The 50,968-nt window shown below is 69.0% G+C and carries 42 protein-coding genes and 2 pseudogenes; 24 read left to right on the top strand and 20 right to left on the bottom strand.

Annotation, left to right across the window (positions count from 1 at the left end):
• A partial coding sequence (locus tag AO501_RS19995) for an FAD-binding protein (RefSeq protein ID WP_055579358.1) occupies positions 1–1,396 on the bottom strand: 1,396 nt, incomplete at its 3' end.
• 64 nt (positions 1,397–1,460) lie between these two features.
• Here AO501_RS19995 and AO501_RS19990 point away from each other — a divergent pair.
• The 8 genes and pseudogenes from AO501_RS19990 (at position 1,461) to AO501_RS19955 (ending at position 8,440) form a co-directional block, all read left to right on the top strand.
• Positions 1,461–3,101 (top strand): acyl-CoA carboxylase subunit beta, encoded by a 1,641-nt coding sequence (locus tag AO501_RS19990; RefSeq protein ID WP_055579355.1) that lies wholly within the window; start codon positions 1,461–1,463, stop codon positions 3,099–3,101.
• Positions 3,101–3,361: pseudogene (locus AO501_RS19985) on the top strand (acyl-CoA carboxylase subunit epsilon); the annotation flags it as partial. The gene AO501_RS19990 and the pseudogene AO501_RS19985, both read left to right, overlap by 1 nt.
• Positions 3,358–4,008, top strand: a complete 651-nt coding sequence (locus AO501_RS19980; protein WP_055579353.1) for a Maf family protein — start codon at positions 3,358–3,360, stop codon at positions 4,006–4,008. The pseudogene AO501_RS19985 and the gene AO501_RS19980, both read left to right, overlap by 4 nt.
• Before the next feature lie 11 nt (positions 4,009–4,019).
• Entirely contained in the window at positions 4,020–4,508 is a 489-nt protein-coding gene (locus AO501_RS19975) for a pyridoxamine 5'-phosphate oxidase family protein (RefSeq protein WP_055579352.1), read from the top strand.
• 14 nt (positions 4,509–4,522) lie between these two features.
• Positions 4,523–5,413, top strand: a complete 891-nt coding sequence (locus AO501_RS19970; protein WP_055579351.1) for a sulfurtransferase — start codon at positions 4,523–4,525, stop codon at positions 5,411–5,413.
• The gene (locus AO501_RS19965; protein WP_055579350.1) at positions 5,413–5,832 is read left to right on the top strand and encodes a SufE family protein; all 420 of its coding nucleotides are present in this window, start codon (positions 5,413–5,415) and stop codon (positions 5,830–5,832) included. The genes AO501_RS19970 and AO501_RS19965 overlap by 1 nt, the downstream gene beginning before the upstream one ends.
• A gap of 127 nt (positions 5,833–5,959) precedes the next feature.
• Positions 5,960–7,753: an acetyl/propionyl/methylcrotonyl-CoA carboxylase subunit alpha gene (locus AO501_RS19960; RefSeq protein WP_055579349.1), complete on the top strand. Its 1,794-nt coding sequence runs from the start codon at positions 5,960–5,962 to the stop codon at positions 7,751–7,753.
• A gap of 300 nt (positions 7,754–8,053) precedes the next feature.
• Positions 8,054–8,440, top strand: coding sequence for an STAS domain-containing protein (locus AO501_RS19955; protein WP_055579348.1), 387 nt, complete (start codon positions 8,054–8,056; stop codon positions 8,438–8,440).
• On the opposite strand, the gene AO501_RS19950 is transcribed toward AO501_RS19955, so the two are convergent.
• The 4 genes from AO501_RS19950 to AO501_RS19935 form a co-directional block, all read right to left on the bottom strand.
• On the bottom strand, positions 8,411–9,199 hold the full coding sequence (locus AO501_RS19950; RefSeq protein WP_055579347.1) for an RNA polymerase sigma factor SigF: 789 nt from the start codon (positions 9,197–9,199) through the stop codon (positions 8,411–8,413). The genes AO501_RS19955 and AO501_RS19950 overlap by 30 nt on opposite strands.
• A gap of 7 nt (positions 9,200–9,206) precedes the next feature.
• The gene (locus tag AO501_RS19945; protein ID WP_055579346.1) at positions 9,207–9,644 is read right to left on the bottom strand and encodes an ATP-binding protein; all 438 of its coding nucleotides are present in this window, start codon (positions 9,642–9,644) and stop codon (positions 9,207–9,209) included.
• A 361-nt stretch (positions 9,645–10,005) separates the two neighbouring features.
• Positions 10,006–10,317, bottom strand: a complete 312-nt coding sequence (usfY, locus tag AO501_RS19940) for a protein UsfY (protein ID WP_055579345.1) — start codon at positions 10,315–10,317, stop codon at positions 10,006–10,008.
• Positions 10,318–10,433: 116 nt separating this feature from the next.
• The gene (locus tag AO501_RS19935; protein ID WP_055579344.1) at positions 10,434–10,823 is read right to left on the bottom strand and encodes a hypothetical protein; all 390 of its coding nucleotides are present in this window, start codon (positions 10,821–10,823) and stop codon (positions 10,434–10,436) included.
• A 220-nt stretch (positions 10,824–11,043) separates the two neighbouring features.
• Here AO501_RS19935 and AO501_RS19930 point away from each other — a divergent pair, with 220 nt between their 5' ends.
• Genes AO501_RS19930 through nei2 form a run of 3 tightly spaced genes read left to right on the top strand, consistent with a single transcriptional unit; the run spans position 11,044 to position 17,066 of the window.
• Entirely contained in the window at positions 11,044–11,721 is a 678-nt protein-coding gene (locus AO501_RS19930; RefSeq protein WP_055579343.1) for a TetR/AcrR family transcriptional regulator, read from the top strand.
• A 33-nt stretch (positions 11,722–11,754) separates the two neighbouring features.
• Entirely contained in the window at positions 11,755–16,314 is a 4,560-nt protein-coding gene (locus AO501_RS19925; protein ID WP_055579342.1) for an ATP-dependent helicase, read from the top strand.
• A gap of 2 nt (positions 16,315–16,316) precedes the next feature.
• Positions 16,317–17,066 carry an endonuclease VIII Nei2 gene (gene nei2, locus AO501_RS19920; protein WP_055579341.1) on the top strand — a complete coding sequence of 250 codons (750 nt, stop codon included), beginning with the start codon at positions 16,317–16,319 and terminating at the stop codon, positions 17,064–17,066.
• 8 nt (positions 17,067–17,074) lie between these two features.
• Here nei2 and AO501_RS19915 read toward each other — a convergent pair whose 3' ends face one another.
• The 3 genes from AO501_RS19915 to pstS all read right to left on the bottom strand — a co-directional run bounded on the left by AO501_RS19915 (position 17,075) and on the right by pstS (position 20,390).
• Positions 17,075–17,992: an alpha/beta hydrolase family esterase gene (locus tag AO501_RS19915; protein WP_055579357.1), complete on the bottom strand. Its 918-nt coding sequence runs from the start codon at positions 17,990–17,992 to the stop codon at positions 17,075–17,077.
• A gap of 23 nt (positions 17,993–18,015) precedes the next feature.
• A complete protein-coding gene (locus tag AO501_RS19910; protein ID WP_055579340.1) occupies positions 18,016–19,218 on the bottom strand; it encodes a PPE family protein in 1,203 nt (400 codons plus the stop codon).
• A gap of 98 nt (positions 19,219–19,316) precedes the next feature.
• On the bottom strand, positions 19,317–20,390 hold the full coding sequence (gene pstS, locus AO501_RS19905; protein WP_055579339.1) for a phosphate ABC transporter substrate-binding protein PstS: 1,074 nt from the start codon (positions 20,388–20,390) through the stop codon (positions 19,317–19,319).
• Positions 20,391–20,649: 259 nt separating this feature from the next.
• On the opposite strand from pstS, the gene AO501_RS19900 reads away from it, so the two are divergent.
• Together AO501_RS19900 and AO501_RS19895 are read left to right on the top strand one after the other, a co-directional pair.
• Positions 20,650–20,976 (top strand): DUF732 domain-containing protein, encoded by a 327-nt coding sequence (locus tag AO501_RS19900; RefSeq protein WP_055579338.1) that lies wholly within the window; start codon positions 20,650–20,652, stop codon positions 20,974–20,976.
• 80 nt (positions 20,977–21,056) lie between these two features.
• Complete coding sequence (locus AO501_RS19895; protein ID WP_055579337.1) at positions 21,057–21,263, top strand: hypothetical protein; 207 nt, start codon at positions 21,057–21,059, stop codon at positions 21,261–21,263.
• Here the strand turns inward: AO501_RS19895 and AO501_RS19890 are convergent.
• The 3 genes from AO501_RS19890 to mgtA are packed head-to-tail and all read right to left on the bottom strand — an operon-like array spanning position 21,260 to position 27,684.
• Entirely contained in the window at positions 21,260–24,163 is a 2,904-nt protein-coding gene (locus tag AO501_RS19890; RefSeq protein WP_055579336.1) for an arylsulfatase, read from the bottom strand. The genes AO501_RS19895 and AO501_RS19890 overlap by 4 nt on opposite strands.
• Positions 24,160–25,026 carry a pseudouridine synthase gene (locus tag AO501_RS19885; RefSeq protein WP_055579335.1) on the bottom strand — a complete coding sequence of 289 codons (867 nt, stop codon included), beginning with the start codon at positions 25,024–25,026 and terminating at the stop codon, positions 24,160–24,162. Before AO501_RS19885 ends, AO501_RS19890 begins: the two co-directional genes overlap by 4 nt.
• Before the next feature lie 45 nt (positions 25,027–25,071).
• Entirely contained in the window at positions 25,072–27,684 is a 2,613-nt protein-coding gene (gene mgtA / locus AO501_RS19880) for a magnesium-translocating P-type ATPase (RefSeq protein WP_055579334.1), read from the bottom strand.
• A gap of 89 nt (positions 27,685–27,773) precedes the next feature.
• Between mgtA and AO501_RS19875 the strand changes: the two genes are divergently transcribed.
• From AO501_RS19875 to AO501_RS39530, 3 genes are all read left to right on the top strand, one after another.
• Positions 27,774–32,108, top strand: a complete 4,335-nt coding sequence (locus AO501_RS19875) for a cation-translocating P-type ATPase (protein ID WP_055579333.1) — start codon at positions 27,774–27,776, stop codon at positions 32,106–32,108.
• A gap of 67 nt (positions 32,109–32,175) precedes the next feature.
• Positions 32,176–32,460, top strand: coding sequence for a DUF5994 family protein (locus AO501_RS39535; RefSeq protein ID WP_231752552.1), 285 nt, complete (start codon positions 32,176–32,178; stop codon positions 32,458–32,460).
• A 128-nt stretch (positions 32,461–32,588) separates the two neighbouring features.
• The gene (locus tag AO501_RS39530) at positions 32,589–32,789 is read left to right on the top strand and encodes a three-helix bundle dimerization domain-containing protein (protein WP_231752551.1); all 201 of its coding nucleotides are present in this window, start codon (positions 32,589–32,591) and stop codon (positions 32,787–32,789) included.
• Here the strand turns inward: AO501_RS39530 and AO501_RS19865 are convergent.
• The 3 genes and pseudogenes from AO501_RS19865 to AO501_RS19855 form a co-directional block, all read right to left on the bottom strand.
• Entirely contained in the window at positions 32,778–34,316 is a 1,539-nt protein-coding gene (locus AO501_RS19865) for an FMN-binding glutamate synthase family protein (RefSeq protein WP_055579332.1), read from the bottom strand. The genes AO501_RS39530 and AO501_RS19865 overlap by 12 nt on opposite strands.
• A 49-nt stretch (positions 34,317–34,365) precedes the next feature.
• Entirely contained in the window at positions 34,366–36,123 is a 1,758-nt protein-coding gene (locus AO501_RS19860) for a glycerol-3-phosphate dehydrogenase/oxidase (protein WP_055579331.1), read from the bottom strand.
• 18 nt (positions 36,124–36,141) lie between these two features.
• Positions 36,142–37,619: pseudogene (locus tag AO501_RS19855) on the bottom strand (NAD(P)H-quinone dehydrogenase); the annotation flags it as partial.
• Positions 37,620–37,677: 58 nt separating this feature from the next.
• Between AO501_RS19855 and AO501_RS19850 the strand changes: the two are divergent.
• Positions 37,678–38,163: a gamma-glutamylcyclotransferase gene (locus tag AO501_RS19850; protein WP_055579329.1), complete on the top strand. Its 486-nt coding sequence runs from the start codon at positions 37,678–37,680 to the stop codon at positions 38,161–38,163.
• A gap of 91 nt (positions 38,164–38,254) precedes the next feature.
• On the opposite strand, the gene AO501_RS19845 is transcribed toward AO501_RS19850, so the two are convergent.
• From AO501_RS19845 to AO501_RS19830, 4 genes are all read right to left on the bottom strand, one after another.
• The gene (locus AO501_RS19845) at positions 38,255–39,142 is read right to left on the bottom strand and encodes a type IV toxin-antitoxin system AbiEi family antitoxin domain-containing protein (protein WP_055579328.1); all 888 of its coding nucleotides are present in this window, start codon (positions 39,140–39,142) and stop codon (positions 38,255–38,257) included.
• A gap of 130 nt (positions 39,143–39,272) precedes the next feature.
• A complete protein-coding gene (locus tag AO501_RS19840) occupies positions 39,273–40,442 on the bottom strand; it encodes a M20 family metallopeptidase (protein WP_055579327.1) in 1,170 nt (389 codons plus the stop codon).
• Positions 40,439–41,623, bottom strand: coding sequence for a M20 family metallopeptidase (locus tag AO501_RS19835; protein ID WP_055579326.1), 1,185 nt, complete (start codon positions 41,621–41,623; stop codon positions 40,439–40,441). The genes AO501_RS19840 and AO501_RS19835 overlap by 4 nt, the downstream gene beginning before the upstream one ends.
• A gap of 22 nt (positions 41,624–41,645) precedes the next feature.
• A complete protein-coding gene (locus AO501_RS19830; RefSeq protein ID WP_055579325.1) occupies positions 41,646–42,320 on the bottom strand; it encodes a cutinase family protein in 675 nt (224 codons plus the stop codon).
• Here AO501_RS19830 and AO501_RS19825 point away from each other — a divergent pair.
• Entirely contained in the window at positions 42,300–43,154 is an 855-nt protein-coding gene (locus tag AO501_RS19825; RefSeq protein WP_082658736.1) for a purine-nucleoside phosphorylase, read from the top strand. The genes AO501_RS19830 and AO501_RS19825 overlap by 21 nt on opposite strands.
• A 3-nt stretch (positions 43,155–43,157) precedes the next feature.
• Positions 43,158–44,717, top strand: a complete 1,560-nt coding sequence (locus AO501_RS19820; RefSeq protein WP_055579323.1) for a phospho-sugar mutase — start codon at positions 43,158–43,160, stop codon at positions 44,715–44,717.
• Between the two features lie 56 nt (positions 44,718–44,773).
• Here the strand turns inward: AO501_RS19820 and upp are convergent, their stop codons facing one another.
• The gene (gene upp / locus AO501_RS19815) at positions 44,774–45,397 is read right to left on the bottom strand and encodes a uracil phosphoribosyltransferase (RefSeq protein WP_055579322.1); all 624 of its coding nucleotides are present in this window, start codon (positions 45,395–45,397) and stop codon (positions 44,774–44,776) included.
• 93 nt (positions 45,398–45,490) lie between these two features.
• On the opposite strand from upp, the gene AO501_RS19810 reads away from it, so the two are divergent.
• The 4 genes from AO501_RS19810 to AO501_RS19795 all read left to right on the top strand — a co-directional run bounded on the left by AO501_RS19810 (position 45,491) and on the right by AO501_RS19795 (position 48,868).
• The gene (locus AO501_RS19810; RefSeq protein WP_055579321.1) at positions 45,491–46,354 is read left to right on the top strand and encodes an alkaline phosphatase family protein; all 864 of its coding nucleotides are present in this window, start codon (positions 45,491–45,493) and stop codon (positions 46,352–46,354) included.
• A gap of 33 nt (positions 46,355–46,387) precedes the next feature.
• Positions 46,388–47,695 (top strand): hypothetical protein, encoded by a 1,308-nt coding sequence (locus tag AO501_RS19805; RefSeq protein ID WP_055579320.1) that lies wholly within the window; start codon positions 46,388–46,390, stop codon positions 47,693–47,695.
• A gap of 63 nt (positions 47,696–47,758) precedes the next feature.
• A complete protein-coding gene (locus tag AO501_RS34570; protein WP_063892898.1) occupies positions 47,759–48,286 on the top strand; it encodes a PE family protein in 528 nt (175 codons plus the stop codon).
• A 90-nt stretch (positions 48,287–48,376) separates the two neighbouring features.
• Positions 48,377–48,868, top strand: a complete 492-nt coding sequence (locus AO501_RS19795) for a PE family protein (protein WP_082658737.1) — start codon at positions 48,377–48,379, stop codon at positions 48,866–48,868.
• Here AO501_RS19795 and AO501_RS19790 read toward each other — a convergent pair.
• A complete protein-coding gene (locus tag AO501_RS19790) occupies positions 48,865–49,752 on the bottom strand; it encodes an alpha/beta fold hydrolase (protein WP_055579356.1) in 888 nt (295 codons plus the stop codon). The two genes, AO501_RS19795 and AO501_RS19790, sit on opposite strands and share 4 nt — an antisense overlap.
• A gap of 208 nt (positions 49,753–49,960) precedes the next feature.
• Here AO501_RS19790 and AO501_RS19785 point away from each other — a divergent pair.
• Positions 49,961–50,968, top strand: a 1,008-nt coding sequence (locus AO501_RS19785) for a PE family protein (RefSeq protein WP_156452693.1), incomplete at its 3' end; no start/stop codon positions are given.

Below are 50,968 nucleotides of genomic sequence, written 5' to 3'. Positions count from 1 at the left end.
CGGCGGTGTCGGTGCGCAGCCCGCCCTTGGTGCCCAGGTCCGAGATGCCGAAGGCCGCGGCGTGATACGGCGGCGTGTCCAGGGGCACCAGTGGTGAGGCACCTTGGGAGAAGGCCCGATCGAAGGCCTCGTCGCCGCGGCCGAAATCTTCGTCGGCGCCGGCGGCGGCAAACGCGTTGAATCGAGCGACGGTCGCGGCCAACCGGTCGCCGGGCACACCGATCCTGACCGCCAGATCTTCGAGCGTGTCGGCGGTGTGCCACAGCCCGGCGTCTACGTACTTCTGCGTCTCGACAATGGAGACGTTGGCGGCCTTGACCGGCGGCCGTTCGCCCTCTTTGTCGTCGTAGATCATCCAGTAGGGCAGGGTCAGCGAGCCGTCCTGCAACTGGGCGATGATCTCGCGGCCGGCCCGGTCGTAGGCCCGGGACTCGTTGACGAACCGGTTGCCGTCCTGGTTGACGAAGATGCCGCCGGTGAACCACAACGCGAAGGCGGAGCGCCCGTCGGGATGGTTCATGCCCGGCGACCACCACGCCTGGTCCAGCAGGTCGGTGTCCGCACCCGCCGCGATCCCCGCCTGCAGCGCCCGGCCCAGGCTGCCCGGCCCGCCCATGGTGTCGCGCGCGACTCCGGGCACGCCGTACCGGCTGCGCAGCTCATCGTTGCCCTCGAAACCGCCCGCGGCCAGCAGCACGCCGCGACGGGCGCGGATAGCCCTGCGCGTGCCCTCGCTCTCGACGATGGCGCCCTGCACGGCGCCGTCGGTGACGACGAGTTCGACGAGCTCGGTATCGCGCCGCAGCGACGCGTTGGGGTACTGGCCGATGGCCTTGAGGAACCGGGCGATCAGCGCCCGGCCGCCGATGTAGTAGTCGGGCGGGGTGGGCGCCCCGAGCCGGTCGGTATCCAACGGACCCCGGATCGCGTCGCGCAGCTCGGGGGCGGCGGCCACCTTCAGGGGCTTCGCCGCGATGTGACGCTGGCCGTCCAGGCGGGCCTTCGGCGCCTTGCCGTAGTAGTCCGGCCACGGCAGCGGCACGAACTTCAGGTCAGGGTCCTGCTCCAAGTATTCGATCAGCGGGGCGCCGCCGCGGACGAAGGTTTCCTGCAGTTCGCGGGGCGTCCGGTCCCCCACGACCGCGTGGTAGTAGGTGAGCGCGTCCTCGATGGTGTCGTCGGTGCCGGCGCGTTGCAGCACCGGATTGCAGGGAAACCACACTCCGCCGCCACCGGAGTACGCCGTGGTGCCTCCGAACCGGTCGGTCGCCTCAATGAGCAGCACGTCGAGACCTTCGCGGGCGGCGGTGTAGGCGCCGGTGACACCACCTCCGCCGGACCCGGCGACCAGGACATCGTGCTCCTCTGACCAGTCCATCGCACCAGGGCCACCCATGACCGGAGACTACTTAAGGGCTGCTTAAGGACCGGGCAGGGGGCTGCCGATAACATCGACTCCCATGACAAGCGTTGCGGACCACACGGCGGAACCCGCTGCCGAGCACACCATCGACATCCACACGACGGCGGGCAAGCTCGCCGAACTGCACAAGCGCCGGGAAGAGTCGCTGCATCCGGTCGGTGAGGCCGCCGTCGACAAGGTGCATGCCAAGGGCAAGCTGACGGCCCGCGAGCGCATCACCGCGCTGCTCGACGAGGACTCGTTCGTCGAGCTGGACGCGTTGGCCAAGCACCGCAGCACCAACTTCGGCCTGGAGAAGAACCGTCCGGTCGGCGACGGTGTGGTCACCGGTTACGGCACCATCGACGGGCGCGATGTGTGCATCTTCAGCCAGGACGCCACCGTGTTCGGCGGCAGCCTGGGTGAGGTCTACGGCGAGAAGATCGTCAAGGTGCAGGACCTGGCCATCAAGACGGGCCGGCCCCTGATCGGCATCAACGACGGCGCCGGCGCCCGCATCCAGGAAGGCGTCGTCTCCCTGGGCCTGTACAGCCGGATCTTCCGCAACAACATCCTGGCCTCGGGCGTCATCCCGCAGATCTCGCTGATCATGGGCGCCGCCGCCGGTGGGCACGTCTACTCCCCCGCCCTGACCGACTTCGTGATCATGGTCGACCAGACCAGCCAGATGTTCATCACCGGGCCCGACGTCATCAAGACCGTCACCGGCGAAGACGTCACCATGGAAGAACTCGGCGGCGCCCACACCCACATGGCGAAGTCGGGCACGCTGCACTATGTCGCGTCCGGCGAACAGGATGCCTTCGACTGGGTCCGTGACCTGCTGAGCTACCTGCCGCCCAACAACGCCACCGATGCCCCCCGCGAGCCGTTCCCGGTGCCCGTCGGCGCGATCGAGGACAACCTCACCGACGAGGACATCGAACTGGACACGCTGATCCCGGACTCGCCCAATCAGCCCTACGACATCCACGAAGTGATCACCCGCATCCTCGACGACGACGAATTCCTGGAGATCCAGGCGGGTTACGCGCAGAACATCGTGGTCGGGTTCGGCCGCATCGACGGCCGGCCGGTCGGGCTGGTGGCCAACCAGCCCACCCAGTTCGCGGGCTGCCTGGACATCAACGCCTCGGAGAAGGCCGCCCGGTTCGTCCGGACCTGCGACTGCTTCAACATCCCGATCGTCATGCTGGTGGACGTGCCGGGCTTCCTGCCGGGCACCGGCCAGGAATACAACGGCATCATCCGCCGCGGCGCCAAGCTGCTGTACGCCTACGGCGAGGCGACCGTCCCGAAGATCACCGTCATCACCCGCAAGGCCTACGGCGGCGCCTACTGCGTCATGGGTTCCAAGGACATGGGTTGCGACGTGAACCTGGCGTGGCCGACCGCGCAGATCGCGGTGATGGGCGCCTCGGGTGCCGTCGGCTTCGTCTACCGGCAGAAGCTGGCCGAAGCGGCGAAGAACGGCGAGGACGTCGACGCGCTGCGGCTGGAGTTGCAGCAGGAGTACGAGGACACGCTGGTCAACCCCTATATCGCAGCCGAGCGCGGATACGTCGACGCGGTGATCCCGCCGTCGCACACCCGCGGTTACATCGGGACGGCGCTGCGCTTGCTGGAACGCAAGATCGCAGTGCTGCCGCCGAAGAAGCATGGGAACATTCCGCTGTGAGCGACGACGTGAGCGACGTGAGCGAAGCCGTGGAGGCGCAGGCACCGCACCCGCACGAGCCGCACATCCAAGTGCTCCGGGGGCACCCTACCGACCAGGAGCTGGCCGCTCTGGTCGCCGTCCTGGGCACCATCGGCCACGCGCCGGAGCCGGCCCCGCCCGAGCCGTCTCGGTGGGGCCTGCCGGTGGACAAGTTGCGCTACCCGGTCTACAGCTGGCAGCGCATCACCCTGCAGGAAATGACACACATGCGCCAATGACGCGGCTGGTGCTCGGGTCGGCCTCGGCCGGCCGGCTCAAAGTGCTGCGTCAGGCCGGCGTCGACCCGCTGGTGCGCGTCTCCGGCATCGACGAGGACGCACTGATCGCGGCGCTGGGGCCCCGCGCCGCTGCCGACGAGGTGGTCCGCGCGCTGGCGCGCGCCAAGGCCGAACATGTGACGGCCACGCTCGAGGAGCGCGAGGTGACCGCCGACTGCGTCGTCCTCGGCTGCGATTCAATGCTCTATCTGGACGGCCGACTTTGCGGCAAGCCGGTCTCGACCGACGACGCGCGCCGGCAGTGGCGGGCGATGGCCGGGCGCACCGGGCGGTTGCACACCGGACACTGCCTGATTCAGCTGCGGGACCACGCCGTCGTCCGCGTGGAAGCCGAAACATCAATCACCACAGTGCATTTCGGCACTCCGGCGGATTCCGACCTGGAGGCCTACCTGGCCAGCGGCGAGCCGTTGCGGGTCGCCGGCGCGTTCACCCTGGACGGGCTGGGCGGGTGGTTCATCGACGGCGTCGGCGGCGATCCGTCGACCGTGATCGGCGTGAGCCTGCCGCTGCTGCGCGCTCTGCTGCTGCGGTGTGGGTTGTCGGTGGCCGAACTGTGGACGGGAAACGTCGGACCCTCGTCCTAGCGTGGTCAACCATGGCTACCTGGACCGAATTCACCGCGCAGGCACCGCAGATCTCCACCACCTTCAGCCGCCGCCATCGCGCCGCGCGCAACCTGTGCATGCTGGCCACGCTTCGCTCGGACGGCTTCCCGCGGATCAGCCCGATGGAGCCGCGGATATTCGAGGACACGCTGTGGATCTCCGGCATGCCGGACACTACGAAATACCGCGACCTGCAACGGGACCCGAGGTTGTGCCTGCACACCGCGACGGTCGACACCGAGGTCACCGACGGCGACGCGAAGCTGTGGGGCCGGGCCTACACGGTGCCCTACGGCGATCAGCATCAGCGCTTCGCCGACGCATTGTTCGACGACATAGGCCTGGATCTCCGCGGCCAGGAGTTCGACCTCATCGGCGTCGACCTCACCGGGGCGTCGGCGGTCCACGTCAGCGACGGCCACCTGGACGTCACCATCTGGAAGCCGGGACAGGCCGAGCGGGTGGTGCGCAAGCACTGAGTAGGCTTTGAAACGTGCCGCTTCCACCCGATCCCAGCCCCACCCTGCAGGCCTACGCCCATCCCGAACGGCTCGTCACCGCCGACTGGCTGTCCGCCAACCTGGGCTCGCCCGGTCTGGCGATCGTCGAATCCGACGAGGACGTGTTGCTCTACGACGTCGGCCACATCCCCGGCGCCGTCAAGATCGACTGGCACACCGACCTCAATGACCCGCGCGTGCGCGACTACATCAACGGCGAGCAGTTCGCCGCGCTGATGGACAGCAAGGGCATCGCCCGCGACGACACCGTGGTGATCTACGGGGACAAGAGCAACTGGTGGGCGGCCTACGCGTTGTGGGTCTTCACCTTGTTCGGTCACCCCGATGTGCGGTTGCTCAACGGTGGACGCGATCTCTGGCTGTCCGAGCGGCGCGACACCACGCTGGACGTCCCGCACCGGACCTCGTCCGGCTACCCGGTCGTACAGCGCAACGACGCACCGATTCGCGCCTACAAGGACGACGTGCTGCAGGCCCTGGGCAGCGAGCCGCTGATCGACGTACGCTCCCCCGACGAATACACCGGCAAGCGCACCCACATGCCCGACTACCCCGAAGAGGGGGCGCTGCGCGCCGGCCACATCCCCACCGCGCGCTCCATCCCGTGGGGCAAGGCGGCCGATGAGAACGGGCGCTTCCGCAGCCGCGAGGAATTGGACGAGCTGTACGGGTTCCTCGAGCCCGACGACAAGACCATCGTCTACTGCCGCATCGGCGAGCGATCCAGCCACACCTGGTTCGTGCTGACCCATCTGCTGGGCAAGCCGGACGTCCGCAACTACGACGGTTCGTGGACCGAGTGGGGCAACACCGTGCGGGTGCCGATCGTCGCGGGGTCCGACCCCGGAGCCGTCACCGGCTGATGAGCATGCCGGCGCCCCTGGCGGAAGTGGTGTCCGACTTCGCCGAGGTCCAGGGCCAGGACAAGCTGCAGCTGCTACTGGAGTTCGCCAACGAGCTTCCCCAGTTGCCGCCCGATCTGGCCGAGGCGGCGATGGAGCCGGTCCCCGAGTGTCAGTCGCCGCTGTTTCTGCATGTCGACGCCAGCGACCCGCAGCGGGTGCGACTGCACTTCAGCGCTCCCGCCGAAGCACCCACCACCCGCGGATTTGCCGCCATCCTGGCGGCGGGGCTGGACGAGCAACCGGCCGACGCGATCCTGGCGGTGCCGGAGGATTTCTACACAGAACTCGGTCTGGCCGCTCTGATCAGCCCACTTCGGCTGCGCGGGATGTCGGCGATGCTGGCGCGAATCAAGAGGCGGCTGCGCGAAGGCGCCTGAATAGGGAACCGCCTGCCCGGGTCCGCGGCGCGCCGCATAAACTTCCCCCGACAAGACTTGTAAGAAAATCTCTTAAAGAGAAATCTCTTCCAGAGACTCCCAGAAGACGTCGATACAGGAGGCGCCAGTGCCCAGTCACGCCAGCTCGAGGATCTCCAAAGTTCTGGTCGCAAACCGCGGTGAGATCGCGGTCCGGGTGATCCGGGCGGCCCGGGACGCCGGACTGGCCAGCGTGGCTGTTTACGCCGAACCCGACGCCGAGGCGCCGCACGTCAGCCTCGCCGACGAGGCGTTCGCGCTGGGCGGGCAGACCTCGGCCGAGTCCTACCTGGACTTCGGCAAGCTACTGGACGCGGCCGCCAAGTCCGGCGCCAACGCCGTGCACCCCGGCTACGGCTTCCTCTCGGAGAACGCCGACTTCGCCCAGGCGGTGATCGACGCCGGGCTGATCTGGATCGGGCCGAGCCCGCAGTCGATCCGCGACCTCGGCGACAAGGTCACCGCCCGCCACATCGCCGCGCGCGCCCAGGCCCCGCTGGTGCCCGGCACGCCGGATCCGGTCAAGGACGCCGACGAGGTGGTCGCCTTCGCGCAGGAGTACGGCGTGCCGATCGCCATCAAGGCCGCCTTCGGCGGCGGTGGACGCGGTATGAAGGTGGCCCGCACGATCGAGGAGATCCCTGAGCTGTTCGAATCGGCCACGCGTGAGGCCGTCGCCGCCTTCGGTCGCGGCGAGTGCTTCGTGGAGCGCTACCTCGACAAGCCCCGCCACGTCGAGGCGCAGGTGATCGCCGACCAGCACGGCAACGTCATCGTGGCCGGCACCCGCGACTGCTCGCTGCAGCGCCGCTTCCAGAAGCTGGTCGAGGAGGCTCCGGCGCCGTTCCTGACCGATGCGCAGCGCAAGGAGATCCACGAGTCGGCCAAGCGGATCTGCAAAGAGGCGCACTACTACGGCGCCGGGACCGTCGAGTACCTGGTGGGCCAGGACGGCCTGATCTCCTTCCTCGAGGTCAACACCCGTCTGCAGGTCGAGCATCCGGTCACCGAGGAGACCGCGGGCATCGACCTGGTGCTGCAGCAGTTCAAGATCGCCAACGGCGAGAAGCTGGACATCACCGAGGACCCGACGCCCCGTGGCCACGCCATCGAGTTCCGGATCAACGGCGAAGACGCCGGACGCGGCTTCCTGCCCGCCCCCGGTCCGGTCACCAAGTTCCACCCGCCGAGCGGCCCCGGCGTCCGACTGGACTCCGGCGTCGAGACCGGCTCGGTGATCGGCGGCCAGTTCGACTCGATGCTGGCCAAGCTCATCGTGTACGGCGCCGACCGTCACGAGGCCCTGGCGCGCGCCCGTCGCGCCCTGGACGAGTTCCAGGTCGAGGGGCTGGCAACGGTGATCCCGTTCCACCGCGCCGTGGTCTCCGACCCGGCGTTCATCGGCGACGACGACGGCTTCACCGTGCACACCCGCTGGATCGAGACCGAGTGGGACAACCAGATCGAGCCCTTCACCGGCGGCGAGCCCATCGACGAGGAGGAGAGCCGGCCGCGGCACAAGGTGGTTGTCGAGGTCGACGGCCGCCGGGTCGAGGTTTCGCTGCCCGGAGATCTGGCGCTGTCCAATGGCGCGCCCGACGCCGTGGGGGTGGTGCGCCGCAAGCCCAAGCCGCGCAAGCGGGGTGCGCACTCCGGTGCAACGGCCTCCGGTGACGCGGTGACGGCACCGATGCAGGGCACCGTCGTGAAGGTCGCCGTGGAGGAAGGCCAGGAGGTCGCCGCCGGAGACCTGGTGGTAGTCCTGGAGGCGATGAAGATGGAGAACCCGGTCACCGCGCACAAGGACGGTGTGATCACCGGCCTGGCCGTGGAACCCGGTGCCGCCATCACTCAGGGCACGGTGCTCGCCGAAATCAAGTAGCCGGGGCGCGTTGGGTGTGCGCCCACCGCGTTGGGTGTGCGCTCACCACGGCCGACACGCCGGTGCAGCCGCAGTGGCCGCACACTCAAGGCTGCGGAAGGCGGCGGTGGCCTGGCCGGCCTTTCTGTGAATCCGGCGCCTTCGTTTGTCGGCCTTCCGCATCGCGGGTAGGGTCGTAAATAGGTTGAGTTCACAGCCCCCCCGGAAACAACGTCCGGTAGGTGCGATTTCTAAAAGCGGCATCTCGCCCACTTGATGTGATCCACAGCAACGACCACCGTCGACTGATGGAGCTCACAAATGTCTATCTCCCAAACCTGGCTCAAATGCGAAAACGCCGAGTTCACCGCCCAGTGGGAACACGGTTCGGGCACGGTCAGCGCGTACGGCGAGCTTGATGCCGCCAACGCCGACCTGCTCGCCGAATACGTCGCGCGCTGCATCAAGCACTGCCGCTGGCTGACACTGGATCTGACCGGCCTGAAATTCATTGGCACAGCCGGTTTTTCGGCTTTGCACCGGATCAATGTGGGGTGCTCGGGCGCCGATGTGCGATGGGCAATGGTGCCCAGTGTGGCCGTGTCCCGGCTACTGCGCATCTGCGACCCGGACGGCGTGCTGCCGGTCAATGAGCCGAAGCGGTCCGCGCAGTCGCGGCTACTCCAACTGATCCCGGAGTCGAGCTAGCGATTTCGCCAGCAACCGGGACACATGCATCTGCGAGATGCCCACCCGCTCGGCGATCTGCGTCTGCGTCATCGACTCGAAGAACCGCAGTACCAACACCATTCGCTCCCGCTCCGGCAGCGCCTCCAGCAACGGGCGCAGCGCCTCGCGGTTCTCGATGCGATCGAGGCCCTGGTCGACGTCGCCCAGGGTGTCGGCGATGGCGCGCGCATCGTCGTCTTCATTGCCGCCACCACTGTCGATGGACAGCGTGTTGTAGGAGCTGCCGGCAACCAGGCCCTCGACCACCTCGGCCCGGTCCATACCCAGCTCGGCGGCGAGTTCGGTTGCGGTGGGCGCGCGGCCCAACCGCTGCGACAACTCGGCGGTGGCGGTGCCCAGCCGCAGGTGCAGTTCCTTCAGCCGGCGCGGAACCTTGACCGACCAGCTGTTGTCGCGGAAGTGGCGACGGACCTCGCCCATGATGGTGGGCACCGCGAAAGAGACGAAATCCGAACCGGTTTCGACGTCGAAGCGGACGACGGCATTGACCAGACCGACGCGTGCGACCTGGATCAAGTCATCGCGTGGCTCGCCACGCCCCTCGAACCGCCGAGCGATGTGATCGGCCAGCGGCAGGCAGCGCTCCACGATCTTGTCCTGGTGGCGCTGGAATTCCGCCGAGCCGGCGGTGAAGCCCGCCAGCTCGCGGAACATGTCCGGGACATCGGCGTATTCGTTGGGACGCGAATTGGAACCGCCGGCAGTTTGCTCTGTCAACTGGCAGTCACTTACTGGGGGCCGCCCGTCGCGCGGTCAACGAGATGCCGAAGACACTGCCCGCTGCATCGGGTTCGCGACCGTCATGGAAAGTCTGGACATCATCGGCCAGGGAGGTCAGGACATGCCAGCTGAAGCTGCCCGGCGCCACCACGTCGTGGGTGTCACAGGCCGCGGAGGCCTCGACCACGAGCTCGTCGTCCCGCGGGTCGACCACCAGGCTCAGGATCGCACCGGGTGTGGCCGAACGGATCAGACGCGTGCACGCTTCGTCGACCGCCAGCCGCAGGTCCGCCACGGCGTCGAAATCCAGGTCTTCGAAGGTGCCGATGGCACCGACCAACGTGCGCAGCATGGCCAGGTTCTCCAGGCGTGCAGCAACGTTCAATTCGACGGCGCGGTATCCGCGTTGGCGCCCGTCAGCGCGCTGATCCGCATCGGTCATCTGGCCTCCCGGCAATATTCGGCCGACACTACTCCTGGCAGGGGTCCCGGCAGGGGCGCCGGATTGCGGCCCGCCGTGGACCAAGGGGTCGAGCCGGTTGGTCATGATCGCCACCGGGTATCTAACCAGTTGCGGGCCACGCAGGCATAACCGGCACGGCCCTGGTTGCGATAAGGGTATGTGTCGGTGTCGTCGTGATTCTGTGCCCCATGATGGGGTGACCACGCTAACGCAGAATTGCCGGTACTCATCATGGTGCAAACTTGATACCCAGTTGTCGGTGGGTAAAAACGCCGCCGACCTGGTTTCCTGCTGTGACCTTCCCGACCCGGCCGCCTCGCGGGAGCGGGCAGACAATCCGTTAGCTCGCCAGCCTCTGACGCTGGACTTCCGGGTGCTGGGCGTACCAGCGGTCGGCGATCCTGCGGATCCGCGCGTGCTCGACAGCCAGCCATAGAGCGCCGATCACCGCGACGACGGCCGCCGCGATGCCGGAGGTCACGCCCTGCGAGTGGTGTCCGGTGGCGAAGGCCGCAAGCGAGCCGACACCGCCGATGATCCCGGCCACCACCAGGAAGTACCCCGGCCAGTGCAGGACGTCGATCAACGATTCGCCGGCAAGTGGCCGCGTCGTCCGCAAGTGGTCGACGGGGTCACGAAATGTGTCCCCCATGACTCCTCCTCATTCCATTCCGAAGAGCCTGTTCAACGGGCTCTACAACCAACGGTAGAACTACTGGAACGGGATTGGGAGGGCGCAGACGTGGCAAGTTTGCGACGGCGCAGACCTCAGAGAGCCAGCGCCAAGGCCGGGCCGGCGATGTGCGGCGCGCTCATCGACAACGTCACCAGCATCAGGGTCAGCAGGAACCACCCCGCGCCGTGCCAGCCCCACCAGGTGCCCTGGTCCCGCCACACCCGGTAGGTGCGCAGGAACGCCCACACCCCGGCGATCAGCAGAATCAGCGGACCACCGAACGCGAGGATGCCCCGCTCCGGCGGACCGCAGGCCACGGTGTCCGTGCTGACCCCTCCGCAGGTGCTGACCCACAGGGCCGCTATCACCACGAAACCCACCGCGGCGGCAGTGGCCAGGGCGGCGAAGCGGATGGCGGCGTGGACTTCTCTGTCGTCCTGATTTGCGCGATCGCCGCGTATTCTCTCGTCTGCTGTTCGCATCGGAGCACCTCTGTATCTCGCGAGTCGCTCGCGGCAGCTGCCGGTTTTCGTTAGCCGCGACGCGTTTTCGTCCAATACCCCGCGTGCCCCCCAGGCAAACCGGCAGGAGTCCGCGTCGGGCTCATTTCACAGCCCCGACCTGCGCCGGAAGACGAACGAAATCCGGCGGACCCATCCGCCGTGGCGGTCTTCATATCCACCGTGAGTAATATCTGTCCTTATGGCGACAGCCAGGAGGCGGTTATCCCCCGAGGATCGACGCGCCGAACTGCTCGCTCTGGGGGCGGAAGTCTTCGGTAAGCGACCCTACGACGAGGTGCGGATCGACGAGATTGCCGAGCGCGCCGGTGTTTCGCGTGCGCTCATGTATCACTACTTCCCTGACAAGCGGGCGTTCTTCGCCGCGGTGGTCAAGGACGAAGCGGACCGGCTCTACGCGGCGACCAACACCCAGCCTTCCCCGGGCATGACGATGTTCGAGGAGATCCGGATGGGCGTGCTGGCCTACATGGCCTACCACGAACAGAATCCGGAGGCCGCCTGGGCGGCATACGTGGGACTCGGCCGCTCCGACCCGGTCCTGCTCGGCATCGACGACGAGGCCAAGAACCGCCAGATGCAACACATCATGACCCGCATCGCGGAAGTGGTGGGTGGCATACCCGGACAGGCGGCGCTGGAGGCCGAGGTCGAACGCGACCTGCGGGTCATCCTGAACGGCTGGCTGGCGTTCACCTTCGAAACCTGCCGGCAGCGGATCATGGATCAGACGCTGGAAGCCGACCGGCTCGCCGACGCCTGCGCGCACACGCTGCTGGACGCGATCGCCCGCGTCAAAGACATCCCGCCGCAACTGGCCGAGGCGATGGCGACCGCACGCTTCAAGCCGCAGGTTTAGTCACTTGTCGGTGCCCCTTGGCACCATGGCAAGGTGAGCAGTTTTTCGCCGGCGCCGGGTCTGACGCGATTCAGCGCGATCACCCGTGACTGGTTCGCCAGCACCTTCGCCGCGCCCACCACCGCGCAGGCGCAAGCGTGGACGGCGATCGCCAACGGCGACAACACGCTCGTCATCGCCCCGACCGGCTCGGGCAAGACGCTGGCCGCCTTCCTGTGGGCACTCGATAGCCTGGCGGCTGCGCCGGATCGGCCGCGCGGCACCCGGGTGCTGTATGTGTCGCCGCTCAAAGCGCTCGCGGTGGACGTCGAACGCAACCTGCGCACTCCCCTGGCCGGGCTGACCCGACTCGCGCAGGCCCGCAGCCTGCCCGCGCCCGAGATCGGCGTGGGAGTCCGGTCCGGAGACACTCCGCCGGCGCTGCGCCGCCAGCTCATCAACTCACCGCCCGACGTGCTGATCACCACCCCCGAGTCGCTGTTCCTGATGCTGACCTCAGCGGCCCGCGAGACCCTGGCCGGCGTACAGACGGTCATCGTCGACGAAATCCACGCCATCGCGGCCACCAAGCGAGGCGCGCATCTTGCGCTCTCGCTGGAAAGGCTCGACGAACTGCGCGAGGGGCGGGGAGCCCAGCGCATCGGACTGTCGGCCACCGTGCGCCCCCCGGAGGAGCTGGCCCGGTTCCTGTCCGGGCAGTCCCCCACCACCATCGTGGCGCCGCCGTCGGCCAAGACGGTCGAGCTGTCGGTGCAGGTGCCGGTGCCCGACATGGCCAACCTGGCCAACAACTCCATCTGGCCCGATGTCGAGGCGCGCCTGGTCGACCTGATCGAATCCCACAACTCGACCATCGTGTTCGCCAACTCCCGGCGGCTGGCCGAGCGACTTACCGCGCGGCTCAACGAGATTCACGCTGAGCGCGCCGGAGTCGAGCTGCCGACGGGAGGCAACACACAGGTGGCCGGCGGCGCCCCGGCCTACGTGATGGGCAGCGGACAGAGCTTCGGCGCGCCCACGTTGTTGGCCCGCGCGCACCACGGATCGGTCAGCAAGGAACAGCGCGCGATCGTCGAGGAGGACCTCAAAAGCGGGCAGCTCAAAGCGGTCGTCGCGACCTCGAGCCTCGAGTTGGGCATCGACATGGGCGCGGTCGATCTGGTGATCCAGGTGGAGGCACCGCCGTCGGTGGCCAGCGGCCTGCAGCGGATCGGGCGCGCCGGCCACCAGGTCGGTGAGGTGTCGCGCGGTGTGTTGTTCCCGAAGCACCGCACCGACCTGATCGGCTGTGCGGTGAGCGTGCAGCGGATGCTCACCGGGCAGATCGAGACCATGCGGGTGCCGGCCAACCCGCTCGACATCCTGGCCCAGCACACCGTGGCCGCGGCCGCGCTGGAGCCCCTGGATGCCGACCGCTGGTTCGACACCGTGCGGCGCAGCGCGCCGTTCGCGACGTTGCCGCGCAGTGTGTTCGAGGCGACGCTGGACCTGCTGTCCGGCAAGTACCCGTCGACCGACTTCGCCGAGCTGCGGCCGCGGCTGGTGTACGACCGCGATAGCGGCACGCTCACCGCCCGGCCCGGCGCCCAACGGCTGGCCGTCACCTCCGGCGGCGCCATTCCCGACCGTGGGCTGTTCACCGTCTACCTCGCCACCGATTCCGAAAAGCCTTCGCGGGTAGGCGAACTCGATGAAGAGATGGTCTATGAGTCGCGGCCCGGCGACGTCATCTCGCTGGGTGCCACCAGTTGGCGCATCGTGGAGATCACCCACGACCGGGTGCTGGTCGTGCCCGCGCCCGGGCAGCCCGCGCGGTTGCCGTTCTGGCGCGGCGACGACGCGGGCCGCCCCGCCGAGCTCGGCGCCGCGCTCGGCGCGCTCACCGGCGAGCTGGCCGCCCTCACCCGCGACGAATTCGACAAGCGCTGTGCGGGTTGGGGTTTCGACGAGTACGCGCGGGACAACCTGTGGCGGCTGCTGGACGAGCAACGGACCGCGACCCAGGTGGTCCCCACCGATATGACGTTGCTGGTGGAGCGGTTCCGGGACGAGCTGGGCGACTGGCGGGTCGTCCTGCACTCGCCCTACGGGCTGCAGGTGCACGGCCCGCTCGCTCTGGCGGTCGGCCGGCGGCTGCGGGACCGCTACGGCCTCGACGAGAAGCCGACCGCATCCGACGACGGCATCGTGGTGCGGCTGCCCGATACCGGCTTTTCCACCGACGGCGATAGCCCGCCCGGAGCCGAGCTGTTCGTGTTCGACCCCGACGAGATCGACCCGATCGTCACCGCGGAAGTAGGCGAATCCGCGCTGTTCGCCTCGCGGTTCCGGGAGTCGGCCGCCCGCGCCCTGCTGCTGCCCCGACGCCATCCCGGACGCCGTTCGCCGTTGTGGCAGCAGCGACAACGCGCCGCGCAGCTGTTGGCGGTCGCGCGCAAGTATCCCGATTTCCCGATCGTGCTCGAGACCATCCGCGAATGTCTGCAGGACGTCTACGACGTGCCGACTTTGACCAACCTGATGGCGCAGATCGGCCAGCGCAAGGTGCGGGTGGTCGAGGTCGAGACGCCCCGTCCGTCCCCGTTCGCCGCGTCGCTGCTGTTCGGCTACGTCGGCGCGTTCATGTATGAGGGCGACGTGCCGCTGGCCGAGCGGCGGGCGGCGGCCCTGTCGCTGGACAGCTCCCTGTTGGCCGAACTGCTCGGCCGCGTCGAACTGCGCGAGCTGCTCGACCCCGACGTCATCGCCGGCACCGGGCGCCAGCTGCAGCACCTCTCCTCCGATCGGGCCGCGCGGGATGCCGAGGGCGTCGCCGACCTGCTCCGGCTACTGGGCCCGCTGACCGAGGAGGAAGTGGCAGCGCGGGCGAGCGCCGCGGACGTCGGAGGCTGGCTGGAAGGTCTGCGCGCAGCCCGCCGGGCGCTGACGGTGTCGTTCGCCGGGCGCAGCTGGTGGGTTGCCGTCGAGGACATTGGCAGGCTGCGCGACGGGGTCGGGGCGGCGGTTCCGGTGGGACTGCCGGCAGCGTTCACCGAATCGGTGGCCGACCCGCTGGGCGAGCTGCTCGGCCGTTACGCGCGCACCCACACCCCGTTCACTACCGCCGAAGCGGCCGGCCGCTTCGGCCTGGGATTGCGGGTGACCGCCGACGTGCTGGGCCGCCTGGCCGCCGACGGCCGGCTGGTGCGCGGGGAGTTCGTCGCCGCGCCCACCGGTGGCGCGGGATCCGAGCAGTGGTGCGACGCCGACGTGCTGCGGATTCTGCGGCGCCGTTCGCTGGCCGCGCTGCGCGCCCAGGTCGAGCCGGTCAGCACCGCCGCCTACGGGCGTTTCCTGCCGGCCTGGCATCAGGTGGGGACCTCCGAAACCGGGGTGGACCGGCTGGCGGCCGTGATAGACCAGCTGGCCGGGGTGCGGATACCCGCGTCGGCGCTGGAGCCGCTGGTGCTGGCACCGCGCGTGCGCGACTACTCCCCGGCCATGCTCGACGAGTTGCTCGCCACCGGCGAGGTCACCTGGTCGGGCGCGGGGTCGATCTCGGGCAGCGACGGCTGGGTCGCGCTGCACGTCACGGCTTCGGGGGCCGACTCCCTGCCGCTGACCCTGGCACCGGCCGCCGAGATCGAGTTCACCGACGTGCACCGGGGCATCCTGGACGCGCTGTCCGGTGGCGGCGCGTACTTCTTCCGTCAGCTTGCCGGGGCCGGCGGCTCCGAGGCCGAGTTGAAGGCGGCACTCTGGGAGCTCGTCTGGGCCGGTTGGGTCACCGGCGACACGTTCGCACCGGTGCGCGCGCTGCTGGGTGGCAGCACGGGCCCGCGTAAACGCTCGGCGCCCGCGCACCGCAGCCAGCGGGCGCCGCGGCTGAGCCGCTACAGCGTCGCGCACGCGCAGGTCCGCTCCGCCGAGCCGACGGTGGCCGGGCGGTGGTCGGCGTTGCCCGCGCCGGAGCCGGACTCCACGCTGCGGGCACATTTCCAGGCCGAGCTGCTGTTGAACCGGCACGGGGTGCTGACCAAGGGCGCGGTGGCCGCCGAGGGCGTACCTGGCGGATTCGCCACGCTGTACAAGGTGCTCAGCGGTTTCGAAGATGCCGGGCGCTGCCAGCGCGGCTACTTCGTCGAGTCCCTGGGCGGTGCGCAGTTCGCCGTCGCCTCGACGGTTGACCGGTTGCGCAGCTATCTCGACGGCATCGACCCGCAACGCCCGGACTACCGCGCCGTCGTCCTGGCGGCGACCGACCCGGCCAACCCTTACGGCGCGGCGCTGCCCTGGCCCAGTTCGCAGGCCGAGGGGTCGGCGCGGCCGGGCCGCAAGGCCGGGGCGCTGGTGGTCCTGGTGGACGGCGAGCTGTGCTGGTTCTCCGAACGCGGCGGACGGTCGCTGCTCACATTCACCGACGACCCGGATGCCAACCGCGCTGCGGCCGTGGCGCTGGCCGAACTCGTTTCGGCCCGGCGGGTGGCGTCCCTGCTGGTCGAGCGGGCCAACGGGGTGTCGGTGCTGACGCCCGACGGGCCGGCCGCGGTCGCGCTCGACGCGCTGGTCGAGGCCGGTTTCTCCCGGACGCCGCGCGGGTTGCGGCTGAGGTAACCATGCCCGAAGGCGACACCGTTTGGCATACCGCCGCGAACCTGCGCGAGCACCTCGTCGGTCGCACCCTCACCCGCTGCGACGTCCGGGTGCCCAAGTTCGCCACCGTGGACCTCACCGGGCAGGTGGTGGACGAGGTCCTCAGCAGGGGCAAGCACCTGTTCATCAGAGTTGGCCCGGCCAGCATCCATTCCCACCTGAAGATGGACGGCAGCTGGCGGATCGGCCGTCAGCGGGTGGATCACCGGGCACGAATCATCCTGGAAGCCGGTGATATTCGTGCCGTCGGAATCGATCTAGGTGTGCTCGAGATACTCGAGCGCGAGCACGACGGCGTCGTCGTCGCGCATCTGGGGCCGGATCTGCTCGGCCCGGACTGGGACCCTCAGCTCGCCGCCGCCAACCTGATGGCGCAGCCGGATCGCGCCATCGCCGCCGCGTTGCTGGACCAGCGCGTCATGGCCGGGGTCGGCAATGTCTACAGCAACGAGTTGTGTTTCATCAGCGGGCATCTGCCGACCGCGCCGGTGCGCGCCATCGCCGATCCGCTACGGCTGGTCTCGCGAGCGCGGGAGATGTTGTGGGCCAACCGCTCTCGCCGCAACCGCACCACCACCGGCGACACCCGGGCCGGTCGGCAGGTCTGGGTGTACGGGCGGGCGGGGCAACCGTGCCGGCGGTGTGGCACACCCATCGCCTACGACGGTGACGCCGAACGGGTGCAGTACTGGTGCCCGTCCTGCCAACGGTGAGGCTGCGCTCAGTCGCGGCCGTGCGTCAGGAAGAACTCGGCGATGACCTGGGAGCCGTCGAACACCCGGGTGGTGGCCCCGATGACCGTCTTCGGCAGGTACTGCTTGCCGCCCGGCCACGTGTGCCCGCCCTTCTCGATCTGGTACAGGACGACTTCGGTGCCGTCCGCGCACCCTTCCGAGTCGTACCGGCGCACCACGGTCCCGTCGTTGACCGGAGGCAGATCCTCGATTGTCGGCGGACCCTGGCAGCGGTCGACGGCCCGCCACCGGTCGAGCAGGCTGTTGACCGAGATGGCGTGGCTCAGCCCGCCGCGGCCGCGGACGTCGCCGCCGTTGTAGGGAACCACCGGATCTCCGGTGCCGTGCGCGTCCAGCACCGACACCGGCCGAGACGGGTTGCACGCCACGCCGACGCCCAGCGTGCCGGAGATCGGCGCGATCGCCGCGAACACATCGGCACGCTCGCAGGCCAGGCGATTGGACATGAACCCGCCGTTGGACATGCCGGTGGCGAAGACATGTCCCGTGGGGACCTTGAAGTCATCGCGCAGCTTGGTGACCAGTGAGACCAGGAAGCCGACGTCGTCGAGACGTTTGCGGTCGGCCGGCGCCGCGCCCCGGCCGTCGCCCCAGCTCTTGTCGTAGCCGTCGGGGTAGACCACCAGCAGGCCGTTGGCATCGGCGACGGAGTCGAAATCGGTCAGGCCGCGCTGCCCCGCGCCGGTGCCGCCGCCGCCGTGCAGGTTGAGCACCAGCCCGACCGGCGGACCGGGCGGCACGTGCACCAGATAGGTCCGGTTCAGTCCGCCGTAGGGGAAGATTCCCGCCTGATCCCGCGCGCGGGCCGCCGCAACCTGCCGCTCACCGCACCCGACCAGGCAGGCGAGCAGAACGGCCAGCAGGAGCAGTCGCGCCCAGGGCATGCCGTCAAACGTACCGACTTTGCTCACCCCGCTGAGGGGGGGCGGGTCATGAAGGTGCCCTTGAGCTCCAGGCCCATCGCGAGGTCCTCGTACTTCGGCTCCTTGCGCTTCTTCCAGCCGCTTCCCGCCGAGGGTGTGATGGGCGGCGCCATCAGCGGCGGCAGCATCGGGAAGTCGGAACCGGCATCCCCGGCGGGCAGCGGCGACGCCGCCGACGCGAGCTGCACCGGCATGTGCGCGCCGGTCAGCACCGCGGTGGCGGCCGGCGGCGCGGACAGGCTTCCCATCGAAACGGCGACGCCCATCGCGGCCGCCGGTTCGGCCGAACCCAGCGCCGTGGTCGCGCTCGTGAGTGATCCGATGGCCGACTCGCCCTCCGAGAGGCCTGCGGCGATGTCGGGGGCGACCGACTGCAGCGCCTGAGCCGAGGTGTTCTGCGCCAGGTAGCTGAGCATGTTGATCGGGAATCCGGACGACACGAACTGATTGGCGTAGGTGTTGGCCAGGCCGAACCACCCCTGGTTGGGGTCGAAGGTGACACCGATCGCCTGCAGCAGCGTGTCGACCGGAGACACCGGCGGCGGCACGGCGTCCGCCGGGGCGACTGCCGCGGCGGCATTGGCGAGCACCGACGACACGTTGCTCGACGTCGCCTGGGCAGTCGCCGTCTGCACCGCCTCGGCCTGAGCCGCCGGCCCCTCCGGCGTGGTGATCGACGGCGGGGAGGTGAACATCGGCAGCTGCAGGGCCTGCGCCGAGGCCGCCTGGTAGCGATACATGGCCGAGGCGTTGCTGACCCACATGCGTTCGTACTGCGCCTCGGTTTCGGCGATCGCCGTGACATTCTTGCCCAGCCCGTTGGTCGCGAGCAACCGCGCCAACTGGGCACGGTTGGCAGCCACTACCGAAGGATGCACGACCGCGGACTGCACGACCCCGAACGCACCCGCGGCGGCCTGCGCCGCGGACCCCAGTGCCAGACACTGCTGTGCGGTACCGCCCAGCCAGGTGAGGTAGGTGCCGACCGCCTCGATCATGGCCGCGGACGCCGGGCCGTTCCAGGCCTCGGCCACCGCCCCGAGCACCGGGGAATAGGCGCGAATCGACTCCTCCAAGTCGTAACCGAGCCGTTGCCACGCATACGAGGCATCGAGCAGCGGTTCCCCTCCGGGCCCCGAGTGGATCAGCGCCGAGGTGACCTCGGGCGGCAGTCCGATGAAATCCATGCCATACACAATGTCAAGTCAGGTAAATTTTTGCGAAACATTGCGTTGTCTTGGAGAGGAAATACCCAGGAACATTGCGCGTCAGGCCTCGTCGTCGGTCACGAGACGGCGCCGACGGCCGCCGCCAGGCGCGGCCGGAACTCCTCGGGCACCGGCGCGTATCCGTTGTCGGCCAGGCCGCTCTGACCGGCGCCGGTGGCACTTTCCAGGAACGCCTTCACAGCCGCACCGACCTGGGCGTCGGGGTACTTCGAGCAGACGATCTCGTAGGTCGCCAGCACGATCGGGTAGGCGCCGGCCTGATTGGGCCGGTAGAACGAAATCGTGTCGAAGGCAAGGTCGTTGCCCTGCCTGATGAACCAGGCGGACGAGATCGTCTTGCCTACCGAGGTGGTGTCGATGCCGACCGGATCCGGACCGGCCGAAGTGACGACCTTGGCCACGCTCAGCTGCCGGGCCAGGGCGAACGACCATTCCACGTAAGTGACCGACCCGTCGGCGCTCGCCACGGCCGCGGCGACGCCGTCGCTGCCCGCCGCGCCCTCCCCCACGCCGCCATGGAATTCCTTGGCGGCGCCCCTGCCCCACGCATCGTTACCGGCCGTGTCCAGATACCTCTGGAAGTTCTCCGACGTGCCGGACTGATCGCTGCGGAATACCACCCGGATCGGCTCCGCCGGCAGTGCGACGCCCGCGTTCAGCGCAGCGATCGCCGGATCGTTCCAGGTGGTGATGGCGCCGTTGAAGACCTTGGCCGCGGTCGGTCCGTCCAGGTTCAACGACGGGACGCCGCGTAGGTGGTAGGCGATGGCGATCGGGCCGAACACCACCGGCAGGTTCCAGACCGGCGACCCGCACCGCTGCTGTGCCCTGCCATACTCGTCTTTGCTCAACGGTGAATCCGAGCCGGCGAAATCGGTTTGGCCGCCCAGAAATTCGCTGATCCCGGCGCCGGAGCCATTGGCGGTGTAGTTCAACGAATGCCCCGGGCACGCCTGCTCGAAAGCCTTGGCAAAGCGGGTGATCGCATTCTCCTGGGCAGTGGAGCCACTGGCTTTGAGCGTCGGGTGGCCGCCGCAGGCTCTGACGCCGGTGTCACCGGCACACGCCGACACCATTCCCGCACCGATGGCCAACACCGTCAGCCCGGCGCCGAATCGATTGAGGTCCAATTCAATTCCTCGACGGATACCGACGCGTAGTCATGCGGAACACTAACAAGTTCGGAGCACCGAGATTTGTTCTGAAGCGGGCCGGCACCATGCCGATTCGACGATTTCAGCTCCAGTTCGCGACCGGTTCACGGTCTGGAAAACTCACCCGTTCACCGTCACGGATCGAGGGGATGGCACCCATCTCCCTTCGTAACGTGCAATGATCGCGATGTAAGCATCGTGTTACGTCGCACTTGTCCGCGGGGAGGTCCCAGTGATGGCGCTGTGCCGCTTACTCTCACGCGCTCTCGTGCCGGCAGCGGCGCTCACGCTGGTGACAGCGACGGTCTTGCCGACCGCCCACGCCGACGGTGTCGATAACCAATTCCTCAACGCGCTTCAATCGCACGGCATCAATTTCGGGACACCGCAGGCCGCGATACTCGCCGCGCACAAGGTATGCGACGAACTCGACGCTGGTCGACTGAAGGCCGATGTCGCTAATGAAGTGGCTGGTAGCAGCAACCTGGACGGTTATCACTCCGGGTATTTCGTGGGTGTCAGCATCGCCGCTTACTGCCCCAGGCATCACCAGACGAACTAGCCAACGTTAACTGAGTCGTAACCAGGCGCCGGCGCCGCAACACCTAGACTTTCGATACGCATATCACCGGGGAGTGATGAGTGATCAGGAAAGTGTTGGTCGGTTTGGTCGTCGTGACTACCGCGATAGCCACCGCCAGTCCAGTCGTCGCCGAACCCAGCCCGTTCAGTGTCCTGAACTGCAGCTGCGACGGCAGTGCCTCGTTCCAGCCTCGCGGCACGATGAACGAGCAGATCGACACCGGGATCGAGAACGGCCTGACCGACCTGCTGGGTCCTCAGGGCTAACCGGCGGCGCCGCGCCCCACGGCTTGCACCGAGGCGTGTTCGTGCAGCGCCATCTCGTTCTCGGGTGAGACCGGCATGAGGTCGAAGACGACCTCCTTGACGGTGCCCTTGAACGCATACGGCGCCTTGTCCTCGTAGTCGCGGTCGACGACGAGCCCGTTGTCGCGGCCGACGTCGAGGCCGGCGTATGACGTGAACGACAAGCTGACCGTTTGCGGCAGTTCACCTTCGCCGATCTGACGGTCGCCGGCCCACAACGTGACGCGGCCACCCGAGCCGACGACGGGCTGAGCCGAGTCGAACAGCATCCGGACGGTGACCTCCCCGGTCGGGATCGGTTCGGTGGACACCTGCCGGTAGGTCTCGACGCCCAGGAACGAGTAGGTGTGGTGCAGCCGGCGCTCACCGTCCACCCACAGCGCGAACCCGCCCATGAAGTCGGCGTTGGCGACGATCACGCCCTCCGCGTCCTCGGGCACCGTCAGCCGCGCCTCGATCGCATAGGAACGGCCGTAGATGCGCGGCACCATGCCGCGCTGGATGTTCTGGACGTCACCTTTGAACGCGAACCGGGTGGTGGTGGGCAGCGGCGGCAGATCACCGAACATCACCGCGAGCCCACCCAGCAGCGGCAACACCCGGTTGCGCTCGGCTTCCTGCCACCACAGCTCCTGCAGCTCGGCGAGCTTGTCGGGATGTTGGGCGACGAGGTTGTTGGCCTGCGAGAAATCGTCGGGCAGGTAGTACAGCTCCCAGACATCCTGGTCGGGGTCATAGGTGCCGGGCGCGAACCGCTGCATGGTTTCCGGCGAAAGATCCCACGGCGCCCGGTCCAGCCGGGCCGATGCCCACCATCCGTCCTTGTAAATGGCGCGGCTGCCGAACATCTCGAAGTACTGGACCGTTCGGTGCTCCGCAGCCGCCGCATCGTGGAAGCTCTGCAGGAAACTCGTGCCGTCCATCGGCTCCTGCTCGACCCCGTCGACGCTCGTCGGCACCGGTAAACCGATGGCCTCCAACACCGTTGGGGCGATGTCGATGCAGTGCGTGAACTGACAGCGCAGCTTGCCGTCCGGCCGGATGCGGCTCGGCCAGGCGATCACCATCGGGTCGCGGGTGCCACCGAGGTGGCTGGCCATCTGCTTGCCCCACTGGAACGGGGTGTTGTTGGCGTGCGCCCAACCCGAGGCGAAGTGCGGCGCGGTGAACTCGTCGCCGAGCGCCTCGATCCCGCCGTACTGCTCGATCAGCGCCAACTGCTGGTCGGCGTCGAGATCCAGGCCGTTGAGGAACGTCATCTCGTTGAAGGAGCCGGTGTTAGTGCCTTCCATGCTGGCGCCGTTGTCGCCCCAGATGTAGATCACCAGCGTGTTGTCGGCCTCGCCGAGCTCGTCGATGGCATCGAGCAGCCGGCCGACGTTGTAGTCCGCGTTCTCCGAGAACCCGGCGAACACCTCCATCTGCCGTGCGTACAGCTTGCGCTGACTGTCGGTGAGACTGTCCCAGGCCGGGAAGAGGTCCGGCCGCTCGGTCAGCTCGGCATCGGGCGGGATGATACCCAATTGTTTCTGGCGCTCGAACGTCTTCTGCCGGTAGACATCCCAGCCCTCGTCGAACTTACCATGGTACTTGTCCGCCCATTCCTTGAACACGTGGTGCGGCGCGTGGGTGGCGCCGGTCGCGTAGTACATCATCCAGGGCTTGGTGGCGTTCTGGGCACGCACGGTGTGCAACCACTCGACGGCCTTGTCGGTGAGGTCGTCGGGGAAGAAGTACGGCCGGTCGCCTGAGGGCGCATCCGGTATGCCGATGACCGTGTTGTCCTGGGTGATGATCGGGTCGTACTGGCCGGCGGCCCCGCTCGGGAAACCCCAGAAGTGGTCGAATCCCCAACCCAGCGGCCAGTTGTCGAACGGGCCGGCCGCACCCTGCACGTTGTCGGGAGTCAGATGCCATTTGCCGAAAGCGCCTGTCACATAACCGTTGTCGCGCAGGATCCGGGACAGCGCGGCGCAACTGCGGGGTTTGACGGTGGCATAGCCGGGGTAGGGGCCGGGAAACTCGCAGACCGACCCGAAACCCACCCGGTGGTGATTGCGCCCGGTCAACAGCGCCGCACGGGTCGGCGAGCACACCGCCGTGACATGAAAGCGGTTATACGCCAACCCGTTTTCGGCCACCCGGGACAGCGCCGGGGTGCTGATGCCGCCGCCGAAGGTGTCCGGACCACCGAATCCCGCGTCATCGATCAGCACGATCAGCACGTTGGGTGCGTTGTCCGGCGGCATGGCCCCTGGGACGATGGTCCAGTCACCGACCGACTCGGCGACGGTGCGCCCGATGGTGCCGCCGAAGTTGCGTTGCGGTATGGGCAGTTTGGTGCGGTCGGGGTTGAACTTGCCCATCGCCTCTTCCAGCGCCGAACCCAGTGACCGCAGCGTCGAACGACTCAGCTCCGCAACCGATTTCATCGGCGATCCGGCCATCGTCTGTTCCACCGGGAGCCGGCCCTGCGCCGGCGTCACGGCGATGATCAGGGCGCTGCCCGCCGACAGGGCCTCTCCGATCTTGTCGCCCAGTCCGCTGGTGATCCGGTGGTGGGCGAAGGTGCCGGCCAGCGCGCCGGCCGCGGCACCGAAAGCGGCGGTGGCCAGCAGTGCCGGCGAGAACAGGCCGACGGCCAGGCCCGCGCCCGCGCCCCACGCGGCGCCGCGGCGGCCGAGCTTGTTGCCGGTGTCCAGCAACACCCCATTGCCCTCGGCGTCCTTGCCTACCAGCACCGCGCCCTGCAGCGGCAGCGTCTTGGCATTGGCGCGTCCGGTCAGGTTCTCGAAGTCGCTGCGCGCGGTGTCGATGTCCTGATACCCGGCAACGATGACGAGCGCGTTGTCTTCACTCATAACCAGATTTCCTCTCGGCGGCTGACGAACTCGCGACGGGACCCGGTGAGCGGGTCATCGAACTCGATACGGTGGGCCAACAACTGCAGCGGCGTGCTGAAGTCGTCGTCTTCGGTGTGTAACACCCTGGGATACAACGGGTCTCCGTGTATCGGCACGCCCAGCTCGGCCATCTGCAGCCGGAGTTGGTGGGTACGGCCGGTCCGCGGTGTCAACCGGTAGAGGCCGTCGGGAGACAGGAGTTCGATCAGTGTCTCGGCATTGGGCTCGCCGGGTTCGATGACCGCCTGCAGGTTGCCGCGGCGCTTCACGATGCGGTTGCGCAGCACCCGCGGCAGCGCCAGCGCGGGGTCGACTGCAGCCCGCGCCAGGTACGTCTTGCGCACCAGCCCGCGCGCGAAAAGTGTTTGATACCTGCCCCGCAACTCCCGCCGGGTGGTGAACAGCAACACACCCGCGGTCAGCCGGTCCAGCCGGTGCGCCGGACTCAACTCGGGGAGGCCGAGGCTGCACCGCAACCGCACCAGCGCGGTCTGCGCAACGTGGCGCCCCCGCGGCATGGTGGCCAGAAAGTGCGGCTTGTCGATCACCACGATGTCGTCGTCGCCATGCAGCACCGGGACGTCGAAGGGCACCGGCACCTCGTCGGGCAGATCCCGGTAGAGATACACGCTGGCACCCGCGGGCAATACGGTGGCCTCGTCGACAACCCCGCCGTCGGCATCCACCACTTCGCCGGATCGCACCTTCGCACCGGCCCGGGCACCGAATCGGCCGACGAGTTCGGCCAGCACCGGACCGCCGTGCAGGCGCACCCGCACCGGCCCCAGGGCGTCCCGAACGCCGATCAGTGCAGGCTCCATCGCGAGCAGACTATCGACCGGGACGGGTGCATGCGGGGAAATTCGCTAGACCCGGTGGTGGTGGAAACGCGCCGCGCGTCGCCGGATCCGGTGGGCCCGTCCCCGGGTGCGATGCGGTTGATCGGCAAGACGCATCGGTTCGGCGTAGAACATCGCCTTGGCCAGTTCCACGAGAATCAGGTACACCACCACGAAGCCACCGAGCACGGCGAAGAACTGCCACGGCAACGTGGTGAAGCCCAGCTGGGAGGCCAGCGGAGACACCGTCAGACCGACCCCGACGGCCACCACCGTCAGGCTGGTCGCCGTCAGCAGCCCACTCGGTCTGCTGCGGAAGAAAGGGACCTTGCGGGTGCGGATCGCGAAGATGATGAGCGTCTGCGTCGCAAGCGATTCCACGAACCAGCCGGTGCGGAACTCGACAGCGCCGGCGTCGAGCACGCCCAGCATCAACCCGAAGGTCATGAAATCGAACAGCGAACTGATCGGGCCGAAAATCATCATGAACCGGCGGATGAACGCGACATTCCAGTGCGAGGGTGCGTGCAGTTGCTCTTCGTCCACCCGGTCGGTGGCAATCGGCAGCTGGGAGCTGTCGTAGAGCAGGTTGTTGAGCAAAATCTGGCTGGGCAGCATCGGCAGGAACGGCAGCAGCGCCGACGCCGCGGCCGCGCTGAACATGTTGCCGAAGTTGCTCGAGGTGCCCATCAGCACGTACTTGATGGTGTTGGCGAAGATCCGCCGTCCCTCCGCCACCCCGGTGGCCAGCACCCCCAGGTCCTTTTCCAGCAGCAGCACGTCGGCGGCATCCTTCGCGACGTCGGTGGCGCTGTCCACGGAGATACCGACGTCGGCGGCATGCAGAGCCAGCGCGTCGTTGACGCCGTCCCCGAGGAAGCCCACCGAGCGTCCGCTGCGCCGCAGTGCGGCGATCAACCGGGCCTTCTGCTCGGGCGAGATGCGGGCGAAGATGGTGTGCCGGCGCGCCGCGTCGGCGAATTCGTCATCGTTGTCCAGCGCTTCCAGCTCGGCGCCCGTGACGGTGCCCTTGGATGCCAGACCCAAATCCTTGCAGACTTTTTCGGCGACCCGCGGGTTGTCGCCAGTGGCGATCTTCAGTTCGATGCCGAGGCCGGCCAGGGCGGCCAGGGACTGGCGCGCGGCAGCCTTGGGTTCGTCGGCGAACACCAGAAATCCCGCCAGCGTCAGCCCGTGCTCGTCGTCGGCGGTGATCGCTGTCAGGTCGTCGGCGGGCCGGGTCGCCACCGCCACCACGCGGCGCCCGGCTGCGAACAGCGTCGCCAGAGTTTCCTGCGCCACCTGAGGCGTTTCCGGGCAGCGGCTCAGCACCTGCTCGGGAGCGCCCTTGACGATGAGCAGGCGGTTGCCGTCGAGGCCGTCGACCAGAGCGGAGGTTGCCCGGCGCTCATGGTCGAAGGGCGACATCGCGATACGGCGCACGCCGGCGACCAGCCGCGACGACTGCGGCGAGTCCCACAGCGCGGCATCGAGGGCGTTCGCGCTGGCCCCGCCGGATTCCGGGTCGACGTCGGTGGCCAGCAGCCCCAGCCGCAACACCGCATCGGCGGGTGCGCCGGCCGCGTCGATCGTCTCGACCAGCCGGATCCGCCCCTCGGTCAGCGTCCCGGTCTTGTCGGTGATCAGGATGTCGATGTCACCCAGGTCCTCGATGCAGACCAGCCGCTTCACCAGCACCTTCGCCTTGGCCAGCTGCCTCGACCCGGTCGCCAGGCTGGTGCTGACCACCGCGGGCAGCAGCTGCGGGGTGATACCCACCGCGATGGCCAGCGAGAAGAGCACCGAGTCGATCACCGGCTTATGCAGCAGGAGATTGCTGGCCAGGATGACCACCATCAGCGCTATCGCGACCTGCAGCAGCAGATAGGAGAACCGGCGCAATCCGACCTGGAACTCCGTCTCGGGCTGTCGGGTGTCCAAACCCGCTGCGATGCGCCCGAATTCGGCGTCGCGGCCGGTGGCGTACACCACCGCGGTGGCCTCGCCGGCGCTCACGATGGTGCCCATGAAGGCCAGGTCGGTCAGGTCGGCCAACGCGGTACCGGCCGGAACCGGCTGCGGCGACTTCTCCTCGCCCGTCGATTCTCCCGTCAGGATGCCCTCGTCACATTCCAGGCCGCTGACCTCGATCAGCCGGACATCGGCCGGGACGGCCTCGCCCAGCGAGAGCCGGATCACGTCACCTTGCACCAACGCGGTGACGTCGACGGTGACGTATTCACCGTCACGGCGGACCAGGGCGCTGTGGTGTACCCCGGCGTGCAGTCGCGCAGCGGCGTTCTCGGCACGGTATTCGTTGAAGAAACTCAGCCCGGTACTGGCCAGCAGGATCACGCCGATGATCAAGGCCTGCGTGCTGTCGCCGAGAAAGTACGACACGGCCGCGGTGACCGCCAGCAGGATGAGCACCGCATTGCGCAATTGCCGGGCCAGGATCGCCAGCGCACGGACGCGATGGATGCGCACCACGTTGGGGCCGTACCGCAGCAGCCGGGCCGCGGCCTCGGCCCCGGACAGGCCGACGGCCGAGCTGTCCAGCCGGCGCAGGACGTCGTCAATCGGAGCCGCGGCAACCTCATTCGCGGTCAATGCGGGCGGCACGGCAGGACTCTCGCGCATTTGACCGGATTGCACAAGTGACGAAGGGCATCTGAACGGCCACCCAAACGCTCCTGCGGCGCCCGCGTTGCGGGACTACTCTGCTGCCTATGCGTCTGCCCGGATGGGGCCTGGTGGCGGGCACCGCGCTGCTGGGAGGCGGCGCGGCAACACGGGTGGGCAGGTCGGTGGCGCATGCCACGCCCGACATTCCGGCGTTGGCGCGCACCGCCGCAGGCGTGGCGATCGAGGCGATCGGTGGCCCATCGGTGCGCCGTACCAGCAGCAACGGCGACCGGCGCTGGATCGAGGTGCGAGGGCTGCGCGACGAGCACGCCGCGCAGACGGCCGCCGACGTGCTGGCGGCGGTCCGCGCTACCGCGGGTGTGCGGGCGGCACACCTGAACCCGACGCTGGCCCGGGTGGTCGTCACGCTGGACACCGAGGCCGCCGCACCGTCCACGGCCCAGCTGTGCCGGATCGTCGGCGAGGCCGAACGCCGTGGCCGTCGGGGGTTGCCCCGGGAGCAACCGATCAGCCTGCCCGGGGACGACGCGGTCCTGCTGGGCAGAGTTGCCGCGGCCACCGCCGCCACTGTGGGCCTTGGCCTTTCGCTGACCGGCAGCCTGCTGCGGCTACCCCGACTGCCTGACCTGCTGGCGGTGCCGCCGACGCTGGCCGACCACCTGCCGCGGTTGCGCCGCGAGGTGGACCGCCGGCTCGGACCGGACGGCGCCGACCTGTTGTTCGGCGTCGTCAACGCGACCGCTGCGGCACTGACGGTGTCGCCCGCGGCGGCGGCCGCCGAAGCCGCTACCCGCGTGCTGCTGGCTGCCGAGGCGTGGAACGGCCGGCTGGCGTGGAACCGCCATGAACCCGCGCTGGCCAGTCACCCGGGTCCGGAGACCGGCGCGCCGAGGATCGCCCCGACGTTCCCCGACGGTCCCGCGGAGCGCTATGCGAACCGGGCCGGCGCGGCCGGCGTCGCCGCCGCCGCCGCGATAGGCCTGTTGTCGCGCAACGCCGATGCGGCCGGCGCGGCGGCGCTGGCCGCCGTGCCGAAGCCGCTGCGCGCCATCCGCGAGGGATTCGGCTGCGCGATGAGCCGGGGCCTGACGAACCGGCACGACGCCCTGGTGCTGCACCCACGCGCCCTGCGCCTACTCGACCGGGTCGACGCCGTCATGATCGACCCTCGGGCCCTGTACACCAACGACCTGACAGTGAGTCGCGTTCTGGGAGTGGCGGATTCGCAGCGCACCACCGCCTGGGACGCGGTCCGCGCCGCACTGGCGGAGGACGGGCTGACACCCGGATGGCACCGGCTGGCGGACATTCCCGGAGCCGGCGACGACGGTCAGGCGCTGATCAGTCCGGTTCGAGATCCGTACGCCGCGGCGGTCGTCACCGAGGCGCGCCGCTCGCGACCGCGGGTACTCTGCCTCGAAGACGACGGATTGCGTTCGCTGGCACAGGGATTCGACCATCTCTACCCCTTGGACGGGTCGGTCGACGAAGCGTTGGCCGCAGCCGTGGCGGAGCTGAAGGCCGGCGGGGCCACCGTGGCGTTGCTGACCACCTCGGCGATGCGGGCCGCCCATGACTCCGACGTCACTATCGGCGTGCTGCGGCAGGGGTACACCCTCCCCTGGGGCGCCGACGTCGTGGTCGCCGACCTCACCGGCGCCTGGCGGATGCTGCACGCGCTGCCCGCCGCCCGGGCTGCCACCGACAACGCGATCCGGCTGTCGGCGTCGGCCTCGGCCGTCGGTGCGCTGATGCTGATCCCGGGCGTCCCGGGGCGCAGCTCGGTGTCGGTGAACCTCGGCATGGCGGCCAGCCTGTGGTTCGGTTTACGTTCGGCTGCAAAGATTTTCGGGGACCCGATACCCGAGCCGGAGGCCGGACACGACTGGCACGGCCTGCCGGTGCGGGAGGTGCGGCGGCTGTTGCCGCGACCGCCCGACCAAGCCGCCGAAGCGGCGCTTGCCTGGTGGCGACGGTGGTTGCCGGTGCGGGTGCTGGGCGGCGCGACGACGAAATCGTGGCGCCTCGCGCGCGATTTCACCGACGAGATGCGCAACGACCTGTCCGATCCCATCACCCCGCTGCTGGCCACCGGTGCGGCGGCCAGTGCGCTGCTCGGCTCACCGCTGGACGCGTTCCTGGTGGGTAACGTGTTGCTGCTCAACGCGGCACTGTCGGCCGAGCAGCAGCTGCGCGCCCAACGCATTCTCAATCGCCTTCAGGCGGTGCAGGATCCGCCGGCGCGGCGGCGGGTGGGCCCGCTCGACGAGAGGCGCCGCGAGAAGGTGCCCGCCAAACGGCTGCGTCCGGGCGACATCATCGAAGTCCGTGCGGGGGAGGTGGTTCCGGCCGACGCGCGACTACTGCACGCCTCCAGCGTGGACGTCGACGAATCGACGCTGACGGGCGAGTCGCTGCCGGTGTCGAAGCAGACCGAGGCGACGCCGGGCGCGCCGCTGGCCGAACGGACCTGCATGCTCTACGCCGGCACCACGATGGTCGCGGGCACGGCGGTGGCCGTGGTGACCACGGTGGGTTCGCGGACCGAGATGCGCCGGGCGCTCGCGATGACGCCGAGAAAGTCCCGCGAGATCGGGCTGCAGCGGCAGCTGAGCCGAATCACCCAGCGCGCACTGCCGTTCAGCGTCGGCGGCGGGGCCATGGTCGGACTGCTGAGCGTCGCGCGGGGCACCCCCCTGCGGGAGGCGGTGGCCGGCGCGGTCACGTTGATCGTGGCAGCGATCCCGGAGGGGTTGACGCTGGTGGTGACGCTGGCCCAGCTGGCCGCCGCGCGCCGGCTCACCGGCGATTCGGTGCTGATCCGCAACGCCCACTCGGTCGAGGCGCTGGCCCGGTTGAACGTGGTGTGCTTCGACAAGACCGGCACGCTGAGCGAGAACCGGCTCACGGTCAAGGCGGTGCGTCCGGCGGCGGGCTTCGACGCCGACGAGGTGCTCGACGCGGCGCTGAGCACAACGTATTCCAGGCACGCGCACCGCGTCGAACACGCCACCGACGACGCGATCGTCCAGGCCGCCGACGGTTCGCGGCCGCGCCCGCGGCCGAACCGGGACGCGTTCCTGCCTTTCCAGTCCGGCCGCCCGTACGCGGCCGCGCTCGTCGGCACCCGGCTGACCATCAAAGGGTCACCGGAGGTGCTCGTGTCGGCGCTCGCCCACCGCGACGGTCCGTTGACTCGGGCGATCGAGGAGATGGCCGGCGACGGTTTCCGGGTGCTGGCGGTGGCCGAACGCCGGCTCACCCGCGACCAAGCCACGGCCGCCGCGGCGGATCCGGATCTGCTGGAGAGCCTGTGCGGCGCTGAACTCACCGCTGTCGGGCTGCTCGGGCTCGCCGATACGCCGCGGCCGTTGGCGCAGGCGGTGCTCACCGAGCTTGCCAAGCGCGATATCGAGGTCCGGTTGATCACCGGGGACCATCCCGCCACCGCGACCGCGATCGCCCGGGACCTGGGCATGGACGTCTCCGCTGGTCAGGTCATCACCGGAAGTGACTGGGAGTCGCTACATGCCAGGCAGCGCGCGGCCGCCGTGCAATCCAGGCTGGTGTTCGCCCGGATGTCGCCGGAACACAAGGTGGAGGTGGTCCAGGCGCTGGAGAAGGCCGGGCTGGTCACCGCGATGGTCGGGGACGGCGTCAACGACGCCGCCGCGATCAGGGCGGCCAGCGTGGGGATCGGGATGGCCGCGCGCGGCAGCGACGCCGCCCGCACCGCCGCCGACATGGTGCTGCTCGACGGGCGGATCGAAGGGCTGCTCGACGCGCTCGACGAAGGCCAGCAGCTGTGGCGGCGGGTGCACTCGGCGGTGTCGGTGCTGTTGGGCGGCAACACCGGGGAACTGTGCTTCGCATTGATCACCACGTTGCTGACCGGCCGATCGGTGCTCAACGCCCGGCAGATGCTTCTGGTCAACATGCTCACCGATGCGCTGCCGGCCGCCGCGCTCGCGGTCAGCCCGCAGAACCACGACGGCGCGGTCGACCGCGACGAGGCGGCGATGTGGCGCGCCATCGGCATCCGTGGGGTCGCCACCACGATCGGCGCCATGCTGGCGTGGGCGATGGGCCGCGCCACCGGCACCCGGCGCCGGGCGGCGACGGTGGCGCTGATCGGGCTGGTAGCCACCCAGCTCGTGCAGACGCTGGCCGATTCGCGCAGCGGGCTGGTGGTGGCCACCGCTGGTGGCTCCCTCGTCGTGCTCGCGGTGGTGATATCCACTCCTGGTCTGAGCCAGCTGTTCGGGTGCACCCCGGTGGGCCCGCTGGGGTGGGGTCAGGGGCTGCTGGCCGCGGCGGCTGCCTGCCTGGTGGCGGTGCTCGCACCCGGCCTGTTGGCTCGCGCGTCGTACGGCGCTCGCCAGATCATCGGCCGGGTCAACGATTTCGCGCCCGCTTAACCGAAAGTTCGCCCGCTGTTGGGCCGCTGCGCTCGCGAGCTGTTCACGACGACCGTATTTTTATGTGATGCAGCGTCCAACCCGGTTGGAAATCAAGCCTTTTCGGCGAATTTCTGAGCATGTTGACGGGGCCTGGTGGCCGCGGTCCAGACGACTGACCGACGAACTGCCCGGCCTGGTGACGTCGTTGGCCGAGGAACTGGGGCCGATCGCCATGGTCGGCTACCACCTCAGCAGCTGGGACGGCGCCGCGTCGGTGCTCGAGATCGGCGGACGCACCATCGAACTGCTGGGCTTCAGCGGCGACGAGCCGGCCGGCATCATCCTGATCGGACACGACGGACCCACCTGAGCCTGCAGGTCATCCCGCCGGACGCCAGCGAACAGAGTGGCGAGCAAGCCCTGCAGGAGGCACGCTCAGGCTCCGACGACGACGTCAACGCCGCGAGCCGTTCGCTGGTGGCACGATCGGTAGCTGACGTGGCAGAGAAACTGGCCCAGCATGAAGGCCGCGGCGACCAGCAGCGCACGGCGGCTCTGCGCCCACAGATCAGGCAATGGTGCGAAGACGCCGCTCAGCAGTTCGTCGACGCGCCGGTGCAGCAGTTCGTCCCGATCCTCGTCGAGCACATCGTGCGTGGCCGGTTGATGGAGTTGCGGGCAGCGGCGTCAGCTTCCTAGGGCGTTAGCCAGTGCGGTGATCGCCTCGACGTCGGCCGGCCCGGGCAGCCCCCAGTCTGGCTTGTAGTCGAACAAATCCTCGGCCCGCGCCGACTGCAGGTCGACGTCGAGCACCTCGATCGCGTTCAGCGGAACCAGGGCGGGGTGCACGTGGCCGCAGGCCCGGGCCAGGCACAGCAACTCGAAGCGCAGGGTGGCCAGATAGTTGGCGCAGCGCACCGACTTCAGGGCCGGGTCCAGGCCGTGCTGCAGCCAGGCCGACTGCGTCGCGACGCCGGTCGGGCAGCGGCCGGTGTGGCAGCGCTGCGCCTGAATGCACCCGATGGCGAACATCGCGGTACGGCCGACGTTGATCAGGTCGCAACCCAGCGCCAGGGCCAGCAGCGCGTTCTCCGGAATGCCCAACTTGCCCGACCCGATGAACACCACGTCGTGGTGCAGACCCTGCTCGGCGAAGGCGCGGTAGACCCTCGGAAACGCCCACTTGAAGGGCAGCGCGACATGGTCGCTGAACACCAGCGGCGCCGCGCCGGTGCCGCCCTCGCCGCCGTCGACCGTCACGAAGTCCACGCCGCGCCCGGTACGGGCCATCCGCGCCGCCAACTCCGGCCAGAACGCGTCTTCGCCGACCGCCGATTTGATGCCCACCGGCAGCCCCGTCGCGGCGGCGATCGTCTCGACGAACTCCAGCAGACCGTCGACGTCGCGGAAGGCCGAATGCCCGGCCGGGCTCTTGCAGTCCACCCCCACCGGGATACCGCGGATCTTGGCGATCTCGTCGGTGACCTTGGCGCCGGGCAGCATTCCGCCCAGCCCGGGCTTTGCGCCCTGGCTGAGCTTGATCTCGATGGCCCGGATCGACGGGGTCGCGGCCACCTGGTCGATCAACCGCGGCAGGCTGAAGGTGCCGTCGTCGTTGCGGCAGCCGAAATACCCGGTGCCGATCTGCCAGACCAGGTCGCCGCCGTGCAGGTGATACGGCGACACTCCGCCCTCGCCTGTGCTCTGCATGGCGCCGGCCATCGCGACGCCCTGGTTCAGCGCGGTGATCGCCGCACCGCCCAGCGCCCCGAAACTCATCCCCGATACGTTGACCAGCGATTCCGGCCGAAATGCCTTGGTGCGGTTGCGCGCTCCGCCGAGTACCTTGGCCGCCGGCAGCGGCACCTTCGGGTCGGGGTGGCCGGGATCGCCGTCCGGGGCCGACACCGGAAACGCCGCATGCTTGATGATCGGGTAGTTGTGGGCGCGCTCCAGGTCGTTGTCGGTGCCGAAACCGAAGTAACGGTTGCTCATCTTCGACGAGGTGTACACCCAGCGCCGTTGGTCGCGGCTGAACGGTTTCTCCGCGTTGTTGTCGGTGACGATGTACTGCCGCAGCTCCGGCCCGACGGCTTCCAGGATGAACCGCAGGTGGCCGACGATGGGGTAGTTGCGCAGGATGGTGTGCCGGCGTTGCCAGAGGTCCCAGCCGGCCAGCCCGGCGATGCCCGTTCCCAGCACAGCACTCACGGAGTGTCGTTTCACGCCCTCATGCTCACCCGGGCCACCGACACCTGGCTAGGGACATGAGTCCTCAGTTCAGCGGGACGGGCTCCAGGATCTCGGCGCGTGCCTCGGGTGCGCTGGCTCGCAGCTCGTCGGCGGAGACGTCGTCGGGCTGGGCCTGCGAGAGCACCTCGGCCTCCACCCGCGCCTTGTAGTTGGCGACCTCGCGGTTGACGTCGTCGGCGCTCCAGCCCAGCACCGGTGCGACCAGGTCTGCCACCTCGCGGGCACAGTCCACGCCGCGGTGCGAGTACTCGATGGAGATGCGCATCCGCCGGGCCAGGATGTCCTCGAGGTGCAGGGCCCCCTCGGCCGCGACGGCGTACACCGCTTCCACCTTCAGGTAGCCGGGCGCGTCCTTGATCGGGGTCAGCAGTTCGGGATGGTCGGCCGCCAGCGCCAGCACGTCGTCCATCATCGAGCCGTAGCGGTCCAGCAGATGGCGGACCCGGTAGGGGTGCAGTCCGACCCGCTCGCCGACGTGTTCGACCTGGTTGATCAGCGCGAAGTAGCCGTCGGCACCCAGCAGGCTCACCTTCTCGGTGATCGACGGCGCCACCCTGGTCGGGATGAACTGCACCGCGGCGTCGATCGCATCCTCGGCCATCACCCGGTAGGTGGTGTACTTGCCGCCGGCGATGGCGACCAGACCCGCCGACGGCACCGCCACCGCGTGTTCGCGGGACAGCTTGGAGGTCTCGTCGCTCTCCCCGGCCAGCAGCGGGCGCAGCCCGGCGTACACCCCGTCGATGTCGGCGTGCGTCAGCGGAGTGGCCAGCACGGCGTTGACCGTGGTCAGGATGTAGTCGATGTCGGCCTTGGTGGCGGCCGGATGGGCCAGGTCGAGGTTCCAGTCGGTGTCGGTGGTGCCGATGATCCAGTGGCTGCCCCACGGGATGATGAACATCACCGATTTCTCGGTGCGCAGGATCATCGCGACGTCGCTGACGATGCGGTCGCGCGGCACCACGACATGCACGCCCTTGGAGGCGCGCACCTGGAACCGTCCGCGCTGTTTGGACAGCGCCTGGATCTCATCCGTCCAGACCCCGGTCGCGTTGACCACGACATGCCCGCGCACCTCGGTGATCGAGCCGTCCTCGGAGTCGCGCACCCGCACGCCGGTGACCCGGTCGCCCTCGCGCAGCAGCGCGACCACCTGCGTGGAGCAGCGCACCACCGCGCCGTAGTGCGCGGCCGTACGCGCCACCGTCATGGTGTGACGGGCGTCGTCGACCACGGTGTCGTAGTAGCGGATGCCGCCGATCAGGGCGCTGCGCTTGAGGCCGGGGCTCAGCCGCAGTGCGCCCGCGCGGGTCAGATGCTTCTGCGCCGGAACGGATTTGGCGCCGCCGAGCTGGTCGTACAGGAAGATGCCGGCCGCGATGTAGGGACGCTCCCACCAGCGCTTGGTCAGCGGGAACAGGAACGGCAGCGGCTTGACCAGATGCGGCGCCAGCGTGGTCAGGGACAGTTCGCGTTCGAAGAGCGCCTCACGCACCAAACCGAACTCGAGTTGTTCCAGGTAGCGCAGGCCGCCGTGGAACATCTTCGACGAGCGACTGGACGTGCCAGAGGCCAGATCCCGGGCTTCGACGAGGGCGACCTTGAGTCCGCGGGTGGCGGCGTCCAGGGCGCACCCGGCGCCCACCACACCACCGCCGATCACCACCACGTCGAACTGCTCGGAGCCGAGGCGCTCCCAGGCCTGCGCGCGCTGCTGCGGTCCCAGCGACCCATCGGACCAGGTCTGCTCGCTGTCGGCTGCCTTGCTCGGGTTGCTCACGACGAAGGACTCCTGTCGGTTACTTGTCGGTAGGCGTTCGCCCAACCAGGCTAGTTCGTCGGCGGCCGTTGGGGCGGTCTTCAGTCCAGATCGTCGTGCGCCATCAGGCGCCGTGCCGCCTCGGTGATCGAACCGGACAACGACGGGTAAACGGCGAGCGTCTGGGCCAACTCGTTGACCGTGATGCGGTTGGTGACGGCCACCGCGATCGGCAGGATCAGCTCCGAGGCGATGGGCGCCACCACGACGCCGCCGATCACCACGCCGGTGGATTTGCGGCAGAAGATCTTGACGAAACCCTGTCTTAAGCCGGACATCTTCGCCCGCGCGTTGGTGTGCAGCGGCAGCATGATGGTCCGGGCGCTGAACTCGCCGTCGTCGATCGCCGACTGCGGCACCCCGACCGCGGCGATCTCGGGGCGGGTGAACACCGTCGCCGCCACCGTGCGCAGCCGGATCGGGTTCACTCCCTCGCCCAGCGCGTGGTACATCGCGATGCGGCCCTGCATGGCCGCGACCGAGGCCAGCAGCAGCAGACCGGTGCAGTCGCCGGCGGCGTAGATGCCCGGTACCGAGGTCCGCGACACCCGGTCCACCTTGAGGTAGTCACCGGGGCTCAGTTCGATACCGACGCGCTCGAGGCCCAGGCCGCTGGTGTTGGGGATCGAGCCGATCGTCATCAGGGCGTGGCTGCCCTCGATGGTGCGGCCGTCGGTCATCGTGACCAGCACCCCGTCCTCGGTGCGGGTGACCGACTCGGCGCGGGCGTTCTTGAACAGGTTGACGCCGCGTTCGGCGAACGACTCCTCCAGCACCGCGGCGGCGTCGGCGTCTTCGTAGGGCAGCACCCGGTCCCGGCTGGCCGCCACCGAGACCTGGACCCCGAGCTCGGTGTACGCGTGCACGAACTCGGCACCTGTGACGCCGGAGCCCACCACGATCAGGTGTTCCGGCAGGGTTTTCAGGTCGTAGAGCTGGCGCCAGGTGAGGATGCGTTCGCCGTCGGGCTGGGCCGACGGCAGCACCCGCGGGCTGGCCCCGGTGGCGATCAGCACGAAGTCGGCGTCGTGCTCGGTGACGGTGCCGTCGGGGGCGGTCGCCTTGAGCCGGTGGCGGGCCAGGCCGGGGGTGGGGTCGACGAGTTCCCCGCGACCGTGCACCAGCTTCACTCCGACGCTGCGTAGCTGCTCGGCGATGTCTGCCGACTGCTCGGAGGCGAGCCTGCGGACCCGGTCGTGGATCTGCGGCAGGTCGATTTTGGCGTCGTCGATGTCGATCTCGAAGCCCAGCCGCGGCGCGCGGCGCAGCTCGGTGCGCAGCCAGGTGGAGGCGATGAATGTCTTGGACGGCACGCAGTCGTCGAGGACCGCCGCGCCGCCGACACCATCGGAATCGATGATGGTGACTTCGACGTCGTCGGGTTTTGCGTTGGCGGCCACCAGGGCCGCTTCGTAGCCGGCCGGGCCTCCACCGAGGATCACGATGCGGGTCACCACAGCCCATAACCTAGTCCGGCGGTGCGGCCCCGCGCAGGGCGGAGTTTAAGCTTTCTCCGTGCCGCTCTACGCCGCCTACGGGTCGAACATGCATCCCGAGCAGATGCTCAAGCGTGCACCCCACTCGCCGATGGCGGGAACTGGCTGGTTACCGGGGTGGCGCCTGACGTTCGGCGGCGAGGACATCGGCTGGGAAGGCGCACTGGCCACCATCGTCGAGGACCCGGACTCGCGGGTGTTCGTGGTGCTGTACGACATGACGCCGGCCGACGAGATGAAGCTGGACCAGTGGGAGGGCTCCGAGTTCGGCGTCCACAAGAAGATCCGCTGCCGGGTGGAGCGGGAGTCGTCGGACACCGACATCGACCCGGTGCTGGCATGGCTCTATGTGCTGGACGGTTGGGAGGGCGGACTGCCGTCGGCGCAGTATCTGGGCGTGATGGCCGACGCCGCCGAAATAGCCGGGGCCCCGGCGGATTACGTGCATGACCTACGCACCCGGCCGGCCCGCAACATCGGCCCGGGGCCCGCCAGTCCGGAGTAGGGGCTCTTCACCCCGGGCGCGAGCGTGCACTCGCGTACATCGACACGCCGTCGGGGCCGGCATCAGCCGCACCCTCGTCGGGTGGGCCTGCTCAGGCGGCTCGCGCGTGCGCGAGTCGCGACTCGATCCGCCGGACGAGTTGCGCGGGTTGATGCCGGACATCCTCGGCGATGATCGGCACCACGACCCAGCCGAGGTCCTGCAACGCAGCGGCACGGGCGCGGTCTCGACGGAATGCGTCGGGTCCGCTGTGCCAGTCGACGCCGTCATACTCGGCGGCGACGCGGTATTCCGGCCAGGCGAAGTCCAGCCGCCAGAGCCGGCCGCTTAAATCTACGACTTCGTACTGCAACACTGGCGGTGGCAGTCCTCCGTCGAGCATGACCAGGCGGGCCTCGCTTTCCATTGGTGACTCAGCCAAAGGTGAAGCGAGGGAGACCATTTCACGAGCGATCACTATGCCGCGGCGCCCGGACTGCAGGTCGAGAACCCGCATAAGTTGCTCGCGGCCACACGTTCGGCTGCGCAACGCGGCGTCGAGTGTCGCCAGCGCACGAGGCCGACGGAGCCCGCGCGCGACCTCAATTGCCGTCCATGCCGGTGCTGTTGCAGTCCGTCCGCCGACCGTCGTCAGCGGAGCGCCGTCACGCCGATGCACAACCAGACCGTTGGTCGATCGCAGTTGTCGCCCATCGGGGTCCAGCACGTGCAGCGAGGCAGTCCGCTCGGTGTCGAAACCGTACGCTGCCGCGGCGGTGCCCATGCATGCAGCGACATTTGTGCCCGTCAACAGGTCCAGCCCGCGCAGCCGAAGTGCCACGGTCGGGTCGTCGCGGGAGTAAATCCCGCGCCAAACCCGCTGCAGAGCAGCGCATTTCACGTAGCGCTGCAGATCTCGGCGGGACAGGAAGGCCAGCGCCTGAGCGGTAGTCACAACGCCGCCTTGCGCGATAAGCAGCCGGTCGAGCTCTGCACTCACGGGGTTATCGTCTGGGCGTCCTGTCTGCGGCACAATTCACCCGCCGAGCGTGCACCAAATGCCACCTCCCGCGGCGTGTCGCCGTACCGCAGCGCACGCTCGCGCCCCGAAGGAGCCCCGGGGCCCGCCCTCAGAAAGCGGCGGACTGCTCGATGATGTTGACCATCACCCGCACGCCGATCGCCAGCGCCCGCTCGTCGAGGTCGAACGTCGGCTGGTGCAGATCGAGCTGCGGCCCATCCCCCGACCACACCCCCAGTCGCGCCATCGCCCCTGGAACCTCTTCGAGGTACCAGGAGAAATCCTCCCCACCCCCGGACTGCCGGGTATCGGCCAGCACGTCGGGGCCGACGGCTTCGATGGCGTGGGTCAGGATGCGCGTCGAGATGTCTTCGTTGACCACCGGCGGCACCCCACGCCGGTACTCGAGGGTGTGCTCGATGGCCAGCGGCGACAGCAGGCCGGTGACGGCCTCGCGGATGATCGCCTCCAGGTCGATCCAGGTCTGGCGGCTGGCCGTGCGCACGGTCCCGGCCAGCACCCCGGACTGCGGAATCGCGTTCGGCGCCACGCCCGCGTTGACCGCGCCCCACACCAGCACGGTGCTGTTGCGCGGGTCGATGCGGCGCGACAGCACACCGGGCAGCCCGGTGATCACGGTGCCCAGACCGTAGACCAGGTCGGCGGTCAGGTGGGGGCGCGAGGTGTGCCCGCCCGGCGAATACAGGGTGATCTCGAGCTGGTCGGCCGCCGAGGTGATGGGTCCCAGCCGGACGGCGACCTTGCCGACCTCCAGCCGGGGGTCGCAGTGCAGCGCGAAAATCCGCGACACCCCGGTCAACGCCCCGGCCGCGATCGCGTCGATCGCGCCACCGGGCATCAGCTCTTCGGCGGCCTGGAAGATCAACCGCACCCCGACGGGAAGTTCGGGCACCGAGGCCAGCGACAGCGCCGTCCCGAGCAGGATCGCGGTGTGCGCATCGTGGCCACAGGCGTGCGCGATATTGGGCATCGTCGAGGCGTACGGCGCCCCGGTCCGCTCGGCCATCGGCAGCGCGTCCATGTCGGCGCGCAACGCTATCCGGGGCGCATGCTCTGGCCCGAAATCACAGGTCAGACCCGTCCCGCCGGGCAGCACCTTGGGATTGAGCCCCGCGTCGGCCAGGCGCTCGGCGACGAACTGTGTGGTGGCGAACTCCTGGCGGCCCAACTCCGGGTAGCGGTGGATGTGCCGGCGCCAGTCCACGAGGTCGTCGTAGTGGGCGGCCAGCCACGACTCGGCGCTGTCGACCAGACTCACGATGCGGCCGCCCTGTGCTGTCGGGCCGCCAGCACCCGGTCCCGCTGAGCAGGGTCCGCGGCCAGCGCGACGACGGTGCGGGCCAGCATGATCGCGCCCTCGACCACCGCGCGGTCGGCACTGGGCCCCGCCGCCGCGGCCGCGAAGGCACGCTGGTGGACGGTCGCGCCCCCGGCGTCGACCCCGATCACCGGGTGGATACCGGGCAGCACGTGCGTCACGTTACCCATGTCGGTACTGCCCAACGGCAGCGCCGCCTCTACGGCGGCCGGCACCGGTTCGCGCCCGAGGCGGCGCATCTCCTCACGACATACATCCGCCAGCCACTGGTCGGGCCTCAGTTCGGCGTAGGCGGGGCCGGCCTCGTTGATCTCGTACTCGCAGCCCGCGGCCAGCGCACCGGCGGCGAAACAGGAGTACATCCTGCCTTCCAGCTCACGCAGCGAGTCGTACTCGACGGCGCGCATCGCGTACTTCAGCGCCGCCCGCCCGGGGATGACATTGACCGCCTGCCCGCCGTCGGTGATGATGCCGTGCATCATCTGACCGGGCGCCAGCTGCTGACGCAACAAACCGATGGCCACCTGCGCGACGGTCACCGCGTCGACGGCGTTGAGACCCAGATGCGGTGCGACGGCGGCGTGCGACTCCTTGCCTCGGTAGTCCACGGTGACCTCGGACAATGCCAGCGACCGCGCGCCGGCGATGTCGGTGGGCCCCGGGTGCACCATCACGGCCACTGCGACGTCGTCGAATGTGCCGGCCCGCAGCATCAGCGCTTTGCCGCCGCCGGACTCCTCGGCGGGAGTGCCCAGCAGCGCCACCGTCAGTCCCAGCTCGTCGGCGACCTCGGCCAGAGCCAGCGCGGTGCCCACTCCCGACGCCGCGATGATGTTATGGCCACAGGCGTGGCCGATCTCCGGCAGGGCGTCGTACTCCGCGCACACCCCGACGACCAGCGGCCCGCTGCCGAAATCGGCGCGGAAAGCGGTGTCCAGGCCGTCGACCGGGGCGATCTGGAAACCGCGTTGCGCCACCAGCTCTTTGGCCTTGGCGCAGCTGCGGTGTTCGTCGAACGCCAGCTCGGGTTGCGCGTGGATGGCGTGAGACAGCTCGACCAGGTCGCCGCCGCGGCGCCGCACTGTCGCCTCGACGGTGTCCAGCGGGCTAATGGCGGGCATCCACGCAGTATCTCACCGACGGTCAAACCCGCCCGGCGATGAACCCCGCCGCCTGGCCGGGGTACGGCGGGTCCGCGTATTCGCGGTGCGCGAGCCGGTCGCGCCCGCCGACCGTGCACACCGGGTCCCCGGGGCTGCACAGGTCGATCGCCCTGCCGGCGAACTGGCCGGTGGACGACAGCGGGACATTGAACCGGATGCCCGGATTCCCGAACACCGCGACCGCGGCGACCCGCTGGGCCAAGACTGGATCGAGCTCGGGGGCCGAACCGAATTCGCCGACGGTGTCTCCCAGCGGCGGCACCCCCGCCAGCATCGAGACCGCGGCGGCACCCTGCGAGAACCCGCCCAGCACAATCCTGGTCCGCGGGCACTGATCGGCCATGAAGGCGATGTGGTCGCGCGCGTCGTTGGCACCGTCGGCGGTCGTCAGGAAGTTGTAGCTGGCCGCGTAGTTGACCGGATAGACGCCCAGGCTGCGCGCGCCCAGTTTCGGCCGCAGCGCGGCTTCGAGGGCGTCGCCGACGACGCCCATCCCGGGCGGCTCGGCGGTCCCCCGGGCGAACACGAGCTCGACGTTGGGACAGTCGTCGGCGACCGCCCTGGGTATCGGGCCGCCGAACAGCGCGCTGACGGCCAACACGGCCGCCGCGGCGAGGACGTAAAGCGATTTGTGATGCCGCACAAGGCAGATCATCACATACGCCGGGCGCCGGTGCCCGAGCAAGTAGTCTCGCCGAGTGTGACCAGCGAACTCGCAGCCCAGGCGGCGGACGTCATCGCCGAACGCACCGGCATCGGCTCCCACGACGTCGCCGTGGTGCTGGGCTCGGGATGGTCGCCGGCGATCGCCGCGCTGGGCTCACCGACCGCCGTGCTGCCGCAGACCGAGATCCCCGGATTCACGCCACCCAGGGCGGAGGGGCATGCGGGTGAAGTCTTGTCGGTGCCGCTCGGCGCACGCAGGGTGCTGGTGCTCGCCGGCCGCATCCACGCCTACGAGGGCCATGACCTGCAACACGTCGTGCACCCGGTCCGGACGGCCTGCGCGGCGGGAGCGCGGATCGTCGTGCTCACCAACGCAGCAGGCGGACTGCGCACCGACATGGAGGTCGGACAACCGGTCCTGATCAGCGACCACCTCAACCTGACCGCACGGTCGCCGCTGGTGGGCGCGCAGTTCGTCGACCTGACCGATGCATACGCTCCGCGGTTGCGGGCGCTGGCGCGCGAGTGCGACCCGAGGCTGGCCGAAGGCGTGTACGCGGGCCTGCCGGGCCCGCACTACGAGACGCCCGCCGAGATCAGGATGCTGCGACTGTTGGGCGCCGACCTGGTGGGGATGTCGACGGTGCACGAGACCATCGCGGCGCGGGCGGCGGGCGCCGAAGTGCTCGGAGTGTCGCTGGTGACCAACCTGGCGGCCGGGATCACCGGTGAGCCGCTGAGCCACGCCGAGGTGCTGGCCGCCGGGGCGGCGTCGGCCGCCCGGATGGGTTCGTTGCTGGCCGACGTGATAGCCCGGTTCTGATCCGTGACGCCCGAGGACTGGATCGCCCACGACCCCGATCCACAGACGGCCGCCGAGCTTGCCGCCCTGGGTCCGGCCGAACTCGCCGCGCGGTTCGCCAGGCCACTGACGTTCGGCACCGCCGGCCTGCGTGGGCCGGTGCGCGGCGGACCGGACGCGATGAACCTGGCCGTGGTGTTGCGGGCCACCTGGGCGCTGGCGCAGGTGCTCGAGCGGTCCGGCACGGTGATCGTGGGCCGCGACGCCCGGCGCGGCTCGGCGGAATTCGCCACCGCTGCTGCCGAAGCCCTTGCTGCACAAGGACTTTCAGTGCTGCTGTTCCCCGGCACGGTGCCGACGCCGGTGCTGGCCTTCGCGGTGCGGGCCACCGGGGCCGTCGCGGGCATCCAGATCACGGCGTCACACAACCCCGCCACCGACAACGGCTACAAGGTCTATCTGGACGGCGGCATCCAGATCGTCTCCCCGACCGACCGCCAGATCGAAGCCGCAATAACCGACGCTCCCCCGGCCGACGAAATCCCGCGCCGCACTGTCACCCCCGCCGACACCGATCTGGTCGAGCAGTACATTCGCCGGGCGGCAGGAGTGCGGCGCGGCACCGGTTCGATACGGGTGGCGCTGACCCCGATGCACGGGGTGGGCGGCGCGGTGGCGGTCGAGACGCTGCGCCGGGCCGGCTTCGACGACGTGCACGTGGTCGACGCGCAGTTCGCACCGGACCCCGACTTCCCCACCGTCGCGTTCCCCAATCCCGAGGAGCCCGGCGCTGCCGATGCGCTGCTGGCACTGGCGGCCGGCGTCGGCGCCGACGTCGCGATCGCACTGGATCCCGACGCCGACCGGTGTGCGGTGGGGATCCCGGCGCCGTCCGGCTGGCGGATGCTCTCGGGCGACGAAACCGGTTGGCTGCTGGGCGATTACATCCTTTCGCAGCCCGCGACAGGACCCAGAACGGTGGCCAGCACGGTGGTGTCCTCGCGCATGCTGGCTGCGATCGCCGCTCACCACGGCGCGCAGCACGTCGAAACCCTCACCGGTTTCAAATGGCTGGCGCGCGCCGACGCCGAGCGTCCCGGGACATTGGTCTACGCCTACGAAGAAGCGATCGGCCACTGCGTCGATCCGCAGGCAGTGCGGGACAAGGACGGCATCAGCGCCGCGGTGTTGGTGTGTGATCTGGTTGCCTCGCTGCGCGGCCGTCCGGTGCCCGAACTGCTCGACGACCTCGCCCGCCGCTACGGCGTGCATGAGGTGGCCGCGGTGCCCCGCCGCGTCGCCGACAGTGCGGAAGCCGCCGCCCTGCTGGCCCGGTTGCGCGACGATCCGCCGGATCGGCTGGCCGGTTTCGTCGCGGCCCGCAAAGACATCGCCGACGCCCTGATCCTCGCCGGCGGCGACGGCGACACGTCGGTGCGGGTGGTGGTGCGGCCGTCGGGGACGGAGCCGAAACTGAAGTGCTACCTGGAAGTCCGGTGTGCGGTGCACGGTGACCTGGAGGCCGCGCGGCACCGGGCACGCGCGCTGTCCGGGGAGTTGGTCACACAGGTTCGAAGCTGGTAGTTCAGCCCGGTGGCGGCGACCCGCCGCGCCCGGCTCCGCTGCGCTTGCGATCGCCGCTAGCGCGGCCCGAACTGCCGGTCCCCCGCGTCACCCAGCCCGGGCACGATGAAGGCCGTCTCATTGAGCCCCTCGTCGATCGCGGCGGTGTACAGCCGCGCGTTCGGCGCCACCTTCTCGACCGCGGCGATGCCCTCCGGCGCCACGCACACGCACAGCACTTTGATGTCGGTCGCCCCGCGGGACAGCAACAGGCCGAGGGTGTAGACCATCGACCCTCCGGTGGCCAGCATCGGGTCCAGGATCATCACCGGCACGTCGGTCAGGTCGTCGGGCAGCGACTCGAGGTAGGGCACGGGTTGATGAGTTTTCTCATCGCGGGCCATGCCGACGAACCCGACATGCGCCTCGCTCAGCACACCGTGAGCCTCGTTGACCATGCCCAGCCCCGCCCGCAACACCGGCACCAGCAGTGGCGGTCTGGCCAAGCGGACCCCGACAGTGTCGCCGACCGGGGTGCGGATCTGCACCGGCTCGGTGGGTGCGTCGCGGGTGGCCTCGTAGACCAGCATCAGGGTCAGTTCGCGCAGCGCGGCCCGGAAGGCGGCGTTGTCGGTGCGCTCGTCACGCAGCACGGTCAGCCGGGCCGCGGCCAACGGATGGTCTATGACGTGGACGTCCACGGGGTGTGACCCTATATAACGATCGGGTTCAGGCCTGCTGACACGCGCGTTTCTGTCCCCGGAGCGGGGTCGGGCCGCCCATATACTCCCGGCATGCGAGCGCTCGGACGTCGTCTGACCAGGGGTTTCTGCGTCTTGGCGGCGTTGGGTGCGGTGATCGTGCCGGTTCCCCGGGTGGCGCTGGCCGCGGCGACGCTGCCGTCGTACGCGCACGTGGTGATCGTGATCGAGGAGAACCGCTCGCAAGCCAACATCATCGGCAACAAGGCGGCGCCGTGGATCAACGCGCTGGCGGCCGGCGGGGCGATGATGGCGCAGTCATTCGCCGAGACGCATCCCAGCGAACCGAACTACCTCGCGTTGTTCGCCGGGAACACCTTCGGGCTCACCAAGGACAGCTGCCCGGTGGATGTCGGTGCCCAACCGAACCTCGCGTCCGAGCTGCTGGCCACCGGGCACACCTTCGGTGGCTACTCGGAGGACCTGCCCGCGGTGGGCTCGACCGCCTGCAGCGCCGGCAAATATGCGCGCAAGCACGTGCCCTGGGTGAACTTCAGCAACGTCCCGGCTACCGTCTCCGTGCCGTTTTCCGCGTTCCCGGCCCCCGGGAACTACGCGAGCCTGCCCACGGTGTCGTTCGTCATTCCCAACAACGACAACAACATGCACGACGGCTCGATCGCCCAGGGCGACGCCTGGCTGAACAGCCGGATGTCGGCCTACGCCAACTGGGCACGGGCCAACAACAGCCTGCTGATACTGACTTGGGACGAAGACGACGGCGGACCGCGCAATCAGATCCCGACGGTGTTCTACGGAGCGCACGTGCAACCGGGCAGCTACAACGAGACCATCAGTCATTACAACGTGCTGTCCACGCTGGAGGAGATGTACGGCCTGCCGAAAACGGGTTATGCAGCAACCGCTCCGGTGATCACAACTATTTGGGGCGGGTAAGCGCCAACAGGCCGGGTCGCTATTGTGTGCCGCATGGCTGCTGACCTCGTGCCCATCCGCCTGAGCCTGTCCGAAGGCGACCGCTACACGTTGTGGGCGCCCCGCTGGCGCGACTCCGGGGACGAGTGGGAGGCGTTCCTGGGCAAGGACGACGACCTCTACGTTTTCGACAGCGTTGCGGATCTGGTCGCGTTCGTCCGCACCGATGAGGACAACGACCTGGTCGACCACCCGGGGTGGCAGGACATCACCGAAGCCCACGCGCAGAAGCTGGACCCGGCCGACGACAAGCGGTTCGATCTGGTGGCCGTCGAGGAACTGGTTGCCGAGAAGCCAACCGAGGAGTCGGTGGCCGCGCTGGCCGAAACGCTGGCGATCGTGTCGTCCATCGGGTCGGTCTGCGAGTTGCCGGCGATCTCGAAGTTCTTCAACGGCAATCCCACCCTGGGCACGGTGTCCGGGGGGATCGACCACTTCACCGGCAAAGCGGGCCAGAAGCGCTGGAACGCCATCGCCGAGATCATCGGCCGCAGCTGGGACGACGTGCTCAAGGCGATCGACGACGTGGTCAGCACGCCCGAGGTGGACGAGAAGCTGTCGGAACGGGCCGAGGAAGAACTCGAAGAGGAACTCGAGGAAGAAGAAGACGAGGCCGCCGAGGAGTCCGACGAGGCGACCGACGAGGCCGAAGAGAGCGCGCAGGAGTCCGCGGAAGAGGACGACGAGGACAGCGAGGAAGAAGACGAAGAAGACGACGAGCGCGCCGAAGGCGACACCGTCGTACTGGGCAGCGACGAGGACTTCTGGGCACAGGTAGGCATCGACCCGATCCGGATCATGACCGGCGCCGGCACGTTCTACACGCTGCGCTGCTACCTCGATGACCGCCCGATCTTCCTGGGCCGCAACGGTCGCATCAGTGTGTTCTCCTCGGAACGGGCCCTGGCCCGCTATCTCGCCGACGAGCACGACCATGACCTGTCGGACCTGGCGACCTACGACGACATCCGCACCGCGGCCACCGACGGCTCGCTGAAGATCGACATCACCGACGAGAACGTCTACGTGCTCAGCGGGCTGGCCGACGATTTCGCCGACGGGCCGGAGGCAGTGGATCGCGAACAACTCGACCTGGCCGTGGAGCTGCTGCGCGACATCGGCGACTACTCCGAGGAGAGCACGGTCGACAAGGCCCTGGACAAGGGCAAACCGCTGGGCAAACTGATCGCCTACGTGCTCGAGCCCGACTCGGCGAGCAAGCCCGCCGGGCCGTACGCGTCGGCGGTGCGGGCGTGGGAGAAACTCGAGAGCTTCGTCGAGTCGCGGCTGAGGCGCGAATAGCGCCGCGGATTAAGTAGTCGACTACCGAGGACGGCACGGTTCGCCCGGCCTGACACTGATCTCATGATCGCGAACCCGGCAACGATCGCCCAGGCGGCGACGGACCTCACGGCCATTGACTCGACGCTCATCGCGGCTCACCTGCAAGCGGCGGGCCCCACCCAGGCGCTGCTGCCGCCCGCTGCCGACGAGGTGTCGGCGGGCATCACCCAGCTGTTCTCCCAGTATGCCGAGGACTTCCAGCACGCGGCCGCGCAGGCGTCGGCTTACCACGACCAGTTCGTACAGACGATGACGGCGGCGGCGGGCTCCTACGCCGGCGCCGAGGCGGTCAACGCGAGTTCATTACAGCAGCTGGCCTTCGAAATCATCGGCCGGTTGGTCAACAGCGGATTCACCTCCTACTACCAATTGGCGGCATCGATTGCCGCTCTGCCGCAACCCTTTTCGCAAATATTCGGCGCGATGCTCGGGCTTCCCGTGCTGATCGTGATGCTTCCTCTAGATTTACTCTTCGCAATTTTCATTGTCGCGCTGCTCGCCTTTTTGGCTTTCAACAAGGTTTCACTGTTCCCGCCCTACAACTTGTGACGTCTCGGCGAGATATCGGTCGCACCACGACTTAACTGCTGACTCACGCGCCGCTTGCCCCGGGACCTCGGCACTGTTTCGATGATGGCCATGTCCGCGGTAGTCGCCGTGCCGGACCTGCTCGCCCAGGCCGCAACGCACGTGGCCACTATTGGCCAAACGCTCACCGCGGCCAACCAGACGACGGCGGTGTCGACCCGAGCGGTGCTTCCCGCGGCCGCCGACGAGGTTTCGGCGGCTGTCGCACAACTGTTTTCCGAGTTCGGGCAGGACTATCAAGCGGCGGCGGGACGGGCGGCGGCCTATCAGCAGCAGTTCGTCCAGCACCTCAACGCAGCGGCAAACTCCTACGCCGGCGCGGAAGCGGCCAACGCATCGTTGCTGCTGCCCGCGACCGCCGCCGCCGGCCTTCCCTCGCTCGACCAGGTGTTCTCGTCGTTGATCAGCACGGTAACGGGACTGTTCTGGCAGACGCTGGCTTATCTCTATTATCTGGGCTTTCTGCTACTCATCCCGATTTACGCCGCGCTGGCGCTGTGGCTGCCGGTCGCCTTCCTGGGCTCGCTTTTCGGGTTGACCTAAAGATCAGCCGCACAGGCCGCGAGGATTGCGTCCCAGTCCTCGACATTGAAGTGGTCCTCACCTTCAGACCAGTTCAGCTCCACGCCAGGAATCGTGCGCTCGAAATAATGCCCCATGGCCGACGGGACAAAGGAGTCGCGGTCGCCCTGCCAAATATGGGTGGGCACAGCGACCTCGCTGACCTCGAACCCCCACGGACGATAGAGCAGGAACGATTCGTACCCTCCGCCGCGACCACCCTGCCGGAAGCCTTCGAGCTGTGTCGCGAGGAAGTGCCGGAGGAACAGTTCGTCACCCAGGTGCCGGCGTTCCGCGGAAGGCACCCACGCCGTCAGCAAGCGGCAGAAAAGGCCGGGTCGGTACTTCGCGCACCAGCCCAGTGGGACGAACGCGGCGTCGAAGGTCCAGGCTCCGAGATTCGCGAGAGCGCTGTAGGCGCGGTCGGTCGCGTTCAGGGCACTCACGATCTCCGGCGTCGCCAACGGACCCCACGGCGCGAAAGCGCCGATGAAGCGGAGCCGCGTCGGCGGTATCACAGCGCCGCAGACAAACAGGTGCGGCCCGGCTCCGGAATGCCCGACCACGCCGAATTCCCGCAGACCCAGCGCGTCGGCCAAGTCACAGACGTCGGCCGGCCAATCGCGGAAATTGCGTCCGGGCTGGAAAGTCGAACGTCCGAATCCGGGGCGGTCGACCGCAATAAGCCGGAACCCGTGCCGCTTGGCTGCACCGTCGGCGAACACACCCTCGAGCCTGGAGCTTGGCGTTCCGTGAAAGTAGAAGGCGGGATAACCGGTGGCCTCGCCCCATTCCAGGTAGGCCAACTCGCGGCCGTCGGCCAGGCGATGAAGCTGCGCCTCGTCGGTGCGAAGTCGCTCGGGCAGCACGCCGACGATGCTAGTCAGAAACGGTCCATCGCGCGGGACATACTCATCGGCGAAATCGGTGTCCCTCCGAAAGTCACCAAATGCCAAGTTGCCGTTGCGAACTGGGCATAGCGAAATCTGATGAAACACAAATATTCCGGACGTGTGCGGCTATCATTCCGTTCTGCTTGATGCTCACTGTCGGGGGTGAGAGGTCGCTGATGCCATGTCGTTTCTTGTTGTGTCGTCGGAGGGTTTGACGGCAGCGGTTTCCGATTTCGCCAATATCGGATCGAGGATCGACGCGGCCAATGCCGCGGCGGCCGCGCCGACCTCGGGAGTGATCTCCGCCGCCGCGGACGAAGTGTCCGAACACATCGCGGCGTTGTTCTCCGCGCACTCGCAGGCCTATCGATCGCTCAGCGCCGAAGCCGCCGCATTCCACGCGCAATTCGTGCGGTCGTTGGCCCTGGGGGCGGGGGCGTACACCTCCGCAGAGGCCGCCAACGCATCGCCGCTGCAGCTGATCGAGGACCAGGTGCTCGGTGTGATCAATGCACCGACGCAGGCGCTGCTGGGGCGCCCGCTGATCGGCGACGGCGCGGCCGGGCAGACCGTCAACGGGGTCGGGCAGGCCGGCGGGGCCGGCGGCATCCTGTACGGCAACGGCGGCCGCGGGGGTGACTCGACGCTGGCCGGACATGCCGGCGGTGCGGGCGGCGCAGCGGGGATGTGGGGCAACGGCGGCGTCGGCGGAGCCGGCGGCGGCGGCGCCGCGGGCGGCAGCGGCGGGTCCGGCGGGCGGCTCTATGGCAACGGCGGGATGGGCGGCACCGGCGGGGTCGGCGTCGCCGGAGTCAACGGTGGCCTCGCCGGCATGGGCGGTCACGGCGGCAATGCCGTCGGCCTGGTCGGCGACGGCGGCGCCGGCGGGACAGGCGGGGCGGGTCTCGCCGGTGCCGACGCGGTCAACCCGAGCCCAGGTATTCAGGCCGGCACCGGTGCTGCCGGGCAAAACCAGACGGTCACGGTTACCGCCAACGCCGCTGGCGGTGACGGCGCGACCGGCGGGACTGGCGGGAGCAACGGCACCGGCGGCACCGGCGGCGCCGGCGGTACGGGCTCCTCAGACTTACCCGGCTTCGGCAATGCGACGGGCGGTAACGGCGGTGCCGGCGGTGCCGGCGGCTTCGGCGGCGCGGGCGGGGCCGGTGGGGCCGGGGGTAGCGACCAA

This window comes from Mycobacterium gordonae, from assembly GCF_001417955.2.
Classification (GTDB): Bacteria; Actinomycetota; Actinomycetes; order Mycobacteriales; family Mycobacteriaceae; genus Mycobacterium; species Mycobacterium gordonae_B.
The sequence above is the reverse complement of the archived record's forward strand: the minus strand, read 5'-3'. Positions and strand labels throughout refer to the sequence as shown.

Bases quoted from the DNA above. Each gene is read 5' to 3' on its own strand.
- AO501_RS19915 (WP_055579357.1), bottom strand. From the start codon at position 17,992: ATGCCCTGGGCGCGACTGCTCCTGCTGGCCGTTCTGCTCGCCTGCCTG.
- AO501_RS19830 (WP_055579325.1), bottom strand. From the start codon at position 42,320: ATGATCTGCCTTGTGCGGCATCACAAATCGCTTTACGTCCTCGCCGCG.
- AO501_RS19835 (WP_055579326.1), bottom strand. From the start codon at position 41,623: ATGCCCGCCATTAGCCCGCTGGACACCGTCGAGGCGACAGTGCGGCGC.
- AO501_RS19980 (WP_055579353.1), top strand. From the start codon at position 3,358: ATGACGCGGCTGGTGCTCGGGTCGGCCTCGGCCGGCCGGCTCAAAGTG.
- AO501_RS19930 (WP_055579343.1), top strand. From the start codon at position 11,044: ATGGCGACAGCCAGGAGGCGGTTATCCCCCGAGGATCGACGCGCCGAA.
- AO501_RS19825 (WP_082658736.1), top strand. From the start codon at position 42,300: ATGCCGCACAAGGCAGATCATCACATACGCCGGGCGCCGGTGCCCGAG.
- AO501_RS19945 (WP_055579346.1), bottom strand. From the start codon at position 9,644: ATGACCGATGCGGATCAGCGCGCTGACGGGCGCCAACGCGGATACCGC.
- AO501_RS19955 (WP_055579348.1), top strand. From the start codon at position 8,054: ATGTCTATCTCCCAAACCTGGCTCAAATGCGAAAACGCCGAGTTCACC.
- AO501_RS19810 (WP_055579321.1), top strand. From the start codon at position 45,491: ATGCGAGCGCTCGGACGTCGTCTGACCAGGGGTTTCTGCGTCTTGGCG.
- AO501_RS19885 (WP_055579335.1), bottom strand. From the start codon at position 25,026: ATGGAGCCTGCACTGATCGGCGTTCGGGACGCCCTGGGGCCGGTGCGG.
- AO501_RS19795 (WP_082658737.1), top strand. From the start codon at position 48,377: ATGTCCGCGGTAGTCGCCGTGCCGGACCTGCTCGCCCAGGCCGCAACG.
- AO501_RS19900 (WP_055579338.1), top strand. From the start codon at position 20,650: ATGGCGCTGTGCCGCTTACTCTCACGCGCTCTCGTGCCGGCAGCGGCG.
- mgtA (WP_055579334.1), bottom strand. From the start codon at position 27,684: ATGCGCGAGAGTCCTGCCGTGCCGCCCGCATTGACCGCGAATGAGGTT.
- AO501_RS19890 (WP_055579336.1), bottom strand. From the start codon at position 24,163: ATGAGTGAAGACAACGCGCTCGTCATCGTTGCCGGGTATCAGGACATC.
- AO501_RS34570 (WP_063892898.1), top strand. From the start codon at position 47,759: ATGATCGCGAACCCGGCAACGATCGCCCAGGCGGCGACGGACCTCACG.
- AO501_RS39535 (WP_231752552.1), top strand. From the start codon at position 32,176: ATGCAGCGTCCAACCCGGTTGGAAATCAAGCCTTTTCGGCGAATTTCT.
- usfY (WP_055579345.1), bottom strand. From the start codon at position 10,317: ATGGGGGACACATTTCGTGACCCCGTCGACCACTTGCGGACGACGCGG.
- AO501_RS19975 (WP_055579352.1), top strand. From the start codon at position 4,020: ATGGCTACCTGGACCGAATTCACCGCGCAGGCACCGCAGATCTCCACC.
- AO501_RS19990 (WP_055579355.1), top strand. From the start codon at position 1,461: ATGACAAGCGTTGCGGACCACACGGCGGAACCCGCTGCCGAGCACACC.
- nei2 (WP_055579341.1), top strand. From the start codon at position 16,317: ATGCCCGAAGGCGACACCGTTTGGCATACCGCCGCGAACCTGCGCGAG.
- AO501_RS19805 (WP_055579320.1), top strand. From the start codon at position 46,388: ATGGCTGCTGACCTCGTGCCCATCCGCCTGAGCCTGTCCGAAGGCGAC.
- AO501_RS19935 (WP_055579344.1), bottom strand. From the start codon at position 10,823: ATGCGAACAGCAGACGAGAGAATACGCGGCGATCGCGCAAATCAGGAC.
- AO501_RS19965 (WP_055579350.1), top strand. From the start codon at position 5,413: ATGAGCATGCCGGCGCCCCTGGCGGAAGTGGTGTCCGACTTCGCCGAG.
- AO501_RS19875 (WP_055579333.1), top strand. From the start codon at position 27,774: ATGCGTCTGCCCGGATGGGGCCTGGTGGCGGGCACCGCGCTGCTGGGA.
- AO501_RS19910 (WP_055579340.1), bottom strand. From the start codon at position 19,218: ATGGATTTCATCGGACTGCCGCCCGAGGTCACCTCGGCGCTGATCCAC.